54 protein-coding genes, 2 tRNA genes and 1 pseudogene (1 of these 57 running past the window's edge) are annotated in these 56,963 nt (G+C 50.9%); 20 read left to right on the forward strand and 37 right to left on the reverse strand.

Features of this window, described 5'->3' with window-relative positions; translation table 11 throughout:
- Positions 1-184 precede the first annotated feature (184 nt).
- A complete protein-coding gene (gene sodB / locus P2G88_RS13685; RefSeq protein ID WP_275796882.1) occupies positions 185-766 on the reverse strand; it encodes a superoxide dismutase [Fe] in 582 nt (193 codons plus the stop codon).
- Positions 767-1,185: 419 nt separating this feature from the next.
- On the opposite strand from sodB, the gene P2G88_RS13690 reads away from it, so the two are divergent.
- Entirely contained in the window at positions 1,186-1,533 is a 348-nt protein-coding gene (locus tag P2G88_RS13690) for a Grx4 family monothiol glutaredoxin (protein ID WP_275797100.1), read from the forward strand.
- Between the two features lie 59 nt (positions 1,534-1,592).
- On the opposite strand, the gene bfr is transcribed toward P2G88_RS13690, so the two are convergent.
- Positions 1,593-2,066 (reverse strand): bacterioferritin, encoded by a 474-nt coding sequence (gene bfr / locus P2G88_RS13695; RefSeq protein ID WP_275796884.1) that lies wholly within the window; start codon positions 2,064-2,066, stop codon positions 1,593-1,595.
- A gap of 107 nt (positions 2,067-2,173) precedes the next feature.
- Positions 2,174-2,368 carry a bacterioferritin-associated ferredoxin gene (locus P2G88_RS13700; protein ID WP_275796886.1) on the reverse strand — a complete coding sequence of 65 codons (195 nt, stop codon included), beginning with the start codon at positions 2,366-2,368 and terminating at the stop codon, positions 2,174-2,176.
- A gap of 263 nt (positions 2,369-2,631) precedes the next feature.
- Here P2G88_RS13700 and P2G88_RS13705 point away from each other — a divergent pair, with 263 nt between their 5' ends.
- Positions 2,632-3,237: a peroxiredoxin C gene (locus P2G88_RS13705; RefSeq protein ID WP_275796888.1), complete on the forward strand. Its 606-nt coding sequence runs from the start codon at positions 2,632-2,634 to the stop codon at positions 3,235-3,237.
- A 58-nt stretch (positions 3,238-3,295) separates the two neighbouring features.
- On the opposite strand, the gene P2G88_RS13710 is transcribed toward P2G88_RS13705, so the two are convergent.
- Both P2G88_RS13710 and rnt read right to left on the reverse strand, forming a co-directional pair.
- Positions 3,296-4,171 carry a universal stress protein gene (locus P2G88_RS13710; protein WP_275796890.1) on the reverse strand — a complete coding sequence of 292 codons (876 nt, stop codon included), beginning with the start codon at positions 4,169-4,171 and terminating at the stop codon, positions 3,296-3,298.
- Between the two features lie 80 nt (positions 4,172-4,251).
- Positions 4,252-4,890, reverse strand: a complete 639-nt coding sequence (gene rnt, locus P2G88_RS13715; protein ID WP_275796892.1) for a ribonuclease T — start codon at positions 4,888-4,890, stop codon at positions 4,252-4,254.
- 141 nt (positions 4,891-5,031) lie between these two features.
- On the opposite strand from rnt, the gene P2G88_RS13720 reads away from it, so the two are divergent.
- Positions 5,032-5,895, forward strand: coding sequence for an OmpA family protein (locus P2G88_RS13720; RefSeq protein ID WP_275796894.1), 864 nt, complete (start codon positions 5,032-5,034; stop codon positions 5,893-5,895).
- On the opposite strand, the gene glpQ is transcribed toward P2G88_RS13720, so the two are convergent.
- The 9 genes from glpQ to rsxA are packed head-to-tail and all read right to left on the reverse strand — an operon-like array spanning position 5,892 to position 13,875.
- Positions 5,892-6,860 (reverse strand): glycerophosphodiester phosphodiesterase, encoded by a 969-nt coding sequence (glpQ, locus tag P2G88_RS13725; RefSeq protein WP_275796896.1) that lies wholly within the window; start codon positions 6,858-6,860, stop codon positions 5,892-5,894. The two genes, P2G88_RS13720 and glpQ, sit on opposite strands and share 4 nt — an antisense overlap.
- Before the next feature lie 9 nt (positions 6,861-6,869).
- Positions 6,870-7,253 carry a lactoylglutathione lyase gene (gloA, locus tag P2G88_RS13730; protein ID WP_275796898.1) on the reverse strand — a complete coding sequence of 128 codons (384 nt, stop codon included), beginning with the start codon at positions 7,251-7,253 and terminating at the stop codon, positions 6,870-6,872.
- 42 nt (positions 7,254-7,295) lie between these two features.
- Positions 7,296-7,931 (reverse strand): endonuclease III, encoded by a 636-nt coding sequence (gene nth, locus P2G88_RS13735; protein ID WP_275796900.1) that lies wholly within the window; start codon positions 7,929-7,931, stop codon positions 7,296-7,298.
- An 8-nt stretch (positions 7,932-7,939) separates the two neighbouring features.
- A complete protein-coding gene (locus P2G88_RS13740; protein WP_275796902.1) occupies positions 7,940-8,638 on the reverse strand; it encodes an electron transport complex subunit E in 699 nt (232 codons plus the stop codon).
- Positions 8,631-9,272: an electron transport complex subunit RsxG gene (gene rsxG / locus P2G88_RS13745; protein ID WP_275796904.1), complete on the reverse strand. Its 642-nt coding sequence runs from the start codon at positions 9,270-9,272 to the stop codon at positions 8,631-8,633. The genes P2G88_RS13740 and rsxG overlap by 8 nt, the downstream gene beginning before the upstream one ends.
- On the reverse strand, positions 9,269-10,330 hold the full coding sequence (gene rsxD / locus P2G88_RS13750) for an electron transport complex subunit RsxD (RefSeq protein ID WP_275796906.1): 1,062 nt from the start codon (positions 10,328-10,330) through the stop codon (positions 9,269-9,271). The genes rsxG and rsxD overlap by 4 nt, the downstream gene beginning before the upstream one ends.
- Positions 10,327-12,729, reverse strand: coding sequence for an electron transport complex subunit RsxC (rsxC, locus tag P2G88_RS13755; RefSeq protein WP_275796908.1), 2,403 nt, complete (start codon positions 12,727-12,729; stop codon positions 10,327-10,329). Before rsxC ends, rsxD begins: the two co-directional genes overlap by 4 nt.
- Positions 12,730-12,739: 10 nt before the next feature.
- Positions 12,740-13,294 carry an electron transport complex subunit RsxB gene (gene rsxB, locus P2G88_RS13760; protein ID WP_275796910.1) on the reverse strand — a complete coding sequence of 185 codons (555 nt, stop codon included), beginning with the start codon at positions 13,292-13,294 and terminating at the stop codon, positions 12,740-12,742.
- On the reverse strand, positions 13,291-13,875 hold the full coding sequence (gene rsxA / locus P2G88_RS13765) for an electron transport complex subunit RsxA (RefSeq protein WP_275796912.1): 585 nt from the start codon (positions 13,873-13,875) through the stop codon (positions 13,291-13,293). Before rsxA ends, rsxB begins: the two co-directional genes overlap by 4 nt.
- 277 nt (positions 13,876-14,152) lie before the next feature.
- Here rsxA and P2G88_RS13770 point away from each other — a divergent pair, with 277 nt between their 5' ends.
- Together P2G88_RS13770 and P2G88_RS13775 are read left to right on the forward strand one after the other, a co-directional pair.
- Complete coding sequence (locus P2G88_RS13770) at positions 14,153-14,344, forward strand: CsbD family protein (RefSeq protein ID WP_275796914.1); 192 nt, start codon at positions 14,153-14,155, stop codon at positions 14,342-14,344.
- Between the two features lie 51 nt (positions 14,345-14,395).
- Positions 14,396-15,312 (forward strand): annotated as a pseudogene (locus P2G88_RS13775) (mechanosensitive ion channel family protein).
- A gap of 14 nt (positions 15,313-15,326) precedes the next feature.
- On the opposite strand, the gene P2G88_RS13780 reads toward P2G88_RS13775, so the two are convergent.
- Together P2G88_RS13780 and P2G88_RS13785 are read right to left on the reverse strand one after the other, a co-directional pair.
- Positions 15,327-15,403 (reverse strand) — tRNA-Asn (locus tag P2G88_RS13780).
- Between the two features lie 29 nt (positions 15,404-15,432).
- Positions 15,433-15,509 (reverse strand) — tRNA-Asn (locus tag P2G88_RS13785).
- An 823-nt stretch (positions 15,510-16,332) separates the two neighbouring features.
- On the opposite strand from P2G88_RS13785, the gene P2G88_RS13790 reads away from it, so the two are divergent.
- Entirely contained in the window at positions 16,333-17,706 is a 1,374-nt protein-coding gene (locus tag P2G88_RS13790) for an MATE family efflux transporter (protein ID WP_275796916.1), read from the forward strand.
- Complete coding sequence (gene uvrB / locus P2G88_RS13795) at positions 17,703-19,703, forward strand: excinuclease ABC subunit UvrB (RefSeq protein WP_275796918.1); 2,001 nt, start codon at positions 17,703-17,705, stop codon at positions 19,701-19,703. Before P2G88_RS13790 ends, uvrB begins: the two co-directional genes overlap by 4 nt.
- Here uvrB and P2G88_RS13800 read toward each other — a convergent pair.
- Positions 19,700-20,467, reverse strand: coding sequence for a transporter substrate-binding domain-containing protein (locus P2G88_RS13800; protein WP_275796920.1), 768 nt, complete (start codon positions 20,465-20,467; stop codon positions 19,700-19,702). The two genes, uvrB and P2G88_RS13800, sit on opposite strands and share 4 nt — an antisense overlap.
- A gap of 289 nt (positions 20,468-20,756) precedes the next feature.
- Here P2G88_RS13800 and P2G88_RS13805 point away from each other — a divergent pair, with 289 nt between their 5' ends.
- Complete coding sequence (locus tag P2G88_RS13805; RefSeq protein WP_275796922.1) at positions 20,757-21,671, forward strand: LysR family transcriptional regulator; 915 nt, start codon at positions 20,757-20,759, stop codon at positions 21,669-21,671.
- Between the two features lie 44 nt (positions 21,672-21,715).
- On the opposite strand, the gene queC is transcribed toward P2G88_RS13805, so the two are convergent.
- Positions 21,716-22,375, reverse strand: coding sequence for a 7-cyano-7-deazaguanine synthase QueC (gene queC / locus P2G88_RS13810; RefSeq protein ID WP_275796924.1), 660 nt, complete (start codon positions 22,373-22,375; stop codon positions 21,716-21,718).
- Between the two features lie 70 nt (positions 22,376-22,445).
- Here queC and queE point away from each other — a divergent pair, with 70 nt between their 5' ends.
- From queE to P2G88_RS13825, 3 genes are read left to right on the forward strand one after another with little or no spacing between them, the layout of a single operon-like run.
- Positions 22,446-23,120: a 7-carboxy-7-deazaguanine synthase QueE gene (gene queE, locus P2G88_RS13815; protein WP_275796927.1), complete on the forward strand. Its 675-nt coding sequence runs from the start codon at positions 22,446-22,448 to the stop codon at positions 23,118-23,120.
- A gap of 21 nt (positions 23,121-23,141) precedes the next feature.
- Complete coding sequence (locus P2G88_RS13820; RefSeq protein ID WP_275796929.1) at positions 23,142-23,564, forward strand: hypothetical protein; 423 nt, start codon at positions 23,142-23,144, stop codon at positions 23,562-23,564.
- Positions 23,554-24,420 (forward strand): amino acid ABC transporter substrate-binding protein, encoded by an 867-nt coding sequence (locus P2G88_RS13825; RefSeq protein WP_275796931.1) that lies wholly within the window; start codon positions 23,554-23,556, stop codon positions 24,418-24,420. Before P2G88_RS13820 ends, P2G88_RS13825 begins: the two co-directional genes overlap by 11 nt.
- Before the next feature lie 42 nt (positions 24,421-24,462).
- Here the strand turns inward: P2G88_RS13825 and P2G88_RS13830 are convergent, their stop codons facing one another.
- The 10 genes from P2G88_RS13830 to leuS all read right to left on the reverse strand — a co-directional run bounded on the left by P2G88_RS13830 (position 24,463) and on the right by leuS (position 35,314).
- Positions 24,463-25,635 (reverse strand): serine hydrolase, encoded by a 1,173-nt coding sequence (locus tag P2G88_RS13830; protein ID WP_275796933.1) that lies wholly within the window; start codon positions 25,633-25,635, stop codon positions 24,463-24,465.
- Between the two features lie 162 nt (positions 25,636-25,797).
- The gene (locus tag P2G88_RS13835) at positions 25,798-26,691 is read right to left on the reverse strand and encodes a septal ring lytic transglycosylase RlpA family protein (protein WP_275796935.1); all 894 of its coding nucleotides are present in this window, start codon (positions 26,689-26,691) and stop codon (positions 25,798-25,800) included.
- Positions 26,692-26,700: 9 nt separating this feature from the next.
- On the reverse strand, positions 26,701-27,819 hold the full coding sequence (rodA, locus tag P2G88_RS13840) for a rod shape-determining protein RodA (protein WP_275796937.1): 1,119 nt from the start codon (positions 27,817-27,819) through the stop codon (positions 26,701-26,703).
- On the reverse strand, positions 27,806-29,695 hold the full coding sequence (mrdA, locus tag P2G88_RS13845; RefSeq protein ID WP_275796939.1) for a penicillin-binding protein 2: 1,890 nt from the start codon (positions 29,693-29,695) through the stop codon (positions 27,806-27,808). Before mrdA ends, rodA begins: the two co-directional genes overlap by 14 nt.
- Positions 29,696-29,703: 8 nt before the next feature.
- On the reverse strand, positions 29,704-30,174 hold the full coding sequence (rlmH, locus tag P2G88_RS13850) for a 23S rRNA (pseudouridine(1915)-N(3))-methyltransferase RlmH (RefSeq protein ID WP_275796942.1): 471 nt from the start codon (positions 30,172-30,174) through the stop codon (positions 29,704-29,706).
- Positions 30,175-30,184: 10 nt separating this feature from the next.
- Entirely contained in the window at positions 30,185-30,502 is a 318-nt protein-coding gene (gene rsfS / locus P2G88_RS13855) for a ribosome silencing factor (protein WP_275796944.1), read from the reverse strand.
- Positions 30,503-30,526: 24 nt separating this feature from the next.
- On the reverse strand, positions 30,527-31,177 hold the full coding sequence (nadD, locus tag P2G88_RS13860; RefSeq protein WP_275796945.1) for a nicotinate-nucleotide adenylyltransferase: 651 nt from the start codon (positions 31,175-31,177) through the stop codon (positions 30,527-30,529).
- The gene (holA, locus tag P2G88_RS13865) at positions 31,174-32,208 is read right to left on the reverse strand and encodes a DNA polymerase III subunit delta (RefSeq protein ID WP_275796947.1); all 1,035 of its coding nucleotides are present in this window, start codon (positions 32,206-32,208) and stop codon (positions 31,174-31,176) included. The genes nadD and holA overlap by 4 nt, the downstream gene beginning before the upstream one ends.
- A 2-nt stretch (positions 32,209-32,210) precedes the next feature.
- Complete coding sequence (lptE, locus tag P2G88_RS13870; protein WP_275796949.1) at positions 32,211-32,732, reverse strand: LPS assembly lipoprotein LptE; 522 nt, start codon at positions 32,730-32,732, stop codon at positions 32,211-32,213.
- Complete coding sequence (gene leuS, locus P2G88_RS13875) at positions 32,732-35,314, reverse strand: leucine--tRNA ligase (RefSeq protein WP_275796951.1); 2,583 nt, start codon at positions 35,312-35,314, stop codon at positions 32,732-32,734. Before leuS ends, lptE begins: the two co-directional genes overlap by 1 nt.
- Positions 35,315-35,727: 413 nt before the next feature.
- On the opposite strand from leuS, the gene P2G88_RS13880 reads away from it, so the two are divergent.
- On the forward strand, positions 35,728-36,204 hold the full coding sequence (locus P2G88_RS13880; protein ID WP_275796953.1) for a hypothetical protein: 477 nt from the start codon (positions 35,728-35,730) through the stop codon (positions 36,202-36,204).
- Positions 36,205-36,206: 2 nt separating this feature from the next.
- Here P2G88_RS13880 and P2G88_RS13885 read toward each other — a convergent pair whose 3' ends face one another.
- Positions 36,207-36,734, reverse strand: a complete 528-nt coding sequence (locus tag P2G88_RS13885) for an SRPBCC domain-containing protein (RefSeq protein ID WP_275796955.1) — start codon at positions 36,732-36,734, stop codon at positions 36,207-36,209.
- 174 nt (positions 36,735-36,908) lie between these two features.
- Here P2G88_RS13885 and P2G88_RS13890 point away from each other — a divergent pair, with 174 nt between their 5' ends.
- Positions 36,909-39,299, forward strand: coding sequence for an ATP-binding protein (locus tag P2G88_RS13890; protein WP_275796957.1), 2,391 nt, complete (start codon positions 36,909-36,911; stop codon positions 39,297-39,299).
- 354 nt (positions 39,300-39,653) lie between these two features.
- On the opposite strand, the gene P2G88_RS13895 is transcribed toward P2G88_RS13890, so the two are convergent.
- Entirely contained in the window at positions 39,654-41,360 is a 1,707-nt protein-coding gene (locus P2G88_RS13895) for an amidohydrolase (protein ID WP_275796959.1), read from the reverse strand.
- A 79-nt stretch (positions 41,361-41,439) separates the two neighbouring features.
- Entirely contained in the window at positions 41,440-42,966 is a 1,527-nt protein-coding gene (locus P2G88_RS13900; protein ID WP_275796961.1) for a SpoVR family protein, read from the reverse strand.
- A gap of 137 nt (positions 42,967-43,103) precedes the next feature.
- On the opposite strand from P2G88_RS13900, the gene P2G88_RS13905 reads away from it, so the two are divergent.
- On the forward strand, positions 43,104-43,451 hold the full coding sequence (locus tag P2G88_RS13905) for a DUF1304 domain-containing protein (RefSeq protein ID WP_275796963.1): 348 nt from the start codon (positions 43,104-43,106) through the stop codon (positions 43,449-43,451).
- 10 nt (positions 43,452-43,461) lie between these two features.
- Here the strand turns inward: P2G88_RS13905 and P2G88_RS13910 are convergent, their stop codons facing one another.
- Both P2G88_RS13910 and P2G88_RS13915 read right to left on the reverse strand, forming a co-directional pair.
- Entirely contained in the window at positions 43,462-44,064 is a 603-nt protein-coding gene (locus tag P2G88_RS13910) for an outer membrane beta-barrel protein (RefSeq protein WP_275796965.1), read from the reverse strand.
- A gap of 232 nt (positions 44,065-44,296) precedes the next feature.
- Positions 44,297-44,833, reverse strand: a complete 537-nt coding sequence (locus P2G88_RS13915) for a hypothetical protein (RefSeq protein ID WP_275796967.1) — start codon at positions 44,831-44,833, stop codon at positions 44,297-44,299.
- Between the two features lie 158 nt (positions 44,834-44,991).
- On the opposite strand from P2G88_RS13915, the gene P2G88_RS13920 reads away from it, so the two are divergent.
- From P2G88_RS13920 to P2G88_RS13930, 3 genes are all read left to right on the forward strand, one after another.
- Positions 44,992-45,906: a pirin family protein gene (locus tag P2G88_RS13920; RefSeq protein WP_275796968.1), complete on the forward strand. Its 915-nt coding sequence runs from the start codon at positions 44,992-44,994 to the stop codon at positions 45,904-45,906.
- A 232-nt stretch (positions 45,907-46,138) separates the two neighbouring features.
- Complete coding sequence (locus tag P2G88_RS13925) at positions 46,139-46,744, forward strand: hypothetical protein (RefSeq protein ID WP_275796970.1); 606 nt, start codon at positions 46,139-46,141, stop codon at positions 46,742-46,744.
- 174 nt (positions 46,745-46,918) lie between these two features.
- Positions 46,919-47,176 (forward strand): hypothetical protein, encoded by a 258-nt coding sequence (locus tag P2G88_RS13930; RefSeq protein WP_275796971.1) that lies wholly within the window; start codon positions 46,919-46,921, stop codon positions 47,174-47,176.
- A 28-nt stretch (positions 47,177-47,204) separates the two neighbouring features.
- On the opposite strand, the gene P2G88_RS13935 is transcribed toward P2G88_RS13930, so the two are convergent.
- Positions 47,205-48,473, reverse strand: coding sequence for a YeaH/YhbH family protein (locus P2G88_RS13935; protein WP_275796973.1), 1,269 nt, complete (start codon positions 48,471-48,473; stop codon positions 47,205-47,207).
- A 15-nt stretch (positions 48,474-48,488) separates the two neighbouring features.
- Positions 48,489-50,411, reverse strand: a complete 1,923-nt coding sequence (locus tag P2G88_RS13940) for a PrkA family serine protein kinase (protein ID WP_275796975.1) — start codon at positions 50,409-50,411, stop codon at positions 48,489-48,491.
- 328 nt (positions 50,412-50,739) lie between these two features.
- Here P2G88_RS13940 and P2G88_RS13945 point away from each other — a divergent pair, with 328 nt between their 5' ends.
- The gene (locus P2G88_RS13945) at positions 50,740-52,908 is read left to right on the forward strand and encodes a M3 family metallopeptidase (RefSeq protein WP_275796977.1); all 2,169 of its coding nucleotides are present in this window, start codon (positions 50,740-50,742) and stop codon (positions 52,906-52,908) included.
- A gap of 94 nt (positions 52,909-53,002) precedes the next feature.
- Entirely contained in the window at positions 53,003-53,668 is a 666-nt protein-coding gene (locus tag P2G88_RS13950) for a glutathione S-transferase (protein ID WP_275796979.1), read from the forward strand.
- A gap of 392 nt (positions 53,669-54,060) precedes the next feature.
- Here the strand turns inward: P2G88_RS13950 and P2G88_RS13955 are convergent, their stop codons facing one another.
- A complete protein-coding gene (locus P2G88_RS13955) occupies positions 54,061-55,509 on the reverse strand; it encodes a PLP-dependent aminotransferase family protein (RefSeq protein WP_275796981.1) in 1,449 nt (482 codons plus the stop codon).
- An 88-nt stretch (positions 55,510-55,597) separates the two neighbouring features.
- On the opposite strand from P2G88_RS13955, the gene P2G88_RS13960 reads away from it, so the two are divergent.
- Positions 55,598-56,521 carry an EamA family transporter gene (locus P2G88_RS13960; protein ID WP_275796983.1) on the forward strand — a complete coding sequence of 308 codons (924 nt, stop codon included), beginning with the start codon at positions 55,598-55,600 and terminating at the stop codon, positions 56,519-56,521.
- Here the strand turns inward: P2G88_RS13960 and P2G88_RS13965 are convergent.
- Positions 56,518-56,963, reverse strand: partial view of an amidohydrolase family protein gene (locus P2G88_RS13965; RefSeq protein WP_275797103.1) — the 3' portion only. The gene runs 802 nt beyond the window's last position; only the last 446 of its 1,248 coding nucleotides appear in the window; the start codon falls outside the window, past its right edge; its stop codon occupies positions 56,518-56,520. The two genes, P2G88_RS13960 and P2G88_RS13965, sit on opposite strands and share 4 nt — an antisense overlap.

The raw sequence follows: 56,963 nt of genomic DNA on the forward strand, positions 1-56,963 counted from the left end.
CCCTCAATCACGCTTAAGAAAAAATCAGCCGATCCCATCAATAGGTAAGGAGCCACGGAAAACTCACTGGATGGCCCTAAAAAACAAAACCCCACCAAAATGGTGGGGTTTATCATCAATCTGCGCCCCGATGGGGCGTTTTTTTATTTCTGCACTGACCTAAAACGGTCTGGCCTGCATTAGCTTAGCCGAAGTTTTTAGCGGCAAAATCCCAGTTTATCAGGGCCCAGAAGCCTTCCATATACTTAGGACGCAGGTTGCGGTAGTCGATGTAGTAGGCGTGCTCCCACAGATCTACAGTCATCAGCGGTGTGACACCGGCTTCAGTCAGCGGCGTACCAGCGTTGCTGGTATTAACGATATCCAGGCTGCCATCAGCCTTTTTCACCAACCAGGTCCAGCTGGAGCCGAAGTTATTAACGGCCTTGTCGTTAAAAGCTTCTTTGAACGCAGCAAAAGAACCCCATTTGGCGTTGATCGCATCCGCCAGCTTGCCACTTGGCTCACCGCCACCATTTGGGCTCAGGCTGTGCCAGTAGAAGGTGTGGTTCCAAATTTGTGCAGCATTATTGAATACGCCGCCAGAAGAAGTACGAACGATTTCTTCCAGGCTCTTGCCTTCAAACTCGGTACCGGGGATCAAGCCGTTTAGCTTGGTCACATAGGTGTTGTGGTGCTTACCATAATGATATTCCAAGGTTTCAGCGGAAATATGGGGCTCCAATGCATTCTTTTCATAAGGGAGCGGGGGCAGTTCAAAAGCCATAAGGTTCTCCATGTTTTGGTTTAATACAAAGCCGCCTGTGACTCCGGCAGGATTCCGGTGTGGGGCGGCTTTCTGGTCTTATAAATAAATCTTTTGCTTTGTTTATGAGTCTATCATGTATGTGGGGCTTGTCATCGAGAAAACAAGTCATTGCACTTATACCAAGTCTATTAATGATCTGGTCAACTCAGAGCAGGTCAGAAGGGCTTAGGTCAAGGCGCCGCTTGGAAGGCATAGTGGTGTCTATGTCAAAAAGCGGGAACGCAGAGATAAGCCCTTCTGGCCGCTCCTCGCTGAGTGATCACATCATTAATGGACTTGGTATTATAGGCAATAACGAAATGCATTGGGGCAGGCCATTGAAAAAGGGTACAATTGGCCCCACTTTTCGATTAACCGTCCAGCAAGAGGCTTTTACAGTGGAAACATTGGACAAGATCAAACAGCAGATCGCCGAAAACCCCATTCTTATCTATATGAAGGGCTCTCCTAAGCTACCCAGTTGTGGTTTTTCCGCCCAGGCTTCCCAGGCGCTGATGGCCTGTGGTGAGCAGTTTGCCTACGTGGATATTTTGCAAAATCCGGATATCCGCGCCACATTGCCAGGCTTCGCCAATTGGCCTACATTCCCGCAGCTGTGGGTGGAAGGCGAACTGGTTGGGGGTTGTGACATTGTGCTGGAAATGTTCCAACAGGGGGAACTTCAGCCACTGATTAAAGAAGCGGCTGCCCGCGCAAAAGCCGCTAAGGGCGAGGCCAGCGAATAAGCTCTTTCGCATATGAGAAAGGCGCCAATTGGCGCCTTTTTCATATTAGTAAATTTGCCTTATTCGCCATGGATTTGCGACTGGTTGTAGTTTTCAATGCCCAGTTTCTTAATCAGGCTGAGCTGCGTTTCCAGCCAATCCAGATGTTCTTCCTGTTCCTCCAGGGTTTTAGCCAGTAAATCCCGGCTGACGTAATCCTGGACAGACTCGGCATAGGCAATAGCTTCACGCAGATCCGGCAGACATTTATGCTCTAAGGTCATATCGCATTTGAGCATTTCCTCGGTATCTTCGCCGATATGCAATTTGCCCAGATCTTGCAGGTTAGGCAAGCCGTCCAAGAATAAGATGCGCTCGATAAAATCGTCCGCACGCTTCATCTCATCAATGGACTCGTGATATTCGCGATCGGCTAGCTTTTTCAGCCCCCAATCTTTAAACATACGTGAATGGAGAAAGTACTGGTTGATGGCGATCAGTTGGTTGCCGAGGACTTTGTTAAGATGCTTAATAAGTTGCTTATCGCCTTTCATGCAGACAGTTCCTTGCTGGGAGAGTTGTTTTCATTATAGAAAACACTATGCCGGTGGTCCTGTAACAGTGCAAGAAAAGTTGTTTTAGGAGAGAGAAAGCGGGGACGTCAACAGACTTCTTTGAATAAGGATTCGTCGATAATAGTGTTATCTATCACCTGCTGCGCCAATTGGATGCATTTGCCGCATTGACTGCCGACACCCAGGGTTTTGCGAAGGTCGCGCATATTGCCTACGCCCTCATCACGAACCGCCTTGGTTATTTGCTTATCTGTAATGCCATAGCACAGGCAAACGAACATAATGACCACCTCAATAAATCTGTAATGATAATAATTGTTATTTGTCCTTTTGCCAAGAGCGGTGCATACTTTTTCTTCTAAAGGGGGTAGGCAAAGAGACAGGGTCTATGTAATCACCGTCCCGGTATTGTTCAGATACTGGCCAGTTAAGTCGGATTTCCTTCTTAAGCTACTGTGCTCCTGACTATTTTGCTTTACCATGATGCTCTATCATTTCGGCGATTACGCCGTAACTAACGCAATATCAAACAAAGGAGAAGAACATGAGTGTACTCGTTGGTCGTCCCGCCCCTGACTTTACTGCTGCCGCTGTATTGGGCAACGGCGAGATCGTTGAAAGCTACAACCTGATGGAAAACATCAAAGGCAAGAAAGCCGTCATTTTCTTTTATCCGTTGGATTTCACCTTTGTTTGTCCATCTGAGTTGATCGCTTTCGATAAGCGCTATGACGAATTCAAGAAGCGTGGCGTGGAAGTGATTGGTGTGTCTATCGATTCCCATTTCAGCCACAACGCCTGGCGTAACACCCCCGTTAACCAAGGTGGTATCGGTGCGGTCAAATATGCACTGATTGCTGATATCAAGCATGACATCTGCAAGGCTTATGATGTTGAACATCCAGAAGCCGGTGTGGCACTGCGCGGCTCCTTCCTGATTGACGAGCAAGGTATGGTGCGTCATCAGGTCGTCAACGATCTGCCTTTGGGTCGTAACGTTGACGAAATGCTGCGCATGGTGGATGCACTGAACTTCCACGAAGAGCATGGCGAAGTTTGCCCTGCAGGTTGGCAGCAAGGTAAAGAAGGTATGCAGGCAAGCCCAGAAGGGGTTGCCAAGTTCCTGGCCGAGCACAGCCAAGAGCTGTAAGAACAAAGCCATAAAAAAGCCGCGATTGTTCGCGGCTTTTTTATGTCATTTACAGTGCTTAAGGCTGGATGGCCAACGCATCGGTTTTTAACAGTGACAACACTTTCTCTGCTGTATTGCCCAGCAATTGGCCACGCAGGCCCTTTCTGCCCACCGTACCGATAATCACTACCCCGGCATTCACATCTGCTGCCACGCTTGGGATCACCTTCTCCGGCTCGCCAGCCTTGATATGAATCTGTCCTTTGCTAAGCGGATAGTCGCCTCTTAGCTCTTCAATCAGTGGCATTACTTCGCGTTTGGCCTTGCTGGCGGCTTCCTTGGCACTGATGCCGACAATGTCTTTAAGCAATGACGACATGGGTTGGCAATACACCACATGCAATTCACCACCAAAGGCATTGCTCCAGGCGACCGCCGTCTGCAGTAGTTGTTTGTTGAGGGCTTGCTTGGTCTTTAGCTTGCTACCCAGGTCCAAGGCAACCAGGGTGTTTTGCTGTTTCTTCCATTTTTTGTCGGCCACCAATAACACCGGAACCTGGCAGGTGCGCAGCAAATGCCAATCGGTAGGGGTGTAGAACAAGCCCTCACTGCGATGGCCTGTTTTAATGATGAGGTCGTATGCACTGCTCTGACTGTGACTAGTCACCCATCCGGCGATATTTTTCTCCCATACTACCTCACAGGTGACGTTGGCCCCGGTTAACCCCGCGTTTTCCAACTCTTTTTTAAGCCAATCGCTGCGTTTGGCGATAAGGCTATCCTTGATGGCCGTCATCTGCTGTGTGGAAAGACCGCTTATGTGCTTCAGCTGCTCATAAACAAAACTCACCACGTGCACCTGACTATCAAATCCCGTGGCCAGCATCCTGGCCTTGGCTAATGCTTTGGCCTTATTTTTTGGAAGATCGGCAATCACCAACAACTTATTCATTTTTATCACTCACTGAAGAAGATGGCTTAAATGTAGCAGTAATTTTGTGCAATGCGTTGATTTATATCAGCTTTGCCAGATTATGGCGCATCGTCTTCAAGCGGCCATCCACCGAGCAGTTGCCAGCGATTGACCATAAAACAAAAAAGCTCCGCGGTTTTTTCGGCATCATACAAGGCAGAATGGGCTTCGGCCTGATCGAAGCTTATACCGGCAGCGCGACAGGCTTTGACCAGCACCGTTTGTCCCAATGTCAGAGCAGAAAGGCTGGTGGTATCAAAAGACACAAAAGGATGAAAAGGCGTGCGTTTGATACCACAGCGCTCAATGGCGGCGTTGACGAAGCTTTGATCGAACGCGGCGTTGTGCGCCACGATCACCGAGCGCTGACAATCGGCCTCTTTTTGCTGCTTGCGGATGGCCTTGCACAGATTTTTCATCACTTCGGTTTCCGGCAGCGCTCCGCGAAGGGCACAATGGGGGTCGATGCCATTAAACTCCAGCGCTGCACGCTCCAGATTGGCCCCTTCAAAAGGGGTTACATGAAAGTGAATGGTTTGATCCCGTAGCAGCAGGCCACTGCTGTCCATCTTTAATGTGACAGCGGCGATTTCCAACAGAGCATCGGTGTTGGGATTAAATCCGGCCGTTTCCACATCGATTACAACGGGGAAATAGCCTCTGAATCTGTGTTTGAGTTGTGGGGCAGGCGATGTCATCTTAAACTTAAATTGCAAAGGTCGGGGGAGTATATCAAGACCAGGCCAGCTAACGAGTTTTTAATCCCAAAAATGTAGATTGTGACTCAAGGGCGCAGGGAAATTGCCGATATCAGGTAGAGAAAAGTGGATACAGCAATTATGAATAAAATCCTTTGTGCTCTTGTTGCCGCCTGCGTATTTCCGGCCAGCGCCAGCATTCGTCACTATGCGGCCAGTATTGAAACATCAGACTGGAAAATTACCAGTGACAACCGACTGCAATGCACGCTAAAGCATCATGTGCCTGGCTATGGCGATGCGCTGTTTACCAGTATGGCCAGCAAAAAGCTGAATATGGAGTTTGAGTTGGCGATGCAACGCCTGCCCAAGACCTATGACGTGGCTGCCGTATATTCGGTCCCTCCCAGTTGGATGCCGGGGGAGATGCAACGCAAGATCGCAGATATGCCCATTCGTAAGCAATACACGGGGGATCTGCCAGAGCAAACCGCCTGGACCATTTTATCTGAGCTGGAAAAAGGCTTTTGGCCGACCATCTATTACCGTGATTGGTATAACCAGCAAGACAAGGTGGCGGTAGGGCTTAATGCCAGTAACTTTATCAAACAATATCATGCCTTTTCCCAATGTGTGTCTAACCTGCTGCCCTTCAGTTTTGAGGATATTTCCTACTCGGTGCTGAATTACCAAAAGAACAGCGATGAGTTTACCCGTCAATCTGAGAAGAAAATGGCCATGATTGGCGAGTATTTAAAAGAAGACACCGATATCGAGCTGGTGTTGCTGGATGCCTATACCGATAGCTATGGTGGCAGTTGGCACAACGAACAGCTGTCAGTGAAGCGTGCTGAAAAAGTGAAGCGTTTCTTCGAGGAGATGGGTGTGGCCGGTGATCGTATTCAGGTGACTGGACACGGCGAACGTCGTCATATTGCCGCAAATGATGACGAGCTCGCCCGAGAGAAGAACCGCCGGGTGGTGATCAGGATGGCCAAATCCTAAAACGCGGCTTTTGCTTTATCACTGAAATCGGTAAAGACGCCATCCACTGCCAAATCTTCGGCCAGTAGCTGGATCATTTGTGCCCAGCTGGTTTGGCCCGGCAATTGGTCAGCCCTCAGGGTGTAAGGGTGCACTAACAATCCCTTAGCTTTGGCGCGTTGCATCAGGCCGGTAAGCTCGATGCCGTCCTGATGGAAACTGGCCAGTTGCTCTATCCACGGACCAATGCCCTGGGCGATGCTGGCGATCTCGGCGAGCCCTTGCTCACTTTTCAGATAGTCATAATCGCTGTCCGACTCCTGCCAGTCATTCTCACCCAACAGCTGCACCAACTTGACCTTGGCACCCAGTTCTTGGCGCCATCGCTTAAGCTCGGCAAAATCAAAACATTGTACAAAGATCTTGGCGTTGGCATCGTCTAATTGATGCTGACGTAAGATGGCAAGCACAATGGCGCTGATATCCCGCCCTTGCTGTTGATGCCATTTCGGTGATTTGATCTCAGGGTAGAAACCCACGGATTTGTCGCGGCTGCGATTAAGCTCTCGAATAAGGGTTAACTGCTCTTCGAAAGTGGCAATGCGAAACAGTCCGTTACCCTGATAGCGATGGGGAAAGACGGGTACGCCTTTTTCATCGGTGCGTTCATGCACGCGCAGAGTTTTGAGTTCGGCGAGGGTGAAATCCAGCGCATAAAAGCGCCCGTCATCTCTGGCGCGCTCAGGAAAGCGCTGTTCCACATCGGTCACGGTTTCCAAATGGATATCGTGCAGTACCACCGGCACGTTGTCTTTAGACAGCACCAGATCCTGCTCAATATAGTCGGCGCCCTGGCCATGCGCCAAAATAGCGGATTCCAGTGTATGTTCCGGCAAATAGCCCGAAGCACCGCGGTGGGCAATGATATCCATGGCGGACACGCCAGGTATGCCAAGAAGGGCACCCAGCAGCAGTATCAGTCTCATCCTTGTTCCTTACTGACGCTCGATAAGTTCGACGGCGTAACCGTCCGGATCCCTGACAAAAGCTATTACTGTGCTGCCGCCTTTTACCGGTCCCGGCTTGCGATAGACGTCGGCGCCTTTTTGCTCCAGTTGTGCACAGAGCCCGTAAATATCCTCGACACCAATAGCAATGTGACCATAAGCGGTGCCCATCTCATAACTGTCCACATCCCAGTTGTAAGTGAGTTCCAGCACGGTGTGATCGGCTTCATCACCATAGCCGACAAAGGCCAGGGTGTAGCGATATTGCTCGTTGTCACTGCGACGCAGCAGTTTCATGCCAAAGAGGTCGGTATAAAAGGCGATAGAGCGATCCAGATCGCCCACCCTTAACATGGTATGCAGTAATCTCATGCTAGTGTCTCCATAAAAACATCAGCCACTATCTTACCGAGTTTATGTTTCAGTTTTGTCTTTGTATTCGCACAGATCTTCAATCAGGCAGGCACCACAGCGGGGCTTTCTGGCCACACAGACATAACGGCCATGCAGAATTAGCCAGTGATGCACATCTACCTTAAATTCGGCCGGCACCACCTTGAGCAGCTTGTTTTCTACTTCTACCACGTTTTTACCCGGTGCCAGTTTAGTGCGGTTGCTGACCCTGAAAATATGGGTGTCGACAGCAATCGTAGGCCAGCCAAAAGCCGTATTCAGGACCACATTAGCGGTTTTCCGTCCCACACCGGGTAGGGCTTCAAGAGCCTCACGGCTCTCTGGTACCTCACCGCCATGCTGCTCTACCAGAATGCGGCAGGTTTTGAGCACATTCTCGGCTTTTGCATTAAACAGGCCGATGGTTTTGATATACTCCTTCAGACCATCAAGACCCAGGTCCAATATGGCTTGTGGGGTATTGGCTACAGGAAACAACTTGTCTGTGGCTTTATTGACACCCACATCGGTAGCCTGAGCCGAAAGAATGACGGCAATCAGCAGCTCAAAGGGGGTCGAGTAGTTCAGTTCAGTGGTGGGATGGGGATTTTCGGCGCGCAGGCGCGTGAGTATTTCTCGTCTTTTGCTCTGGTTCATGTGCTTTTCTAATTATCTGCTGTCACTCTGATCCGTTGCACGGTCTTTGGCGCCTGGTGTGCCTGCTGCAGCTTTTCCAGTCGTTTGTCCAATATGTTCTTAAGGGCAATCAACAGTCCCATGCCCAGGAAAGCTCCAGGCGGCAAAATTGCCAGCAGAAACTTACTATCCGTCTCAAACAAAGTCAGTGTCAGTGCCTTGGCCCAGTCGCCAAATAAGAATTCGGCACCGTCCAACAAGGTGCCATTGCCAAGCACTTCACGCAGCCCACCTAGGGTCATCAATACCAGGGTAAATCCCATCCCCATCATCAGCCCATCGAAGGCAGCTAATTTAACCGGGTTCTTAGAGGCGTAGGCCTCTGCGCGGCCGATAATGGCACAGTTGGTCACGATCAAGGGAATGAAAATGCCCAGGGCCTGATACAGGGTAAAAGTGAAGGCGTTCATTAATAGCTGCACCACTGTTACAAAGGCGGCAATGATCATCACGAAAATAGGGATACGCACTTCTTTGGGGACGAGGTTGCGTACCAGGGATACAGTGGTATTGGAGCCAATCAGCACCAAGGTGGTCGCCAGGCCCAGTCCCAGGCCATTGATGACGGTACCGGTAACGGCCAGAAGGGGACACAGGCCAAGTAATTGCACCAGTGCTGCGTTGTTTTTCCAAAGGCCCTGCCAGGTCAGTTCTTTAAATTCACTCATTGGACTCTCCGGATGCGCAGGCATTGGGGGCAGCGAACAGCTGCTCTTGATTGGCCATGGCAAATTCTAACGCTTGGCCGACCGCAGAGACCACCGCCCGGGGCGTAATAGTGGCGCCGGTAAATTGATCGAACTGGCCTCCATCCTTTTTTACTGCCCAGCTGGCGCTGTTTTGCGGATCGTATTGCAAGCCATCGAAGCCCTGGATCCAGTCACTGATACGAAGCTCAATCTTATCGCCAAGACCCGGGGTCTCCTGATGTTTCAGCGCCCTGACGCCGCTGATATGGCCACTTACTTCCATGCCCACCAATAACTCGATATTGCCATTGTAGCCATTGGGCGCCACGGCGGAGATGGCCAGGGCCGCAGGTTCGCCCGATAACGTGGCGCGATAGATGGTGCGCGACTGGCGATCTCCCAATTGCGGATCGGATACCTGAACACAATCATGTTCAATGGCGTTATCGTGCAGACGCACAGGCACAATGCTGGCTAATATCGCCTGCAGCTGCTGCTTCTCCTGACTTTGGATAAGCCCGCTGGTGAGCAGGTGGGTCAGGGCTATGATGCCAGTGGTCGCCAAAGCGAAGGCGCCAAGGATGAGACCATTGCGTTTAATGCTTAGGATCATCGGCCTTTACTCCTGTGCCCATAAACCCGGGGACGGGTGTAATAGTCGAGCAGGGGCACGGCCATATTCATGATCACCACAGCAAACGCGATAGCATCAGGGTAACCACCCCAGGTGCGGATGATGACTACCCAAAGGCCGATGAGGGCACCGTAAATCAGGCGACCTTTATTGGTGGTACAGGCGGAAACCGGATCGGTAGCAATAAAAAAGGCGCCGAGCATGGTGCCGCCGCTAAAAAGATGAAACCAGACGCTGGCAAAGGTATCGGCACTTGATAGGTGCAGTGCGCCAGCGCAGAGCCCGATAGCAGCTAGCATACTGACAGGAATGTGCCAGTTAATGGCTTTGGCCTTAAGCAATACCAGGCCACCGGCCAGGTAGGCCATATTGACCCAGAACCAGCCGATACCCGCTTCTCCTTCAAAGGCCGGCTTGGCTATCGCCTCATCAAAGGTGATACCCCGGCCAAGTGCCGTTTTGACACTATCCAGGGGCGTGGCCATGGTAAAGCCGTCGGCGGTGGCTCTTAACTGCTCCAGACTGTACCCTTCGGTAGTAAAACCGGTGAAGATGACGCTGAGCGCATCCCACAAACTATAGTCCTGCATGGTCAGCGATTGTGGCGGCAACCAGGCGGTCATGGCCACCGGGAAAGACACCAACAGCATCACATAAGCTGCCATGGCGGGATTAAATAAGTTAAAGCCCAGGCCGCCATAAAGCTGCTTCACTACCGCGATGGCAAAAAATGCGCCGATGGCCGTCACCCACCAGGGTGCAAGGGGCGGTAAGCACAGGGCTAACAATAAGGCTGTCAGCAGGGCGCTGCAATCGGCAACAGCACGTTCGAAATCCCGTTTACGGAGCTCCAGGATAGCGATTTCCGTGACCAGGGCCACGGCGGCGGCGATACAAAACTGAACCAGTGTGCCCCAACCAAAAAACCAAATTTGTGCGGCAAAACCCGGTACTGCACAGTAGCAGACCAGACGCATTAAATCGCCGGTGCTGCGCTGGGTACGCTGGTGAGGGGAACTGGCTACCCTGAAGCTCATGAATCTGTTTTGTCCTGTTGTTTACGTTGTTTGGCCTTGGCGATGGCCGCCGCGACACGGCGTTTCTTGTCCTCTTCTGAGGACAAGGCTGGCGCTGTTGTCTGAGGCTCGGATTTGGTAATGGCCTCTTGCTCCTGAGCTGGGGACTCAGCATCCGATGTTTTAGCTGCAGCCCTGGCCTTGGCTTTGGCAATGGCTGCCGCCACTTTGGCTTGCTTGTCATTGGCCGCTGCATCGGCATCACTGGTTTTCATCGGTGCCGTTTTCTTGGCGCGTTGATGAGTCTTGGGCGCCCCTTGGTCGGCTGCGGGCTTCTCTTCGCTGTCTTTGACGACAGTACTGCGCTGTGCGCCAGCCCTTTCCTGTGCTTTCGCCTTTGCCCTGGCAACGGCGGCGGCCACTTTCGCCTGTTTGTCATCGTCAGCCGCGGCAGATTCCGGCTCTGCTTTCATCGAAGAAGAGGGGGCAGACTCGCTTGGCTCTGATTCGCCTGATTTTGCTGCTTTGGCCTTGGCTCTGGCCACGGTCGCTGCAATCTTGGCTTGCTTACTTTCTGCTTCGTTTGTTTCCTGTTTCTGTGCTGGAGCTGCGGCTGTTGCAGCAGTGGGGGCCTGCTTTGCTGCCGCCCTGGCTTTGGCTCTCGCTACGGCGGCGGCTACTTTAGCCTTTTGCTCATTCTCAGTGGTAGATGAGTTGGACGCGCTCTCTGGTTGTGCATCTGGCTCAGCAATCGGAGCTTGTTCGTCACTTGGTGTCTGGCCTTTAGCCGCAGCCTTGGCTTTAGCGCGGGCGAGGGCTGCGGCCACTTTGGCTTTATTGTCCTGGGCTGCCGTCTCTGCTCCATCGCTGGCATTTTCCTGGCGCTTCGCTTTGGCTCTTGCCAATGCTTCAGCGACGCTGGCTTTGGGGGTAACGCTTTGATTATCCATGGCCTGGCGCCTGGCCTCAGCGGCTTTTTGGTGACGTGCTTCGCGCTCTGCTCTTTCCTGCTCAAGGCGCGCCTTACGGGCTTCAAAGCGCTCACGGGCCTTATCCGCTTTGTGTTTTTCCTCTTCCTGCGCGCGGATTTCGGCTTTGGCTACCCTGTAGTAATGTACCAACGGAATTTCACTGGGGCACACATAGGCGCAGGCACCGCATTCAATGCAGTCAAAAAGTTGGTAGTCCTGTGCCTTATCCAGTTCCTTGGCTTTACTATGCCAATAGAGTTGTTGAGGCAACAAGCTGGCCGGACAGGCATCGGCACAAGCACTGCAGCGAATGCAGGGCTGTTCCCCCTGTCCCTGGGGCATTTCAAAGTCGGTCGGGGCAAGAATACAGTTGGTGATTTTGACCACTGGCACTTGTTCACTGGCCAGGTTAAAGCCCATCATCGGGCCTCCCATGATCAAGCGCTGATGCGCCTGACGCTCGCCATGATACTGGGCATAGTCGAGCAGATGAGACACTGGGGTGCCAAGTAGCGCCCAAACGTTTCCGGGTCTGTCCATGGTTTGACCGGTCAGGGTGACAACCCTCTGAATAAGGGGTTTGCCAGCAAAAATCGCATCGGCAATAGCATAGCAGGTACCAACGTTCTGCATGATCACGCCGACGTCGATTGGCAAGCCTTTACTCGGCACTTCGCGTCCGGTCAGTATTTGAATCAACTGCTTTTCACCACCGGCAGGGTATTTGGTTTCTACCTTGCAGATCACATAGTCAGGGTTTTCCTGACAGGCCACCTGCATGGCCTCGATGGCCTGGGGTTTGTTGTCCTCGATAGCAATCAACACATACTTGGGTTGTAGCAGGTGACAGATAACGTCAATGCCTTGCCTTATTTGCCAGGCATGTTCACGCATCAACCTATCGTCGGCGCTGATATAGGGCTCGCACTCGATACCGTTGATGATCAGAAACTCGGCATCTTTCTTCGGCGCCACTTTAATATGGGTGGGGAAACCAGCTCCTCCCATGCCACTGATACCCGCATCACATAAGGCCTGTACTACCATGGCTTTTGGATGCTGCTGATAATCTGTCATCGGTGACAGTGGCTGCCAGCGATCCAGGCCATCGGTGGTGATCTCAACGGTCATTTCCGCCAAGCCGGAAGGATGTGCGGAAACGTGCGGGCCGATGGCAGTGATCTCACCGGAACTTGGAGCATGCACCGGTACTGCAAAAGGATTCATACTGCGGGTAAGAGGCTGACCTTTTAGGACCTTATCACCGAGCTTGACGGCAATCTGGCCCTCGACCCCTATGTGTTGTTTGACCGTGACATAGAGTTTTTCCGGCACTGGCATACGCGCGATTGGGGTCTGGTTGGACAATTCCTTGCGCTGTGGAGGGTACACCCCACCTGGAAAATCGGAAAAACGGCCCTGGCGAATTCTGTCTATCAGAGAATGCATCTACTTACCTCTAGTCCAGAACCTTGACCGGGATGGAGCTAAGCTGCCATCGCCAGGAAGACGCGGTTTCCTTGACCGGTACCATGTCGATACAATCCACGGGGCAGGGCTCAACACAAAGATCACAGCCTGTGCACTCATCCGTCAGCACGGTATGCATCTGCTTGGTGGCGCCGACGATGGCATCTACCGGACAGGCCTGGATGCATTTGGTACAACCGATGCACTCATCCTCGCGGATAAATGCAACCTTTTTGACATCCTCGCTGCCGTGTGCGGCATCCAATGGTTTGGCTTCGACGCCCATCAAATCGGCCAGTTTGCGGATAGTGGACTCCCCTCCCGGAGGACATTTATTGATCTCATCCCCTTCGGCAATGGCCTGGGCGTAAGGCCGGCAGCCAGGGTAGCCGCACTGGCCGCACTGGGTTTGCGGTAGGATGGCATCTATCTGATCCACCAGAGGATCCGCTTCTACCTTAAAACGCACCGCGGCAAAGCCTAAAATCATGCCAAACACCAGAGCCAGCAGGCCAATGGCGGCAACTGCATAGAGTATGGTCATGACAGTTTGACCAATCCGGTAAAGCCCATAAAGGCCAGAGACATCAAACCGGCCGTGACCATGGCAATAGATGCGCCTTTGAAAGGCTGCGGCACATCGGCGGCGGCCAAACGTTCACGCATGGCGGCAAACAATACCAACACTAGGGAGAAGCCCACCGCCGCACCAAAACCGTACACCACAGACTGCATAAAGTTGTGCTGCTCACGGATGTTTAGCAAGGCCACACCCAACACCGCACAATTGGTGGTGATCAAGGGCAAGAAGATGCCCAACAACCGATAGAGAGTGGGGCTGGTTTTATGCACAACCATCTCGGTAAATTGCACCACCACAGCGATGACCAGAATAAAACTCAGGGTGCGCAGATAGCCGATATCCAGTGGCTGCAGGATATAGACCTCCACCAGATAGCTACTCAGGGATGCCAGCGTCAGGACGAAGGTAGTGGCCAATGACATGCCGATGGCGGTCTCCAATTTGCTGGAAACCCCCATAAAAGGACACAGGCCCAAAAAATTGACCAACACAAAGTTATTGACCAGTACCGTGCCAATCAGCAGCAGTATGTAATCAGTCATGCACCAGCTAATAATAGCGAAAAGAGTGCCAACATTATCTGATTTTACGCCTGGATTAACAACTTGATATTTATAGGTTTATTCAAGGCATTCGCGGTTACTATTTGCTCTATGGGTAACCCAGAAAACCCCTTTCCTGCACTGACCCTATCAACGCTTGTTGGTGTAACTATATGATTAATTAGAAAAATATTTTCAAAGCCGTAGATCTATACTACTTAATTTACTGTAGTACTTCTGTAGTGAAATTAACCTATTTAATGCAAGGGAGGTCCCAATGAATTTGGATATCGCACAAGGTAAATGGCGTCAGTTAACAGGCAAAGTCAAACAGAAGTGGGCTGAGCTATCGAATGATGAGATAGCTGACATCGAGGGCAAGTTCGAGAATTTCTATGGCACTATGCAGGAAAAGTATGGCATGACCAAGGAAGAGGCTGAGCGTGCTTTTGAGGAATTGTCGCACTAGCCAAAGTAGTCGCCAAACAACGATCTTACTGACAACTGACAGAAGGTTTTTATGGAACTACAGTCCGGGAGCCATTACTGGCAATTAATCATAGACAAATTACATAGCTGGTTGGAAATAGCTATCAAGCATGTGCCCAATGTGTTGGTTGCCCTGTTGATTGCCGTGGCTTTTGCGATCGTCGCCCGCGGCGTGGGCCGAGCGACAGAAGCCCTCCTCAGGCGCTCATTAGAGTCACAGCAGATTGCTGATTTGCTGGCGTCGATAGTTAAAGTGCTCGTGCTTGGTATGGGCCTCTTTATGGCCCTGGATTTTGTCGGACTTCAAGGCACCGTCACGTCGTTACTGGCTGGCGCAGGCATCATCGGATTGGCTCTGGGATTTGCTTTTCAGGATATGACCGAGAACTTGATTGCCGGCATAGTGATGGGCATACGCAAACCCTTCAGTTTGGGGGATGTGATTAAAACTGAGCAAGTATTTGGCAAGGTCACGGCAATCAATCTGCGCAGCACCTTTATTCAGACGTTTTCCGGACAACTACAAATTGTGCCGAATAAAGTACTGTTTCGTAACGTTTTGAGCAACTACAGCCGATTAGGCGAAAGGCGCGTAGAGGTGCCTGTGGGTATTTCTTATGCCGATGATCCCGCTGAGGAGGCTGAGGTGATTGTTAATGCGGTGAAAGCCTGCGAGTTTGTCATTCGTCCACAAGACGTGGCGGTTTACGCAACGGGATTCGGAGAGTCCAGTGTCGATTTGATGCTGTGGTTTTGGATCCGCTACAGCCATGAGAGCGAGTTCGTTGCCGCCAGGCATCACGCCTTACTGGCTATCAACGTAGTCTGGAAGACGCCAATATCCTTATCCCTTTTCCCATTCGTACATTGGACTTTGGGGCAAAAGGTGGCCTGACATTGGATAAGATTCTTAAGGAAAACTCAGGAAAACAACAAAGCGAGAGATAAAACCTGTGAGAAGGTGGCTCCCCCTCCCCGACTCGAACGGGGGACCTGCGGATTAACAGTCCGTCGCTCTAACCAACTGAGCTAAGGGGGAATCGAAAAGTGCGTTGTGCTTCGTGAAGTTGGCTCCCCCTCCCCGACTCGAACGGGGGACCTGCGGATTAACAGTCCGTCGCTCTAACCAACTGAGCTAAGGGGGAGCAGATTTTCACGTTGCAACCTGTTTGCTGATACCCACAGGCTGTTTTTCAACGGAGGCGAAGTTTAATGAGGGGGAGTATGGGTGTCAACAGTCATGATGATTATTTTTGTCGGCATTAATGCGTTCGCTTATTTGCTGGGCAACTGGGGTGTTTTTTGAGCTGCTAAAAACGTCTTTACGCTACTCCAATGCGTGAAGAGTCTTTTGCCGCGCGGGTAGTCAATGGGTAATAATTTAGTGAATAAAAAAAAGATTCCTTATTAGCTTTTCATCTTAAAAAAATCTTGATGCATGTATGGATGGACAGTGTTTAACAATTTTGAAACAAGGCAACCGAACTCGGCAGGTAAGTAGTGACTCACAAAATTTTGTCCACAGATCGGCACAGCAGGCGAGCCCATTGGTCGGATCTGAGTTATCCACTAAAACTGTGGATAACTATGTTGATGAAAAATGCAGAAACGCCGTGAAGATAGGGAATTCGCTGTCAAGTCGTAATCCTTAAAAAAGCCGATTTAAATTAAAATGTTATAAATAACAATGGGATAGATTTTGTTTTGTATGATGAATGGTCATTGTGCTGAAAATTTGTTCCCTGACCAATTTTTTTGTTAGTTATTTTGCGATCATTACCAGGCTGGCTACGGGATCTGCGGATCTTCAAGCAGAAAATCGCTGTAGCATTCAAGCACTTTTTGTCTTCGCTATTGCGGACCTATTAGAAAGGCCGCTATGGATGACCGATTTGAAGCCGCCACCGACATGGTTTTCTGTGCTTCGGTAACTTAAGATATGCCTCTTGCCGATCGCCAGAGTGAAACATGACCCAATCCAGCAAACCTGACCTCATCCATGGCCCCATTGCTCAAACCTTAAGGGCAATGACCGTGCCTATGATTCTCGGAATGGTCATGCTGATGACCTTTGGTTTGGTGGATACATTTTTCGTCAGCTTACTGGGCACGGATCAACTGGCAGCCATCAGTTTTACCTTTCCGGTGACCTTTACCCTGATCAGCCTGAATATCGGTTTGGGTATCGGTACCTCGGCCACCATCGCCCGGTTTTTGGGTGCCGGCAAATCGCATCTGGCCAAGGAGTATGGTACCGGCGCTCTGATGCTGTCTTTCTTGTTAGTCGGTGTGCTGGCGGTAATTGGCTTTTTCACCATAGAGCCGATTTTCCGCCTGATAGGTGCCACAGAAACGGAAATGCCCTACATACGTGATTATATGCAAGTGTGGTACCTGGCAGGGGCGTTGCTGGCAATGCCAATGGTAGGTAATAGCGTACTTAGGGCAAGTGGAGACACCAAAACCCCCAGCATCATTATGGCCTTTGGCGGCCTTATCAATGCCGTGTTAGACCCCTTGCTGATTTTTGGCTGGGGACCTTTCCCGGCGCTGGGGATCCAAGGGGCGGCCATCGCCACGCTTATCGCCTGGGCGGTGGGGTGCACCTATATTATCTACTTGTTGGCGATCAAACGGGGGCTGATCCTGCCGCGGCTACTGACTCTGGCCGAACTGCGCATGACCAGCAAGGATATTCTTAAAATTGGCTTGCCGGCCGCCGGCGCCAATATGCTCACGCCGCTCGCCACCGGTGTGCTGACGGCCATTATTGCCGGCTATGGCTCTGAAGCCGTGGCAGCCTGGGGGGTTGGGGGGCGTTTGGAGTCCATCGCCTGTATCGTCGTATTGGCTTTATCCATGAGCCTGCCGCCTTTTATCAGCCAAAACTATGGTGCCGGCCGATTGGACAGAGTGAAAGACGGCTATTTGATGTGTTTGCGCTTTGTTATGCTCTGGCAGATAGGGATTTTCTTACTGATGTGGTTCGCCTCGCCGCTCATCGCCATGGCCTTTGCCGAAGAGCAAAAAGTGGCTGAGTTGATTCGTTTGTTTCTGATGGTGGTGCCATTAGGTTATGGCTTACAAGGGGTGATCATCCTCACTAATTCCTCCTTTAATGCTATGCACAAGCCCATGAGTGCGCTACTGCTGAGTATCTTGCGTTTGTTTGTGTTCTTAGTCCCTATTTCTTACCTGGGCAGTCAGCTTTATGACTTACCCGGGATGTTCTGGGCTGGTGTGCTGGCCAATCTTTTAACAGCCTGCCTGGCATTTATGTGGTTTCGGCGCTTGTTGCGGGAAGAAGCTGCCGTGCAGATGGCCGAGGGAGTGAGTGGATGAGTCGCGGTTTTGATTTGGTTTCTGCGTTTAAGCCTGCCGGAGACCAGCCAAAGGCTATTAAATCCTTGGTGGAAGGTCTGGAAGACGGTTTGGCGTGTCAGACGCTGCTTGGTGTCACTGGCTCGGGTAAGACATTTACCATGGCCAGTGTGATTGAGAAAGTGCAGCGGCCCACGCTGATTCTGGCCCACAACAAAACCTTGGCTGCCCAACTGTATGGAGAGATGAAAGAATTCTTCCCCAATAACGCGGTGGAATATTTCGTTTCATACTACGACTACTATCAGCCTGAAGCCTATGTGCCCACTACGGACACCTTTATTGAGAAAGATGCCTCCATTAACGATCACATAGAGCAGATGCGCTTGTCTGCCACCAAGGCCTTGATGGAGCGCCGGGATGTGGTGATTGTGTCCAGTGTGTCGGCCATCTACGGTCTTGGCGACCCCGAATCCTACATGAAAATGTTATTGCATCTGCGCCAGGGTGATCTGATGGATCAGCGGGATATCCTGAGGCGTTTGGCGGAGCTGCAATATAGCCGCAACGATGTGAACTTTGAGCGGGGCACTTTCAGGGTGCGTGGTGACGTCATCGATATCTTTCCTGCAGACTCCGACCGCGAAGGGATCCGGGTAGAGCTCTTCGATGAAGAAATCGAGAAGATCAGCTTGTTTGACCCGCTTACCGGCGCTATTGAAAAGTCTGTGGCCAGAGCGACCGTTTTCCCCAAGACCCATTATGTGACGCCCAGAGAGAAAATTCTCGATGCTATCGAAAAGATTAAAGTGGAGTTGGCCGAGCGGCGCGATCAGCTAAAGTCCGTGAACAAATTGATTGAAGAGCAGCGCATTGCCCAGCGCACCCAGTTTGATATCGAAATGATGTTGGAACTCGGCTATTGCTCGGGTATTGAAAACTACTCACGTTACCTGTCGGGGCGCGCACCGGGCGAACCACCGCCGACCTTACTGGATTATTTCCCTGCCGATGGTCTTTTGTTTATCGATGAATCCCATGTCACCGTATCCCAGGTCGGAGCCATGTATAAGGGCGATCGTTCACGTAAGGAAACCTTGGTGGAGTATGGTTTCAGACTGCCCTCGGCACTGGACAACAGGCCACTGAAGTTTGAGGAATTCGAGCAGATTTCGCCGCAAACCATTTATGTTTCGGCGACACCAGGGAAATATGAACTGGAGAAATCCGGCGGTGATATAGTGGAGCAGGTGGTGCGTCCTACCGGCCTTCTCGATCCGGTGTTGGAAGTGCGCCCGGTGGCGACTCAGGTCGATGATCTGCTCTCCGAGATTAAACTAAGAGCGGCCCAGGATGAGCGGGTGCTGGTCACTACCCTGACCAAACGCATGGCTGAGGATCTCAGTGATTATCTGGACGAACATGGTGTAAGAGTGCGTTATTTGCACTCAGACATTGATACCGTTGAGCGTATTGAGATCATCCGGGATCTGCGGATGGGCAAGTTTGATGCACTGGTTGGTATAAACCTGTTGCGTGAAGGCTTGGATATGCCGGAAGTGTCTTTGGTCGCTATTCTGGATGCTGACAAGGAGGGCTTTTTGCGTTCCGATCGTTCACTGATCCAAACCATTGGACGGGCAGCCAGGCATATCAATGGCAGAGCCATTTTGTACGCCGATAAAATCACCGGCTCCATGCAGCGGGCCATGGATGAGACAGAAAGGCGCCGCGAGAAGCAGCAGGCCCATAACCTGGCGAATGGCATCCAGCCGACCAGGCTGTATAAGCCTATCACCGATATTATGGATCTGGGCGAATCTGGTGCGGTGAAGTTAAGAAAAGTGGCCGAAGGCAAGAAAGCTTACTCTGCGCTCAGTGCCGAAAAGTTGCTGCAGGAAATTGGACGCCTGGAAGGCAAGATGTTTGAGCTCGCCAGGAATCTGGAATTCGAACAGGCGGCCGCCCTTCGCGATGAAATAGAAGCCATGCGCCGGCAAATGGTAGCGCTGTCTTAGAAGTACTTAGGATAGCGATTATCTATATGCTGTAATTCGCCCTCAATGACCATTTGCAGATAGGCTTCCTGCAACTTATTGATGAGGGCCTGCGCTACCGATTTTTTGCTGATGCCGAAATACACAGGTTCGCTGTATATTTCCAACGGATGGATATCTATCAGCTGATATGAAGGATCATTGGCCAGCTGATAGGCAAGGTGAGAGGTTTCCATAAAAAAGCCGTCAGCGCGGCCTTTAATCACCATGTCGATGCGGCGCATATCCAGGATCAAGGGCACCAACGCGTCGCTGAGCTCTTTGTTTTGGGCAAGTACTTCTTCCATACCTTGTCCCAAATACGTTCCCCGTTGATGGATCAACACCGCGTCCAGCATCTGCATGTCTTGCCAGGTGGAGACCATGGGCAGAGCACCTTTGCGACTGACCAAGCGTAAAGTCTCGACCCGCTGAGGGCCGATAAAGTGGATATAATCGCGCCGATCATCGATATCGGACAGGTTGAGCATCATATCCAGCTCCCCTTCACGCAGCATCTTCAGGCCTCTCGCCCAAGGCACGTTAATAAAGCGAGCCTCGCAGCCCACTCGTTTTAAGAGAGCTTCGCTGTAATCCACATCCATCCCCTGCCAGCTACTGTCTTCCTGCTGCATGGCTTGTGGCGGAAATTCAAACATACGCACTCTCAGCTCGCAGGCGTTTAGTGCGTTGTGAAAAACACTGAGGAATATTGCCAAGGTAAGCAAAAAGGGGGGAAATGACATCTTCAACTTCATTGCAAGAGGAATATACCTTTCAATCCTGGTACCGGGTAACGTCTACACATCTTGTCTTTGTCAAATCCTGACAAAGTGCACATCTGTCTCAGCATACCCAGGCTTTGCTCTGCTGAACAGCGAAAAGACAAATTTGTTAGGCAAATTCCAGCGCAAATAGGGCCTCAAGTGCTTCATCTCAAAGGAATGACAAAAATTATGCCTTTTTTGTTGTTTGCCAGTAATGATAAAAGGGGTGTAGTATAATTCAGCATACCTATAACAAGATCTGAGACCCATGCTAAACAGACTGCAAGAATCCGACATAAAGCTGCTGCGCGTATTCTACGCCGTGGCATCCTGTAACGGTTTTACTGCTGCGGAGCCGGTACTTCGCATGCAAAGACCCAATATCAGCGCCGCTATTAAAAAGTTGGAAGAGCGTCTGGATTTGGTGCTATGCCATCGCGGTCGCGGCGGGTTTCAGATGACCAAAGAAGGTGAGGTGGTTTTTCAGGAAACCAAGCGCATCTTCAATTCCTTCGATAACTTTGTTTTTAACCTTAAAAGTCTGCACGATGATTTTTCCGGACATATTACCCTGGTGATGATGGCCAATTTGCCCGATGCGCTGATACTGGCAATCAGCAAGGCCGTGAAAAGCACCATGCAGAAGTTTGAGGACATTCATTTCAATATTCAAACCCGCTTGTATAACGAAGTGGAGCATGTGGCGCTGTCTGGTGAATGTCATCTGGTGGTATCCAGCTACGATATGGTCAAGCCGGAGTCCTTGGTATTTCATTCCCTTGGCGTGTCAAACATGGGACGCTTGTATTGTCATGAGTCTCATCCCCTGGCCAAGTATCAGGATGCACTGCCCGAAAAGGTCAGATTAGAGGACTACTCCAGTATCGGCATTACCGGCATGTCTTCAGCCAATTACATCGGCGAAAACCAGCGCATGGCCATTCACACCTTCTCCGATTCCTTTGAGTCCTGTTTGAGTGCGGTCTTAACCGGCAATTATCTGGGACTGTTGCCCGATAATATGGTCGGGGAGAGGGGCAAAGCCCTGGGACTGGTCCCGGTTGGCGGCAAAGAGTTTGAATTCAAACATGAGCTTTTTGCCATCAACGGCAAAAACACCATTCTTAACCCTGTACTGAAACACTGTGTCAGGGAAATCGCCTATTTTGCCCAGCAGGGCTAGATAGCCGCACAGTCCTCCTTTACCTGGGAGGACTGTGATTGTCCTTATACTTCATATTCCAGAGGATCGCTGACACCGTTTATTCTGAAGGCTTCCAGACGCTCGTCGCACGCTCCGCATTTTCCGCAGGCTTTCTCCCTGCCGTTATAACAAGTCCAGGTTTTGCTGTAATCCAGCCCCATCGCCAGGCCATCGGCGAGGATCTCAATTTTACTGTCGTTCAGATAAGGCGTAACAATTTCCACTGGCTCGTAATTAGCAATAGCGCAGACATCATTCATCCTTTTTACAAACTCGGGGCGGCAGTCAGGATAAATAGTGTGATCGCCGGAATGGGCGCCATAGTAAACTTTGTTTGCACCCAGTGAGACCGCATAGCCTACTGCCAGCGACAACAGGATCATATTGCGGTTTGGCACCACGGTACTTTTCATATTGTCTTCGGCGTAGTGGCCCTCTGGCACGTCAATATCATCGGTTAGAGAGGAGCCGGCCAGAATGCCGTTGATGGAACGAATATCGATAACCTTGTGAGAAATGCCCAACTCCTGACATACCTTGGCGGCATAGTCGATTTCCTTACAATGGCGTTGCCCGTAATCGAACGTCAGGGCATACACGTCATGGCCCTGCCGAAATGCCTTGTTTAAAACGGTAAAAGAATCCATACCGCCTGAAAATATCACTACCACCTTTTGTGCCATTTGCTGTGCTTCTTTATAATCGTCGGGTTGTCGATTCTAAAAGAAATTTAGCGCCCAGGAAAATCTGCCCGTGACCGAACTTAAGCTCAACGAAGTATTTGAATCCATTCAAGGTGAGGGCAGCTTTACTGGCGTGCCTTCCATATTTGTCCGTTTGCAGGGCTGTCCAGTGGGCTGTGCCTGGTGCGATACCAAACATACTTGGGAGATTCACCCCGAACTGGAGCAAAGCGCCGAGCAGGTATTGGCGAAAACAGCTGAGTCAGAATGTTGGTTCTCTACCACGCCGGCAGATTTGTTGGCGCTGTTTGGAAAGGAAGGTTACCGCGCCAGGCATGTGGTGCTGACCGGTGGTGAACCGGCCATGTACGATCTTCGCGAACTGACCGCCCTGTTGTTAGAGCATGGTTACTCGGTACAAATTGAAACCAGTGGTACCTTCGATATTCAGGTGTCGCCTGGCACTTGGGTGACTCTATCGCCCAAGGTCAATATGAAAGGGGGGTACGAGGTGTTGGATCAGGCCCTTGCCCGGGCCGATGAAATTAAGCACCCGGTAGCTATGCAAAAGCATATTGAAGAGTTAGATGCATTGCTGGCGCGGCCGGCGACTAATCCGAAGGCACTGATTTATTTACAGCCCATCAGTCAGCAAAAACGGGCTACTGAGTTGGCGGTGCAAACCTGTATTGCACGAAACTGGCGGTTATCTTTACAAACGCATAAGTTTATAGGCATCGAGTAGATATTCTGGAGTGAGCTTTTGATGCAGCAAATGAGGGAGTTCTTTGAGCAGTATGCAACGGCCTATTCCAAAGGCGATGTGGCTGCCATTTGTGCAAAGTATCACGTACCCGTTGTTATTATCAGTGATAAGTCCAAGCAAGTGTACAGCTCAACTGAGCGTTTACAGGAGCATATTCAGGGCTGGATAGACAGGTTAAAAACAGCTGGAATAGAGCAATTTGAAGTCGATGTTCGCCAAGTGATGCCATTATCAGAAAACATTTATTTTACTTCAGTGAAATGGCATTGCAGCGATAGAAGCGGTCAGGAACTGATGGACTGCTTTTGTTCCTACACTGTGCAAAGAACAGAGCTCGGGGACTTGTCATTACTGGTCTGTGTGTTGGATGATGAAGAGCAGAAACTTGATGCACTGATAAACCGGCAAGGTAATGAAAACTAATAAAATAAAATTGGCCTTGGCCTTGGCCTTGCTAACTGCTTTCATGCTGCCTGCCCATGCAGCTATCTGGCAGATATATTATCCCAGACCCTTGACTGCCGAAGATGAGCGTCCCAATTACCCTTTGCGGTTGTTGAGTGAAGCCCTTAATGCTACCGGGGTCAACTATAAGTTAATGCCTTCTGAACGCATCCTGTTGCAAAGCAAGGCATTAAAGCAGTTACAAGCCAATCGCGAAGTGAATGTTGTCTGGAGTATGACCGACAACCAGCGGGAGGCAGACCTTTTGCCTATTCGTATCCCCATTTACAAAGGCCTGGTAGGGGTAAGGTTGTTCTTGATTAAACCAGAGCATGAAAAGTGGTTTCAGGGGATCCGGAGTTTTGAGCAACTAACTGCCTATCGACCGGTTTCAGGACATGACTGGCCAGACACTAAGATCCTGCAAGCCAATGGTTTAGATGCGGTGACAGGGCCTGATTACGAACAATTGTTCCAGATGATGCTCGAAGGAAAGGCTGACTTTTTCCCTCGCTCTGTGGTGGAAATCTGGGATGAGTGGAAAAATCAGGAGCAACTGCAAATTGAGAGTCACTTAGCGCTCTACTATCCAACTGCTACCTATTACTTCGTCAATAAAAACAATGTGGTATTAGCCAATTTAATTCAAAGTGGATTACAGCGCATTCTCGACAATGGCCGCTTTGAAGCGTTGTTTATGGCTGAATATGCGCCCATGCTGGAGCAAGCAAAAATGGCAGAGCGTCGCATTTTTACCCTGGACAATCCGATATTGCCAAAGGATACGCCGGTGGCTGATAAGCGCCTGTGGTTTGATTTGCTGCAGCAAAAATAACAAAAAGCCGGCGCAAGCCGACTTTTTGTGTTCTGGCGGGGATTAACTTTCGCTGCTAAATTGCAATTTAACGTAGTCCACCAAACGCTTAAACAGACCGCCTTCTTCTACTTCCTGCAAGGTCACCAGCGGGTAGGATGCAACGTCTTCACCTTCAAGCTGCAGGTACAAGGTACCGACCACTTCACCTTTGGCTAAAGGTGCTTCCAGCTTTTTATTCAGCTCAAAGTTAGCTTGCAGGTTCTTACGCTGACCTCTTGGGATGGTAATAGGGGTATCACCAATTACGCCCAATTCAACAGTGTCACGATCGCCCATATAAATGGGGTGAGAAACAAAGCTCTCGCCGGCTTTATAGGGCACAACGGTCTCGTAGAAGCGGAAACCGAACTTCAGTAACTTGCGGTTTTCCTCTTTGCGGGTGCGCTCACTGTTAGTGCCCATTACCACCGATACCAAACGCATGTCATCCTGCACTGCAGAGGTGATCAGGCTGTAGCCCGCTTCACTGGTGTGGCCGGTTTTTACGCCATCCACTGCCAGGCTCTTGTCCCACAGCAGGCTGTTTCTGTTGTATTGCTTGATACCGTTGTAGGTAAACTCTTTCTCCGAGTATATTTTGTAGACTTCTTGCGTGTCGTGGATCATGGCGGCAGAGAGCAGTGCCATGTCTCTTGGGGTGGTGTAGTGCTCAGGATCATCCAGACCGTGACTGTTAACGAAATGGCTGCCGGTCATACCGATTTTTTCAGCATAGGCATTCATCAGATTGGCGAAGGCTTCTTCACTTCCTGCAATATGCTCGGCCATGGCCACACAGGCATCGTTGCCAGACTGGATCATGATGCCGCGCATCAGGTCGGATACTTTGACCTGGGTTCCCACTTCCACAAACATTTTAGAGGAGTCAGGAAAGTTCTTGGCCCACGCGTTTTCGGAGATAGACACCATGTCATTCATGGTGATCTTGCCACTCTTTATCTCCTGACCAATCACATAAGCGGTCATGATTTTGGTCAAACTGGCCGGCGCCAGGCGAATGTCTGCATTTGACTCTGCAATCACCTTGCCGGTGGCGTAGTCCATCAGCACGTAACCTTTAGCGGCCACGTCGGGCGCGCTTGGCACCACCACGGCAGCTTGTGTGAAGGTGAAGGAGAAGCAAAATAGAAGGCCGAAGAAGAACTTGCTAAATAGTCTGTTGGAGTGTCGCATTATCCGTCCACTTTAATTGTTATCGATCTCGAAGATGTCCTGTTGGCTGCATTTTTAACCAATTTGCCAGGGTAGGCAGGCAGTTATCAATGCGGCCACGAAAGCGTGAGACAATATATCATTAATTGAAGTTCCTGTGCCCAGGGACAGTGCGAATTTCTTTTAGCCTAAGGGCGCAGGATGGTGCGGAGCATAAAGGGTGTATGCACTGCTATAACCGCTTTTTTTCAACTCTGATAGCAGTTTGTTGGCCTGATGCTCGTCGTTCAGGGGACCGAGGCGCAGGCGGTAGATGCCGTTTTCCATAGGCAGGTGATAGGGAACCCGGTAAAGGCTCTCTAATCCCTTTGCCAATTGTTGCACTTTATTTCTGTCGCTAAGCGCCGCTACCTGAATAAACAAGGCTTTGCCGTTGCTTACCGGTTTGGTTTCGACGAAGGGTTCTGGTGCCGAAATTGCTCCCATCATCACCGACCCGTTTTGCGCGGTGGTGACGGCAGGCGTCACTTGCCCGGCGATATAGGTGGTACCGTCTTGCTCTACATGGATGGCTTCGATACGCACTTTGGCGGTACCTGTTTTCAGCATATCCAGTTTTTTTGCCGCCACGTAGGAGAGGTCGATAATGCGGTTACCGTGGAACGGCCCCCTGTCGTTTACTCTGACGATGGCTTGCTGATTGTTGGCCAGGTTGGTGACTCTGACAAAAGTAGGCAGGGGTAAGGTCTTATGCGCCGCCGTCATGCTGTACATATCATAGGTTTCGCCGTTAGAGGTATGGTAACCATGAAATTTCTGGCCATACCAAGAGGCTTCACCTTCGGCGATGTAGTCCCGGCCATCCTGCATCGGATAGTAACTAATGCCGTAGACCTTATAGGAGTTATGCTTACGCTTTTCCGGCGCAATATAGTGAGGTTTGGCATCATGCAATGATATCTGGCCGGGCAATCGTTCCGGGGCAGAGTCATGTCGCTGGCTATATCGGCCAGAGGGCTCATGGGTGGCACAACCGGCCAAAATCAACAGGGAAAGCGCACAGGCAACTGGTTTCATGATGATTGGCTATTCTCGAGACATCATTCGTTTTTGGGTACTGATTGCCATCAGCATGCCAAATCCGGCCAACAAAGTCACCATGGACGTTCCCCCGTAGCTGACCAAAGGCAAGGGAACGCCAACCACCGGCAGGAGCCCGGACACCATGCCCATGTTCACAAACACATAGACAAAGAAAGTCAGGGTGATACTGCCGGCCAGTAGCTTGCTATAGGCCTCTTGTGCACGCATGGCGATAATCATCCCGCGCAGGATGATAACACAATACAGGCAGAGCAGCAGGCAGATGCCGATCAGACCAAACTCCTCACTAAACACCGCGAAGATAAAATCCGTATGCCGCTCCGGCAAAAATTCCAATTGCGATTGCGTGCCTTGAAGCCAGCCTTTACCCGATACTCCGCCGGAGCCAATAGCAATCTTGGACTGGATAATGTGATATCCGGAGCCCAAAGGATCCGATTCCGGGTTGAGAAAGGTCAGTACCCGTTGCTTTTGATATTCCTGCATCAGGAACATCCACAAGATGGGCACAAATCCTGAAATCAGCAGGGCAGCTGTAGTGATAAGTCGCCAGCTGATGCCGGCAAGGAAAATCACAAATATACCGGAGCTGGCAATCAGCAGTGAGGTCCCCAGATCCGGCTGTTTGGCAATCAGCAAGGTGGGGATCAAAAGCAACAGGAAGCCAACAATGATTTGCCAAATTCTGGGAGGAAGATGATGACGGCTGATATACCAGGCAAGCATCATCGGCACTGTCAGTTTCATGATTTCCGACGGCTGAAAACGCATAAAGCCTAAATCCAGCCAACGTTGTGCCCCTTTACCTATGTCGCCAACCAATAATACTGCAACCAGCATGAGGATCCCTGCGAAGTAGAAGTAGATGGAAACGCGCATAAAAAAAGAGGGCGGCACTTGTGCCAGGGCAAACATCACGCCTAATGCAAGGCCAAGGCGAATCACCTGGCGCAGGATAAGATCCATGTCTTGTCCACCGGCGCTGTAAATCACCACCAATCCGGTGCCCATAAGTATCAATAGGCCCAAAAGCAACCATGGGTCGATATGCAGACGCTGCCAGAGGCTGCGTCTATTAGGTTCGAGTTTACTGCGCAGCATCGTTATTCAGCACCAATTCCGGCTTGGCTCCATCAAAGTAATAGTCCATCACCCGTCGGGCTATGGGGGCCGCTTGTGAACCACCACCGCCGGCGTTTTCCATGGCGACGGTAATCACAATTTCGGGATTATCATAGGGGGCAAAACCGATATACATGGCATTGTCACGTAAGTGCTCCGCCATTTTCGCGGCATCATACTCTTCGTCTTCGGCCATGCTTACGACCTGAGCCGTACCTGTCTTGCCGGCCGATACATAATGGGTTCCTTTAAAGGCTTTATGTCCGGTACCGTGCTCGCGGTTAACTACACCGTACATGGCATCCAGCACGATTTCCCAGTTTTCCGGATTACGCAGTTGTATAGGTGGCAGCTCTTTGGGCTCATTGATAACCAATTCCCCATTCACGTAGCGGCCGCGCATTAGCTGCGGAACAAACCGCCGCCCTCTGTTTACCAATGTCGTCACTGATTTTGCCAGTTGTAACGGGGTCGTAGTCCACAGACCCTGACCAATCCCCACGTTAACAGTGTCACCGGGATACCATGCTTGATTGTATCGGGCCTTCTTCCAACCGCGGCTGGGCAATGTGGCATCGGATTCCTCATACAGGTCGATACCTGTATAGTCACCGAAACCCAGTTCGGACATCATATCGCTAATTTTGTCGATACCGGTGCGAAAAGCCATATCATAAAAGAAGGTATCACAGGACACTTCGATGGCCCGGGTGACATCCACCCAGCCATGGCCCCATTTTTTCCAGTCCCGCCATTTCCGTTCTACGTTTTTAAGCGCATAGGAGCCACTGTCGAACATGCGGGTTTGGGGGGTGATCACCCCTTGCTCCAGACCTAATAAGGCCATGTGTGGCTTCACCGTGGAGGCGGGCGGATACTGCCCTTGAGTGGCGCGGTTGATAAGTGGCCTGTCAGGAGACTGTAATAACGCCCGGTAGTCTTTGCTGCTGATGCCATGGACAAACAGATTGGGGTCGTAGCTGGGGTTGCTGTAAAGGGCCAGCACACCACCGTCACGGGCATCGATGACAATTACCGATCCCCGATATCCTTCCAACTGCTGCCTGACCACTTGCTGTAAGCGCACATCGATATTCAGTACCAGATCTTCACCCGGCACCGGTGGCTTGAAATCCAGGGTACGAATAATGCGTCCCTGGTTGTTCACTTCCACTTCCTGGTAACCCACTTTGCCGTGCAGCAGGGATTCGTGGAATTTCTCTACACCCTGTTTCCCGATGTTATGGGTGGCCGCGTAGTTTTCTTCTTCACCGGCTTCGGTCAGTTTTTGCAGATCTTTCTTATTGATTTTGGCCACATATCCCAGCATATGGGTCAGCACTTCGCCCTGCGGGTAGTGGCGGGTAAGGCGTGCTTCCACCGCCACCCCGGGGAACCGGTGCTGATTCGCTGAGAACAGGGCCACTTCTTGTTCGGACAAACGGGTTCGCAAGGCCACAGGTTTAAAACGGCGCTGGCCTTTGCGTTCATGATGGAAATCTTCGATTTCATCGGCGCTTATGCCCAACAGGGTGGACAGTTCGGCCAAGGTCGCATCCAGGTCCTCCACCTGCTCAGGAATAATTTCCAGACTGAAAGATGGTCGGTTTTCCGCCAGTAGTATCCCGTTTCTGTCGTATATCAGGCCGCGATTGGGGGCTACCGGGAGTACCTTGATGCGGTTGCCGTTGGAGCGGGTTTGATAATCGGTATGACGGGTCACCTGTAAGTAATACAAATTGCTGATCAGCAAAGAAATTAATAATGCGATGCCCACCAGGGTAAAGAAAGTGCGCCGGGCGAAGAGATTGGCTTCGGCCGTATGGTCTCTGATGATGACGCGTTTGCGTGCCATAGCGCTGATTATTCCCGGTGATAAGGATGATTGCTGTTAACTGACCATGCCCGGTAAAGGCTTTCCGCCAGCACAATACGCACCAATGGATGAGGCAGGGTTAACGCCGACAGCGACCATTTCTGTTCAGAAGCGTCAATGCATTGTGGAGCCAATCCTTCAGGTCCGCCCACCAGGAGACTGACATCACGCCCGTCCATCTGCCATTTTTGCATTTCTGTGGCCAACTGTTCAGTGGTCCAGGGACGTCCGCTGACTTCCAGAGTGACAATACGATTGCCTTTGGGTATGGCCGCCAGCATCTGTTCTCCCTCTTTTTGCAGGATACGGGCGATATCGGCGTTCCTTCCCCGCTTGCCAGCGCCGATTTCGGTCAATTGCAAGGGCATATCCGGTGGAAAGCGACGTGCATATTCCTGATAACCTTGTTCCACCCAGGCAGGCATTTTGGTACCCACCGCCACTAACTGCATTCGCATCGAAACCCCACTATCCCCAGAGCTTTTCCAGTTGGTAAAAATCTCTGGCTTCGTCCTGCATCACATGCACGACTATATCACCCAAATCCACCAGTACCCACTCGCCAGTGTCTGCTCCTTCAACACTCAAGGGGGTAACACCCACATGTTTGGCTTCGGTAACCACTTTGTCGGCAATGGAAACCACATGCCGTTTGGAGTTGCCCGAACAAACTACCATGGTATCTGTGAAACTGGATTTACCGGTTACATCTAAATTGACGATATCCCGGCCTTTTAGATCTTCGATTTTTTCAATCACAAACTGTTTCAGTTTTTCGTGTTCCAAAGTCTCTCCTCAGCAGGATGAAAATCAGCGCTGGTGCGCTTCACAGCCATACAGGCCATGCTCTTGAATATAGGTCAGAACCTTTGGCGGCAGCAATGCCGACTCCACTTTCCCTGAGGCCAGTTTCTGGCGCAGTGACGTGGATGACAGGTTCACAAAGGACGTTGACGCCAGATAGACAGATCCCGCAGGTTGATGATGTAAGGCTGCGGCATCATGGCACTGGTGCCTGTCCAACAAATCTTGTATTTCGACCGCCATCGTCGGTTTTGATTCCCCGCGACGACAAACCACCAAGTGACATAGCGACAGGATCTCCTGCCAGCGATACCAGGTATGCAATGTTTGCAGGGAATCCATGCCCATAAAAAACAGCAAAGGCCGATCGCCTACCTCCTCTCGATACTCATTTAAGGTATCGACGCTATATGAGGGTTTGTGGCGTCTAAGCTCCCGATCGTCCACTTCAAACAGCGGCCAATCTTCGCAAACCAGTCGCAGCATGTGCAGACGCATAGAGGCGCTGACACTGGGGGTCGCTTTATGTGGCGGGATATGGCATGGCAGCAGGCGTATTTGCACCAATCCCACTTCTTTGGCTGCTTCGGCCACGGGTTTGAGATGGCCATAGTGAACAGGATCAAAGGTGCCGCCAAAGAGCCCAAGGGCGCTCATAGATAGTCCAGCTCCATGGCTGCAAGATCCATCGGCATAAACAACAGGCACAGATGACAAAGCTCAACGTAAGGACGCGGCACAGCGGTTTGCTTGATAGCTTGATCAAATGCGCTCAGCTTCACTTGCAACTGTTCAAGATGCTGCATAGACAAACGTTGCAAAGCAGCCTGATACAGCCCCTGGCGACTGCTCCAAATACGATACTGATTCCAAAGACTGTTCAGGGGCGTCCCTTGCTGCTGAGCAAATTTGAGGGCATACAGGGTTTGCCATTCGCGCACCAACGCCCAGCACACTACGGTCGGCTCAACGCCCTCATTCTCCAGGCGATAAAGGATTTTTACCGCTTTGTCTGCATCACCGGCTAACAGCACATCCACCAGTTGGAATACGTTAAAGCGGGATTGATCGAGCATGGCCTTCTCGGCTTGCTCTATACCTACCTGTCCACCAGGAAACAGCAAAGCCAGTTTGTCGATTTCCTGTCGGGCAGCAAGTAGATTGCCTTCACAGTAATCACATAAGAGTTTGACCAATTGCGGATCGCTTTGCAGGCCGCTGCTTCGCACCCGATCTGCGACCCATGTGGTCAACGCTCTGCCTTCTAATGGTGCGCAGGGGATATAAGCGCCTTGCTTATCCAGGGTTTTAAACCACTTCCCAGACTGCACATCCTTGCCGATACGACCGCCGTGGATCACCAGCAACACATCGGGATTCGGCGATTCGGCCAGGCTGGTAAGCAGCTTGGCGCCTTCTGCGCCGGGTTTGCCAGTGGGTAATTCCAACTCCACCATTTGCCGGGCGCTGAACAAGGACAGACTTTGGCAGGCATCCAGCAGTTGACTCCACTGAAAGCCGCTATCGACCACCAGGGAATGGCGTTCATCGAAACCTGCTTGCTGGGCGGCCTGACGCAGTAGGCTGATGCTTTCCAGCTTCTGCTGTGGCTCATCGCCGAAAATCAGATAGAAAGGCTGCAGTCCTTTTCGCAGCTGCTCGACCAGTCGGTTTGGATATACCTGCATGCTTATCCGTTGTCTGGGGTTTGTGGCTGATTGCTGGGCCGGATACGGCTCAATTGACGGATAATGCGATCAGCCGCGCGGGCACGCAGTTCATCCAGGATCAGATTAAGCTCCCTGGATTTGGCTAGTACCGCGTCAGGATCGTCCTGATATTCGCGGCTGAGATTAAACTGCACCAGACGCGCTTCTTCTCCGGGCATTTGGATCTCATAACGCACATGATAAATCAGCTCATACTCGGCCACCTGGCCTGTTGCAAACAGCGACAGCAAGGTGCGATCCAGTTGCTCCGGATACAGGTACAGATTGGGCGCACCTTCAGCGGGATTGGCCAGCACTTGTACTTCGTATCTGTCCAGCCTGTCCTTCATGGTACGCGCCAGCGGGGCATGAGGGTTATCACTGGCCAGATGCAACTGACTGAAATGATCCAGCAGCAAATCGCTGCCGCGAAGCTGAAAACCGCATCCTGACAACAAGGTCAGGATAGCGGTCAAGAGTGTCAGACGAATGGCCAGGGCCATTAGTTGGCAACCATATTCAGCAGCTTGCCGGGCACATAAATCACCTTACGTAAGGTCTTGCCATCCAGATGCTGGTGAACATTGTCTTCCTGCATGGCCAAAGCCTTGACTTGCTCTTCACTGGCGTCGGCGGCGACGGTGATCTTGGCACGCAGCTTACCGTTAACCTGCACGACGATCAGCTTCTCGTCTTCCACCAACGCTGCTTCGTCTAGCTCTGGCCAAGGGCTGTGTTCAACGCCTTTGGTATGGCCAAGATCTTGCCACAGCACATGGCAGATATGCGGAGTAATGGGGTTTAGCAGGGCAACCAAGGCGGTAACCCCCTCGCGCATCACGGCTTTGTCCTGTGCGCTTTCCTGAGGCGCTTTTTGCAGATGATTGGTCAGTTCCATCAGCGCCGCGATCGCGGTGTTAAAGGTTTGACGACGACCTATATCATCAGACACCTTGGCAATGGTTTTATGGATCTCGCGGCGTAACGCTTTCTGATCATTAGTCAGAGCCGCCTTATCCAACGCTGGAACATCGCCCAACGCCACATGATCCTGTACCAGTTTCCACAAACGCTTGAGGTAGCGGTTGGCGCCTTCTACGCCAGAGTCCAGCCACTCCAGAGTTTGCTCAGGTGGCGCAGCAAACATGGTAAACAAACGAATCGTATCGGCGCCGTACAGATCAATGACTTCCTGCGGGTTGATGCCGTTGTTTTTAGACTTGGACATCTTGGTCATGCCGCCATGGATCACTTCCTTGCCGTCCTTACGCAGGATGGCGCGCACTATCCGTCCCTTTTCATCTTTTTCGGTATCTACATCAGAAGGCGCATACCAGGTACGGGCGCCTTTGGCATCTTCACGGTAGAAGGAATCTGCCAGCACCATGCCTTGGCAAAGCAAACGCTTGAAGGGCTCATCGGATTGCACCAGGCCTTCGTCACGCAGCAGTTTATGGAAAAAGCGCGAGTACAGCAGGTGCAAAATGGCGTGCTCGATACCACCAATATATTGATCCACCGGCAGCCAGTAATTGGCTTCCTGTTTATCCAGCATACCGTCCTGGTATTGCGCCGAGCAGTAACGGGCATAATACCAGGAAGACTCCATAAAGGTGTCGAAGGTGTCGGTTTCACGCTCGGCTTCCTGGCCCTGATAGTGGGCTTTGCGCCAGTTAGGATCGGCTTTAATGGGGGAGGTGACCCCATCCATGACCACATCTTCAGGCAACCTTACCGGCAAATCCTCGGACGGCACCGGTACAGAGCGACCATCAGGCAGATTTAGCATGGGAATAGGCGCGCCCCAATAGCGCTGACGGGAAACACCCCAGTCACGCAGGCGGAAATTCACTTTGCGCTCACCTTTACCCATCGCCGCCAATTTGTCAGCAATGGCATCGAATGCGGCTTGTGAGTCCAGGCCGTCAAATTCGGCAGAATTGATCAGCGTGCCTTTGTCGGTGAAGGCTTCCTGACTCAAATCACATTCGCCCTCAAGAGGCTGAATCACCTGCTTGATAGGCAGTTGGTACTTGGTAGCAAATTCCCAATCGCGTTGGTCATGGCCGGGTACGGCCATCACGGCACCTGAGCCGTAATCCATCAGAACGAAGTTGGCGACCCACACCGGAACCAGCTCGCCGGTCAGTGGATGCACGGCTTGCAGGCCGGTGGCGCAGCCTTTTTTCTCCATGGTGGCGATATCGGCTTCCGCGACCTTAGTGTTTTTGCACTCTTCGATAAAGGCGGCCAGTTTTTCATTGGTTTTGGCCGCTTCCAGAGCCAGCGGATGCTGGGCAGCCAACGCCACATAAGTCACGCCCATTAAGGTATCGGGGCGGGTGGTGTAGATTTCAAAGCTGTCTTTGCCGCCTTCCAGTTCAAAGCGCATTTGCACGCCTTCAGAGCGACCAATCCAGTTGCGCTGCATGGCTTTAACCTGATCTGGCCAATCTTCCAACTTGTCGAGATCCGCCAAAAGTTGCTCGGCATAGTCGGTAATTTTGATAAACCACTGAGGAATTTCTTTTTGTTCCACCAGCGCGCCAGAACGCCAGCCACGGCCGTCTATAACCTGCTCATTGGCCAACACGGTCTGGTCAATAGGATCCCAGTTCACAGTGGAGTTCTTCTTATAAACCAGGCCTTTTTCAAACAGGCGGGTAAAGAACCACTGCTCCCAGCGATAGTAGTCTGGTTTGCAAGTGGCCACTTCGCGATCCCAGTCGTAACCAAAACCCAGCGACTTCAGCTGGTTTTTCATGTAATCAATATTGGCGTAGGTCCATTTAGCCGGCGCCGTCTTATTGTCGATAGCAGCGTTCTCCGCCGGCAGACCGAATGCATCCCAGCCCATGGGCTGCAGTACATTTTTGCCCTGCATGCGCTGATAACGGCTGATCACATCGCCAATGGTGTAGTTGCGCACGTGGCCCATGTGCAGACGTCCGCTGGGGTAGGGGAACATAGAAAGACAGTAGAATTTCTCTTTGCCTTCATCGGGCTTAGCCTTAAACAGGCCGGTTTCCTGCCAATATTGCTGGACGTCTTTTTCGATCTCTTGGGGATGGTACTGTCTTTCCATTAATCGCGGGTTCCGAACGTGAATCAGTTGAGTGCCAGTGCGCGGCGAACTAGCGCCGATAAGCCCTATAGAATACCTTAGCGGTGTCCCGGGGAACAATAGCCATGCAGGCATTAAATGTGCTTATTTCGCCGATAAAATCTCATACCAAGTCTATTAATGATCTGGTCAACTCAGAGCAGGTTAGAAGGGCTTAGGTCAAGGCGCCGCTTGACTGCGGGCTTCCTGCCCTTCGCCTTTGGCCATCCTTTGGATGTGCAAATGTTTTCCATAAACATTTGTGAAGGCATAGTGGTGTCTATGTCAAAAAGCGGGAACGCAGAGATAAGCCCTTCTGGCCGCTCCTCGCTGAGTGATCACATCATTAATGGACTTGGTATCACTGACTATACTGAACAAAAAAGGAGGCAGGTATGACAGAGTCCAGCAAAGGTTACAGTGATTTACTCGGCAAAATGTCCGATTGGGTTAAAAAGTCAGTCGAACAGGATGTTCTGGACCTGATGGAATTGAAGGATGAGGCGAGCGCTTACTTAAAGGCTGCCAAGGAGTTGACCGAAGACGAGATACAGTTACTGGAGCAAAGTCTGAGCAGGGATCTACAAACCTTCGCCCATCATTGGCAACAAGATGCCGACGCCTCTCCCTGGTGGCAAGCCACCAAAGACAGGCTGTGGTCTTTGCTGGCTGATGCTTCCGATAAGGGCCAACTGGCACTAACGGAAAGCTTTAGAGATATTCGCCACCATGGGATCTACCGCACCGGAGAGCCGGTGGCATTGGGTGAGTTGGAATGCACTCAATGCGGTCGCAGACACAAGGTTTACCATGTCGAAGTGATCAAGCCCTGTCTGCAATGCGGCAATAAAAGTTTCTCCCGGGTGTTGTAGTGTCACTGGCGTCTGTTTAGGTATTCTCCAAGCCCCCCTAACTGAATGACTTGCACCTTATCGACTATGGGCGCCAATGTTGCAAATCCGTCAGGCGCAAAGCCACTGACCTTGTAGCTGAGGATGATATCACTACCATTTTCGCTGGGGATTATCTTCCAGTCGAGGGCGCCGGTTAGCCCCATTCCCTGCAATGGACCCAAACCGCCGGTCATACGCAACAACTTCCCAGGCTCTGCGAAACTAATGAGCATATGCAGGGCCTGCTTTTCACCTTCAATCTCACAAAAGCAGCCACCGGCTTGCGCTTGAATGCGCAGATTTTCACTCTTGCCCCACCAGGTATGATCGGCCGGCCACCATTTTCCCACATCACTAACCAATGCCTGCCATGCGGCTTCCGGTTTAGCGCTGGTGCTAATACGGTTTTCCAGGATAAACCCATAGTCGGAAAGGTGTTTCACCTCAGCTTCGACTGGTAATGTCAGCAATGAGGGTATCAGCAAAGGGAAGCATGCAAGGCGTTTCATGTTTTTTTGGTCCACTTGTTTGTTGCCATATTCAGAGTAGTCAATCTCTGGAGCCGGACAATATCTTAAGTTGACTAAAAACCAAGCACTAAGTGCCAATGCCTGTCGACAGGGTTTGACAGTAAGGGGCATTCGGGTTTCACTTGAGCAAGAACAATATCCATCATCTATTTCATGTCAAAAGCCACCGAACTTCACGTCCAGCAACTGTCCGCCAAGCCCAGCCGTCGCCTGATCAACCAGGCTATGCGCGATGATACGGCGTTAAACGCCACTTTTATCGGCCAGAACCGTGCCCGCGATGCGCTTAATTTTGGTCTTGGCATAGATGCCAAAGGGTACAACCTGTATGTGATGGGCGAGGCGGCAACCGGACGCTATACCCTGGTGCATGAGCATATTGCCAAGCATGTGACCAAGGTGCCGACCCCGGATGAATGGTGCTATATCAATAACTTTGATGATGAGCGTGAACCTTTTTATCTGCGGCTGCCGGCAGGGGAAAGTAAAACTCTGTTAGCCGACCTTAATTCGTTGATAGATGAGTTATTGGATACCTTCCCTGCGGCCTTTGATAACCCGGGTTACCAACGCAAAAAGGCCGGTATTCAGCGTCAGTTTGATCAGAAATACGAGCATGCCATTCAGGAAGTAGAGCGTTTTGCCCAGCAAAACGGCGTGGCCCTATACGAGGAAGGCGGCACTATCAGCTTCTCACCTATCGTCGATGGTAAGCCGGTTAACGATGAAGAATTTACCAAGCTATCCGACGAACAGCGCCAGCATTTTTATGACTTGATCAGTCAACTGGAAGATCGGCTCAGCGATCAACTTCTGGAATTGCCTAAGTGGAAGCGCGAATCCTCTGAAATGGCGCGCAAACTCAAGCGTGAGACCGCTGAGCTTGGTATTAGGCCGCTGCTAAAAGAATTAGAACACAAATATGCCGCAGATCTTGGCATCCTTAAATTCCTGCGTCAGCTTAAGCCACACCTGGTGGAGACGGTGGTAGAGCTGCTTGCCGAAGAGGGCAAGGAAGAGAAGCAGGATGAGTTTGACCGTCGAACGGTACTGGAAGAGCAATACCTGCCCAATATTCTGGTCAGCCATGAGATGAATGGCGGCGCACCGGTCATTTATGAACCCAATCCCACCTATCCCAATCTGTTTGGAAGGGTCGAATACACCAATGTGCAGGGCTCAGTGTTTACCAACTATCGCATGATCCGCCCCGGCGCCCTGCATCGCGCCAATGGCGGCTATTTATTGCTGGATGTGGATAAAATGATCCAGCAACCCTATGTGTGGGAGGCCCTGAAGCTGGCCCTGAAACGCGGCGAGTTAAGAGTAGATACCCATCAGCACGATATCGGCATGGTCAATTCCATGACCCTGAGTCCGCAGACTATTCCGGTAAAAGTTAAAGTGGTGCTGCTGGGGTCACGGGATCTCTACTACACACTGCAAGATTATGATGACGAGTTTTCCGAGCTATTCAGAGTGCTGGTGGATTTCGACTATGAGATCCCCCTGGATAAGACCACCCTGGTCGATTTCGTTGGCCGGGTCCGCAGTCAAATAGTACAGATGGGCCTGGAGGGCATTTCTACCAAAGCCATGTATCGCCTGGTGGAATACAGCCTGCGTATGGCGGAGCACCAACATCGCTTGTCTGCGCGTTTTGCCGATGTGATTGAGCTGATACATGAAGCCCGCTATTTCTGTGTTAAGCAAAATAATCTGATGCTGGATGTGACCCATATTGAAACGGCCCTGGAAGCGAAAAAGGAGCGCAGTGGACGCATCAGTCAGGCCCTGCTTGATGATATCAAAGAAGGGCAGATCCTGATTGAAACCCAGGGCGTGGCTATCGGTAAAGTCAACGGTTTAACCGTATTGGAGATAGGCGACAGCTTGTTTGGTACGCCGGCGCGTATTACCTCAACCGTCTATGCGGGCTCAAACGGGGTGGTGGATATTGAACGGGAAGTGGAGCTAGGCCGCCCCATTCACTCCAAAGGGGTGATGTTGTTAACCGGCTATTTGGGGAATAAATATGCCCAGCAGTTTCCGCTGACCTTATCGGCCAATATCGCCATTGAACAGTCCTACGGCCATATTGATGGTGACAGTGCGTCTTTGGCTGAATTGGTAGCGCTGTTGTCGGCACTGACGCTGATCCCGGTCAAACAGGAGCTGGCGGTAACCGGCTCCATTAACCAATACGGACAAGTGCAGAGCATTGGTGGCGTCAATGAAAAAATTGAAGGTTTCTTCCAGCTTTGTAACCACCGTGGACTGACTGGCAATCAGGGCGTCATTATTCCCAAGTCCAACGAAGTGAACCTGATGCTGGATAAAGATGTGATCCAGGCGGTGAAAAATGGGCGCTTCCATATCTATACGGTGGAAACTGTAGATCAAGCGGTGGAGTTAATGCTTGGCCGCGAAGCCGGTGAGCTATCCAGCCGTGCACGCTTCCCCAAAGGCAGCATTAACAGCCTGGCGGTCAGCCGTTTACGGCAGATAGCGCAGATTGTGAATGGGGCTGATGACGAAGACTAGTCTCATACCAGGTCGATCAAATAAGTGTACATTCAGTGAGAGCCAAAATGTTCACTGGCAAGGTGGGCGGCTGCGGTTTTAGTGAGCCTAAATCAAAGGCGCCAGAGCCTGGGTGGCATCTTGGCCTCGCCCGCAGGGAGCGCCGCTGATGGCATGAAGTAGAACAACGCAGGAGCAGTTGTCGAGTGCGGCCAGAAAGGCTTAGCTCCAGGTTCCCGCTTCTCGACGCAGACACCACTGTGCTTTCACAAATTTTTCTGGAAAACATTTGCACATCCGAAGGCGAAGGGCAGGAAGCCAGGAGTCAATCGACGTCTTGATTTAAGCCTTTCTGACTCGCTCCAAATTGATCACTTATTGGATGGGCTTGGTGTATACCAGGCGACCATCAATAAAAGTGTGGGTGACCTGCGTCTGTGCCAACGCCGTACCAGCCATGTCTGGTGCTAGTTGCCGGTCGAGAATAATCAAATCGGCTGCTTTTCCTACCTGTAAACTGCCTGTTTCACCGTCCCTGCCAAGCAATTGCGCCGCATTTCGGGTATAGGCTTCCAACAGTACCTGTAGTGGCAGTCCTTGATTGACATTCAATGAGGCGGTTGACCTTTCGTCGGGGGCTTTCCTGTCTCGTCCCACTGCCATCGCCATAAAGGGATTAAAGGTAGACACATTCCAGTCGCTCCCTCCTGTTATCAGCGCGCCATGTTGCCACAGGCTGCGGGCAGGATAGATCCGTTGGTGACGCTCATTGCCTAAGTATGGTTGCAAGGCATCAACACTATAGGTGTCCGGTTGCGCCCAGTAGAGCTGCATGGCGGCCAATACCTGCAATGGTGCAAATCTGTTTATATCCTCAGGCGCAATAAGTTGCAGATGGGTAAGACTGAAGCGGGTGGCGCCTCGGACTTCTTTGACTGCGTCCAGTGCGTCCAGGCTTTGTCTCACCGCCGCATCACCGATGGCATGTACATGAATACTGAAATCGTCTTCCATAGCCTGGCGAAAAAAGCGTTGTAAACCTTTCGACTCCAGATAAAGATCACCGGCCCGGTTTGTTGGTTGGCCGTCTTTGTCCAGATAGGGCGACAACAGCGCGGCTGATTGTGTGGGAAACTCCATCACGCCATCTGCGTAAAGCTTGATGGTGTCTGCTTGAATACCACAATCCAGCGCTTGTTTGCGTAAGGCATCTAACCTGGTGCGTTCCTCTTTTGCCAAACTGCCCTGACTACCAAGCGCCAAGTTCACCTTGTGCACCAACTTGTTGGCAGCAACCAGATCACAGAAGGTGTCGATACTTTTTTGGTCAGCGTTGGCTTCCAAAAAGGCAGTGATGCCATTGGCAACTAACTGTTGTAGGGTCTTGTCGAGCAGTCTTGCCCTTGTGACGCGGTCCACTTCCGGTAAATGTTGGCTGACAAGAGTGGTGGCCGCGTCAACCAGCATGCCGGTGGGTTCACCCTCATCATTCCTTATGATTTTTCCCTGTGCCGGAGAGGGGCTGTCGGCATCCACACCTGCCAACTCCAGCGCCTTTGAGTTAACCCATGCGGTGTGGGCATCGGTACTGATTATCATCAGGGGACGATGTGGGAGAAAACTATCTAACTGCCAACGATCAAGGGTGGTACCGGCACTGGCAAGATTAATCAACTGTAACCAGCCTTCTGTGTGCTTTTCGGCACAGGACTGTATCTGGCTTTGTAAATTGCTTAACTCCAGGGGCTGATCTTCCAAATCACAGGCCTCAGTGGCCAATGCGCCTTCGATGCTATGAATATGAGTGTCAATAAACCCAGGTAAAACAGTTTGCCCTGATAAGCTGATGACTTGCGTATCCTCGCCTGTCCAATCGGCGACGGCGCTGTTATCGCCAATAGCTACAATGCTGCCGTTCTTAAAGGCAATAGCTGACGCTTGCGGATAGTCGGGATCCATAGTCAGGATATGTGCATTTACGATCACCCAATCCGCGGCGTTGCTTTTATGGTCTGGGGAATGTGACGGTGTACAGCCAAATCCTGCCACCAGTAAGCCAAGGAAAATCAGGGGGAGACGCATTTTTGTTAATCGACAAAAGACAGCCAGGGAGGCATTGTGCCTCCCATCTGGAGCCTCCTGCAAGCCGCGAATTTGCTTATCAGGACGAGTGATGATTCTCCGAGGTAGGGCATTGTTCAAGCAGTTGGATATTGCCCTTTTCATCACGCATTTCCAAACGCACATCAAAACCCCATAAACGATAAAGGTGTTTCATTACCTCCGGGACACTGTCAGACAGCGGGATCCTGTTATGTGGGATATAACGAAGAGTGAGTGAACGGTCACCGCGCACATTTACGTCCTGCACCTGGATATTCGGCTCCAGATTACTCAGGTTATATTGTGCCGACAGACGCTCCCTTAGCTGCTGATAGCCCTCGGCGTTGTGAATCGCCGATACCGTCAGATGGCTGTCCTCGTCGTCGTCGTGGATGGCAAAAAGACGAAAATCGCGCATCAGTTTGGGCGACAGGAACTGACTGATAAAGCTCTCATCTTTGAAATTTTCCATGGCGAATTTAAGGGTCGGCAGCCAGTCTGAGCCGGCAATATCGGGGAACCACCTTTTATCCTCTGCCGTGGGCTTTTCACAGATGCGCTTTAGATCCATAAACATATTAAAGCCAAGGGCATAAGGGTTGATGCCTGAGTAATAGGGGCTGTTGTATTCCGGCTGATAAACCACATTGGTGTGGCTATGCAGGAATTCCATCATAAAGCGGTCGGTGACTTTGCCTTCATCATAGAGGTGATGAAGGATGTGATAGTGCCAGAAGCAGGCCCAGCCTTCGTTCATGACCTGGGTTTGTTTTTGCGGATAGAAGTATTGCGAGATCTTGCGCACTATGCGCACCAGTTCCCGTTGCCAGGGCTCCAATAGCGGAGCATTTTTTTCGATAAAGTACAGCAGATTCTCCTGCGGCTCGGCAGGGAAGCGTTTCTTACGCTCGTCGGTTTCCTGCTCCTGCTTTATGGGCAGGGTGCGCCACAGTTCATTCACTTGTGACTGTAAGTATTTCTCGCGGGTTTCCTGGCGCTCTTGTTCCTGGCGCAGCGACAACTTTTGCGGGCGCTTGTATCTGTCTACCCCCAGATTGGCCAACGCATGACAGGAGTCTAAGGTCGCTTCCACTTCGGTGATGCCATATTTTTCTTCGCAGCGGGCGATGTAGTTTTTAGCAAAGACCAAGTAGTCGACAATGCTGCTGGCATCTGTCCATGTTTTGAATAAGTAATTGTTTTTAAAGAAAGAGTTATGTCCATAGCTAGCATGGGCCAAGACCAGGGCCTGCATAGTAATGGTGTTTTCTTCCATCAGGTAGGCGATGCAGGGATCGGAATTGATCACTATCTCATAGGCCAATCCCATCTGCCCTCGCTTGTAGCCCTGTTCAGTCTGGATAAACTTTTTGCCATAGGACCAGTGCGTGTAGTTAATGGGCATGCCGACGCTGGCGTACGCATCCATCATTTGTTCGGCGGTGATAATCTCTATCTGATTGGGGTAAGTATCCAGCTCGTAAAAATTGGCCACCCGGTCGATTTCAGCCAGATACTGATCGAGCAGTTCAAAAGTCCAATCTGGTCCATCGGATAGTGCTTTGCTCTTACGCTTACGCTGCATAGGCTCTCTCCCCACAAACAACTAAATCTACGCCCTTGGCCTGAGTATAGTTCAGCCTTCAAAAGCAATGATGTTACTTGCCTTGTTTTCGCAATAGTTCGATGATGCGGCTATGTGTATGAGATTTGGACAGTTTTATGGATTGGTTAAGTACTGCATTAGTGTTGCTGGTGGCGTTTTTGCACTTCTATTTTCTGGTGCTGGAAATGTTTCTGTGGGACAAGCCCAAAGGCATGCGCACCTTTGGCTTAACCCCTGAAAAGGCGGCTATGACCAAGGTGTTGGCTGCCAATCAGGGACTGTACAACGGCTTTTTAGCGGCAGGTCTGCTGTGGGGGCTTTATCTATCTGACCTGTCCATTCAGAGATTCTTCTTAACCTGTGTTGTCGTTGCCGGCGTATATGGGGCCGCCACCGTCAATCGCAGAATATTGTTTGTTCAGGCAATGCCAGCGGCGCTGGCATTGCTGATAGTGTGGTTATAGGAAACGCGGATTAAAAACTGTAGCGTGCGGTGGCCATATAAAGCTTGAAGTCATCAGTTGCCTGCAATCCCAGACCAACCGACAGCGACGAGGTCAGGTAGTAAGAGGCCGTCAGCTTAAGCAGGGTGTCAGATTCATCACTGACATCTACGTAAGCCACTGAGCCGTCCAGTTCCAGTTGCTCAGTTACCATGGCGCGCAGGCCGACGGTCAATCCGTATCCATTGTCATCTTCTGATTCTGATTCGCCGTCAAAAGAGGCTTTGGCATCCAGATATTCATAAGAGATCAGTCCATACAAATCCATGGTATTGGTCAGGCCATGGCGCATCCCCACCGCCAGGCTGCTCCAATCCAGCTCAATCTCTACATCAGCATCCAGTAGACGAATATCATCGGAGACAGACTGATAATTCCCCCTGACAATAAAACGCTCACCCAGCAAAGCGGAGGCCGATAAGCCAAATCCGGTGGGCGAGGCATCATCCACATCGTCAATGTCGGCATAGACATAAGATAGCCCCAGTTGATTCCAATTCGGGCTGGCACTCAACGCAGGCAAAGCCATCAACGCTGAACTGAAGAAGGCGGCAGCAAAAAATACTTTTTTCATTTATCTAAGCATCCGGTGAAAAGTGAAACTCAAGTTAGCCGAGTCGTTAGCTGGCGCCGCCAATTATGAGCCTGGCCTGAAAATAAAATAGAGGGATTGGTGTGCCAATTTGTATCCAAGCGTAAGTGGTTGGCACAATTCTGATATGCCGTTGGCAGGGCTTTGAACATGGTGATTCAAAGGGGGGCATTTTTGCCCGCCAGGGACCTGTGCAGGAGATCTTTACAAAGTACTAGTAGTTTTTACTTTCCCCGATTTCATAAGCGTACTCGTCAATCAGCACAAAATAGTCCTCCTGCGCCTTGAGTTTTAATTCCAGGGTCATAATGCCCTTGGTATGGCTTTCGTCCCTCGCCAGAATCGCCGATACGCTGAGGCCAACGGACTGAGGGGTATTATGTTGCAAGCTTTGTTGCATCTGGGTGAATTGAGCGGCGCCTTGTTCGCTTAAGCGCAGAGTATAACGGCTGACCAATCTGTCCTGGCTGAATAAGCCCCCTGTCAGAATTAAGTCTTCCTGCTCCAGTTGCTCAAGCGGAAACGAGAATTGCTGCTCACCTTTGTCAAACTCAAGGGTGACGCGCAGACTGGTTTTTTCCAGGTCCGGTCCTACTCCTCTTGGCAAGGTCATCCGTGAACGAATGTCCCCGGCGCGCAAGGTCTGCAGGCTGTCCTGATCAAAGTTGCGCATTTTAATCATGGTGGAGAGAGGAATGCTGCTGCAGGCGGTTAAGAGCAGAGCAAATATAAGGCAAGCACTTCTATACACTAACTTTTCCTGAAGAGGGTAACAAAACGAAAGATGCCACAGAGTGCGCCAGAATCACAAACCCAGATTGTTTCCGGATCTTTCCTGACTATCTTTATCTTTACGAGACCAGATTGGGTATGGTGAGCAATCTGGTTATTGGATTTTAGGAGAGGGATATGAGCAATTTAATACAGCAGCAATCTCCATGTGAGGCCAAGGAGCAGCCTTGCAAGGGGGTGGAAACCATTGTTGAGCCCAAAGACAAAGACATCGGCGGCTTTTTTGTCAGGCGCTGTCTGCCCGTTGCCAAGTTGCGTAGCGTAGGCCCGTGGATTTTTTTCGATCATATGGGGCCGGCTGAGTTTGAAGCCGGGCAGGGGGTTGATGTGCGTCCCCATCCGCATATCAATCTGGCCACAGTCACCTTCCTGTTTGAAGGCGAAATTCTGCATAGAGACTCCTTAGGGAACCTGCAAGCGATTAAGCCGGGGGATATCAATTTAATGGTGGCAGGCAAAGGCATTGTCCACTCAGAGCGGGAACGCCCGGAGGTACGAAACACATTGCATCGTTTGCATGGTCTACAACTCTGGCACGCACTACCGGAAGCCTATGAGGAGACTGCTCCCGCGTTTTATCACTACCCGGTAGACGATATTCCTGCCACCAACATCGATGGAGTGCCTGTACGGGTGATGATGGGCAGCGCCTATGGTTTGACCTCTCCGGTAAAAACTTTCTGTGAAACCCTGTATTTGGAAGCGGTTCTGGAAGAAGGCCTGACCTTAACCCTGCCGCCGGCTACAGAAAGGGCGATTTATGTGGCTGAGGGCGAACTGCATGTGCACGGCGAGGCAATAAAGGCGCATCAAATGGCGTTGTTAACACCAAAGGCAGAAGTAAAGGTGAGTGCATCCAAGAAAAGCCGTATCGCCCTGATTGGTGGTGAGCCTTTGGGCTATCGCTATATGTATTGGAATTTCGCATCGAGTCGTAAAACCCGTATCGAATGGGCTAAGGAAGACTGGAAAGAGCAGCGCTTTGACAAAGTACCAGGGGACGAAGAAGAGTTTATTCCTTTACCTGATTAGCTATTGATGCCGTAAATAAAGTGCCAAACTATGTTGGTAAGCTGTATTAGTTTATATCTGTTCTGAGGCTTTTCTTCTGAGGTTTAGGCCAAATTTGAAAGGCCGTATTGAGCGAGCAGCGGACATTGGGCTTTTTGATCTTGCAAAGTACGCGATCTTGTGTGTTCGGGATAATAAGTTGTTAGCAACAATGTGGCTTAATTTTCTTGGGACCTATTGTAAGGAGAAAGAAATGGCTGGTGCTAAATCAATCGCAAAAGGAAATTCACTTGGATTAAGTTACGAAATTTTTTCCAGAACGGGGACAGTGCAATCCTCTGAAAATGAAGTGGAAACTACATTCGAACATAGTTATGACCACAATACAGGACGGAGTCAAACGTTTTCTAAATCAACCCACTGGCAGACTATTTTTATAAAAGATGAAGAAGGTACGGAACACTCTGTAGTACTCAAAAATTTGACTATTCCATGTAGAGGTGGACATAAGGTGACCGCTTTTTTTATTAAATCGGGAGGGAAAAAGCTAGGGTTTTATTTCATGCTTCGAAATCATAATACCCGAGATATGGATTGTAATAATGGAATAATCAGATCGGTAATGTTTCCTTGGATAACTTTGGCTTTGCTGATGGCTGCTTATGCGGTGTACATGATCAAGGATGAGATGGGGTCACAGGGCAGTTCTCTCGGGGATGCGATTATAGTGACTGTGCTTGGAGGGATTTTTGTGGGTTTTGTTCTGTGGCTTCTAGGATGGATAATTAGTTTTTTACGGGTGATTTTTATTAAAAATAATTCGCAGTTTAGGAAGTACATTAAAGAAATTTCAACCTGATACTCCCTATTGAATCGTGTGACGGAGGCCATTTCGCGTTGAAAAAATTTCGCCGCTGAACTCAATCGTTACTGAAATTCCTCTATCGGCAATGAGCTGCCTATCCAACTACCTCTTGCTCTGTTAAAAGAAGTGCCATATAAATTCGAGCCCTATTCAAGTTAAGGAAAACCAATGAAGCCCTATAAAAATATCCAAACGCAAAACCTGGGGGCGGTTCTGTTTATCGCACGGATGCTGGCCATTCTCGGTTATTTGGCGGTGGGATTGGCGCTGCTGATTGGCCTGTTGTCTGTGTTTAGCACGGGTCTCGTTGGCTTTGCAGTTGCCTTTCCCGTGCTTGGCGTTGGCATGACGGCGCTGTTTATGAGTGCATTGCTGGCGGCACTGGTAGCCATCGAGCAGACACTTCAGTTTGCCAAAAAGGAATGACTTAGCCTCTCGCCAATTGGAACGAATTTCAGGCCGCTTGTTTTTTAAATAGCTCCCTGAAGATGGGATAGATATCCTCAACAGAGCGGATATGTTTCATCGCGAAATTATCATTAAGCTCTGCCAGTTTATAGTATTCACGCCACAAGCTTTGATGCTGTCGCTGGGTGATTTCGATATAGGCGTAGTAGCGCACCAACGGCAGCAGTTTGCTTTGCAGCAAAGCGCTGCACTGCGGGGAGTCATCGGCCCAGTTGTCGCCGTCAGAGGCCTGCGCGGCGTAAATATTCCATTCCCCAGGCGGGAAGCGTGCAGTAACAATTTCATCCATCAGTTTTAAGGCGCTGGAAACAATAGTGCCGCCGGTTTCCTGGGAATAGAAAAACTCCTGTTCATCCACTTCTTTGGCCTGGGTGTGGTGACGGATATAGACCACTTCCACGTTCTTGTAGGTACGGGTCAAGAAAAGGTAAAGCAGGATATAAAAGCGCTTAGCCATATCCTTGGTGGCTTGATCCATAGAGCCGGAGACATCCATCAGACAAAACATCACGGCCTTGCTGGTGGGCAGGGGACGTTTTTCAAAATTACGAAAGCGCAGGTCGATGGTATCCAGAAAGGGCACTTTGGCGATGCGGGCCTTAAGCTCGGCAATCTCGGCTTCAAGCTCGCGTATTTCCAATTCATGGTCGTGCTTGTCGCTCTTAAGTTCCTCCAACTTCTCCTGCAGTTCTTTGAGTTTGGCACGCTTATCACCGGTTAAGGCAATTCGCCTGGCCATGGAGCCGCGCAATGAGCGCACAATGTCTAAATTGCTGGGCACCCCGTCTGACTTAAAACCGGAGCGATAGGTCTTATACTCAACCAGTTTATCCAGTTGGGTTTTCTTGAGGTTGGGCAGAGCCAAGTCTTCAAACAGCAGATCCAGATATTCATCCTTGGAAATTTGAAAGACAAACTCGTCTTCGCCTTCACCGCTGTCGCTGGCTTCTCCTTCGCCACCGCCTTTTCCCTGACCGCTTAAGGGGCGTTTGATGCGATCGCCCTGACTGAACTGGTCGTTGCCCGGATGGACCCGGTCGGTGATGCCGCCTTTGCCGGTGTGGAAAATCGGCTCCTTAATATCCCGGGTAGGGATATTAATGCTCTCACCGCTTTCCACGTCCGTGACACTGCGCTTACTGATGGCATCAGACACCGCCTTTTTTATCTGCTGCTTATAGCGGCGGATAAAGCGTTGCCGGTTGACGGTGCTTTTGCCCTTACTGTTTGCCCTGCGGTCGATAAAGTGCGCCATACTGCTACCCTCCGGTTACGACGACTTACGCACACGCAGATACCATTCGCACAATAGCCGAACCTGTTTCTTGGTGTAGCCTTTCTCCGTCATACGCTTGACGAAATCGTCATGTTTCTTCTGGTCATCGGCACTGCTCTTGGCATTGAAGGAAATGACCGGCAGCAGGTCTTCGGTATTGGAGAACATCTTTTTCTCGATAACCGTACGCAGCTTCTCGTAACTGGTCCAGGCAGGGTTTTTACCCTTATTGTTGGCCCGAGCCCGAAGTACAAAGTTAACGATCTCATTACGAAAATCTTTGGGATTACTAATACCCGCTGGTTTTTCGATTTTCTCCAGTTCGGCGTTAAGGGCTTCGCGGTCAAACAACTGACCGGTCTCGGGATCGCGATACTCCTGATCCTGGATCCAGAAATCCGCATAGGTCACATAACGATCGAACAGGTTCTGACCATATTCGGAATAGGATTCCAGGTAAGCGGTCTGAATCTCTTTACCGATAAACTCGACATATTTGGGAACCAGAAAGCCTTTGAGAAACTCTTTGTAGCGGTCGGCGGTTTCCTGTGGGAACTGCTCGCGCTCAATTTGTCTTTCCAGCACGTAAAAAAGATGTACCGGGTTGGCCGCCACTTCCTGCGGGTCGAAGTTGAACACTTTGGACAGGATCTTGAAGGAGAATCGGGTAGACAGACCCTCCATACCCTCATCCACGCCGGCGTAATCACGGTATTCCTGATAGGACTTGGCCTTGGGATCGGTGTCTTTAAGGCTTTCACCGTCATAGACGCGCATCTTGGAGTAGATGCTGGAGTTTTCAGGCTCTTTCAGGCGTGACAACACACTGAACTGGGACAGCAGTTCCAGCGTGCCAGGCGCGCATGGAGCACCGCGAAGCTCACTGTTATCAATGAGTTTTCGATAGATTTTCTGCTCTTCTGACACGCGCAGACAATAAGGCACCTTGACGATATATACCCTGTCCAGGAAAGCTTCGTTGTTGCGGTTGTTTCTGAAGGTCAACCACTCCGATTCATTGGAGTGGGCCAGGATAATGCCGTCAAAGGGCAGGGCGGAGAATCCTTCAGTGGGGTTGTAGTTACCCTCCTGGGTTGCTGTTAACAACGGATGCAGCACCTTGATGGGCGCTTTAAACATTTCCACAAATTCCATCAGGCCCTGATTAGCTTTACACAGGGCACCCGAGTAGCTGTAGGCATCGGGATCGTTCTGGGCAAAAGACTCCAGCTTACGAATATCCACCTTACCTACCAACGAAGAAATATCCTGGTTGTTATCATCCCCGGGTTCGGTCTTGGCCACACCAATCTGGTCGAGCACCGAGGGGTATAATTTGATGACCTTAAACTTGTTGATGTCACCGTTAAACTCATGCAGGCGTTTACGGGCCCAGGGCGACATGATGGTTTTCAGATAACGGCGGGGAATACCGTATTCGTTGAGCAGAATATCGCCGTCCTCTTTATCATCGAAAAGGCAAAGCGGGTGATCATTCACCGGCGAGCCCCTGAGGCAATAAATCGGTACTTTTTGCATCAACTCTTTAAGCTTTTCGGCAAGAGAAGACTTACCGCCACCCACGGGACCCAATAAGTAGAGAATCTGTTTCTTCTCTTCCAGCCCCTGAGCTGCATGTTTGAGGTACGAGACAATTTGCTCGATGGAATCTTCCATGCCGTAAAAATCGGCGAAGGTGGGATAGCGTGCCACCATGCGGTTGGAGAATATCCGGCTTAGTCGGGAGTCGGTCGACGTATCTACCATCTCCGCTTCACCAATCGCCAGCAGCAGGCGTTCGGCCGCATTGGCATAGGCCGACTTATCGGCCTTACACAGGTCCAGAAAGTCGGAGATACTGTACTCTTCTTCTTTGTGTGCTTCGTATCTTTGTTGGTAGTGCTCAAAAATACCCATATACACCTCCGGGACGTTTATCACCAATGAACTGGGACGGGGGGATTTCACTCATTTAAAGGTTAGACCCAAATTCACCAGTCTGTGTTGCAAATCACCGAAAACATTACAAAAGCATGTTTGATATCAACGCCATGCGACAAATAGCAGCAGTTTGATGGTGCCTACGTGGATTTTTCCGTTATGGCTCAACCCCTTTGCCCTTTTGTTTACATTTTCTAACGAAAAGTCTGTTTAGGCTTGCTCCTAAAATCTAGGCACAACCTGCCTTCCTCAGTAGACTGGCCTGTCGCTTAAGTACAACAGCTCAATTGGAGATCCCCGAGCCATGAAATTTACCTCAACCCTGGTTGCTGGTGTGGTTGCGGCCGCACTGTCTGTTTCCCTACCTACTCTTGCCGGTTCCAGCCAAAGTGCACAAGGTGCACAGCAGGCGGTAGCCAACAACCTGACTGCCCCATGGCAGGGACCCTACGGTGGTGTGCCGGCGTTTGACAAGATGGAGTTGGCAGAGGTGAAGCAGGCACTCAATGAAGGCATGGCACAGCAATTGGCCGAGCTGGATGCCATTGCCAATAATCCTGCGGCGCCGAACTTTGAGAACACCATAGTGGCCTACGAAAAGACCGGCAAAACCCTGGATCGGGTATTCACTTATTACGGGATCTGGAGTGCGAACTTATCCAGCCCCGAATTCAGAGCCATTCAGCAGGAAATGGCGCCTAAATTGTCTGAGTTCTCTTCGCAAATTACTCAAAATGAAAAGCTGTTTGAGCGTATTCGCGCCGTTTATGAAAGCGATGTGCTGAAAACCTTACGTCCCGATCAGCAGCGTCTGACCTATTTGATTTATGACAGTTTTGCCAGTAACGGTGCTACCTTGGATGCCAAGGCCAAAGCCAGATATGCAGAGATCAACCAGGAGCTGTCTAAGCTGCATACTAAGTTTGCCAACAATGTGTTGGCCGACGAAGAAAACTATGTGTTGTATCTGAGCAAAGAACAGCTGTCCGGTTTGCCTGAGTCTTTTGTTAAGGCGGCGGCAGCGGCGGCCAAGGAGCGTGGTAAAGAAGGCATGTATGCGATCACTAATACCCGCTCTTCCATGGATCCCTTCCTGACCTACTCCGATGAGCGTGCTCTGCGCGAGAAAGTATGGAACACCTATTACAATCGCGGTGATAACGGCGATGAATACGATAACAACGCCATCATCCAGCAAATCCTGACCTTACGTCATGAGCGTGTGAAGTTGTTGGGTTTTGACAATTATGCCCAATGGCGTCTGTCCAACCGTATGGCCAAGACCCCGGAAAATGCCATGGATCTGATGCAGTCGGTGTGGCCGGCCGCTATTGCCCGGGTCAAGGAAGAAGTCGCCGACATGCAGGCCATTGCTGATGCCCGTGGCGATAAGATCAAAATCGCGCCATGGGACTATCGCTATTACGCCGAGAAAGTGCGTCAGCAGCGTTATGACCTTGATTCCAATGAAGTAAAACAGTATCTGCAGTTGGATAAGCTTCGTGACGCCATGTTCTATGTCGCTGGCCGTTTGTTCAATTTTGACTTCGCTGCGGTGCCACAAGGTAAGGTACCGGTCTATCACCCCGATGTTAAAGTTTGGGAAGTGAAAGACAAAACCAGCGGCGAGTTGGTGGGCTTGTGGTATCTGGATCCATTCGCGCGCCAGGGTAAGCGCTCCGGGGCCTGGGCCAATAGCTATCGCAGTCACACCAGTTTTGAAGGTAATACCACAGTACTATCCTCCAACAACTCCAACTTTGTGAAAGGGGCACCTGGTGAGCCGGTATTAATTTCCTGGGATGATGCCGAGACCTATTTCCACGAGTTTGGTCATGCCCTGCATGCCCTCTCATCTGACGTGGCCTACCCAACGCTCAACAGCGGTGTGCGTGATTACACCGAGTTCCAGTCGCAGCTGCTGGAACGCTGGCTGCTGACCGATGAGGTTATCAATAATTACCTGGTGCATTATGAAACCGGTAAACCAATTCCGGCCGAGCTGGTAGAAAAAATCAAGAAGGCAGCCACCTTCAACGAAGGCTTCAAGACCACTGAATATCTTGCTTCTGCGCTGATAGATTTGAAGCTGCATATGACCGATCCCAAAGGACTGGATCCCGATGCCTTTGAACGTGAAACTTTAAGCGCATTGGGTATGCCCAGTGAAGTGGTGATGCGCCACCGTACACCACAGTTTGGCCATGTCTTCTCAGGTGAAGGCTATTCGGCGGGGTACTACGGTTACATGTGGGCTGAGGTGCTGACTTCTGATGCGGCCCAGGCCTTTGCTGAGGCACCCGGCGGCTTCTACGATAAAGACGTCGCAGCCAAGCTGGTGAAACACCTGTTTTCAGTGCGTAATGCGGTAGATCCAGCCGATGCCTATCGAGCCTTCCGTGGCCGTGACGCCAAGGTGGATGCATTGATGCAGGACCGGGGCTTTCCGTTGGGAACAGCCGTTAAAATGTAACGAATAAGGGCCGCAAGGCCCTTTTTTGTTTGCATTTATTGATCGCATGAGTGAGTTTGCCGTAAATGAAGGCAACATTTTTAAAGGAGTGTCCATGATCATTCTTCACCACCTCAATAACAGTCGTTCTCAGCGAATCCTTTGGTTGCTCGAGGAATTGGGCCTGGAATACCGTATTGAGCGTTATCAGCGGGACAAAAAAACAATGCTGGCGCCTGAGAGCCTGAAAAAAGTCCATCCCTTGGGTAAATCACCATTGCTGGAGGTGGACGGGCGGATCTTGGCCGAGTCCGGCGCCATTGTGGATTACCTGTGCCGGGTCAATGGCGGCCAGGCGTGGTCTGTTGCAGCGGACGATCCGGCATATCAGGATTATTGCTACTGGCTGCATTTTGCCGAAGGCAGCATGATGCCGCCGATGCTGCTGAAATTGGTATTGGATAAGATCAAAGCCAACGCACCGCTGTTGGTATTGCCTGTTGCCGTAGGCATAGTGGCGAAGGTCAATAAAGCTTTTGTGGGACCCAACCTGACCAATAATCTGGCCTATGTGGAGCAGCAACTGGCCGGTAAGGAATGGCTGGTGGGGGATAAGCCCAGTGGCGCCGATGTGCAAATGAGCTTTCCGTTGGAAGCGGCGGTAGCCAGGCGATTAGTCACAGACAAGCACCCCAATATCCAAGCCTATGTAAAGCGTATCCACGCCCGCCCTGCTTATCAGCGGGCACTGGAAAAGGGTGGCGAATATCAGTACGCCTGATACCCGGACTTCATCTCAACGATATATATCACGGGTTATTGGTGTGTCGGGCAGATCCACTCCTCAAACGGCCTTTCAGTCACACCGAATTAACTGGCGCAGCTATGCTGCGTCCGGTCCTCAGAGCGCACAGTGAAGTGCATTTCTGAGTGGCTGAGTCAGAATAGCCAGGGAAACACGGCAAAAAATGCAAAGAACGGGTAGACAACAAGCCTGGCGCCAATCCTCAAACCACCAGATTGGGCACACAATATAACCGATAACCTGCTTTGTTCTCCCCCCACCCAAAGCCACCGGGTGGTTTTGACTTCACCGCGAATATCGAGATAAACAAAGATAAGCAAATATCCGATACAAACTATTGATAAAAGTATTGAACTAATCATTTACTATTAACTTCGCGCCAACAAACTTAACCGTTCAATGCCTTTTTCCACGTCTAGAGTCCAGGACACACCATAACTCAGTCGGATGCAGTGACGGTATTTATCGCTGGCGGAAAACAGGGTGCCGGGCATCACGCTGATGCCTTGCTCCAGGGCTTGCTGGAATAGCTGGGCGCCGTTGACTTTACGTGACAGTTCCAGCCACAGCACCGCGCCGCCGTGAGGACTGCTGACCCGGGTTTCCTTGGGAAAAGCCGCTTCCACTTTGGCTTTCATGCGCTGCATATTGAGTTTAAGTACTTCCCGTAGCTGCCGCACATAGCGTTCGTATTCCCCTGAGGCCATGTATTCAGACATGGTCCATTGGTTGAGCAACGATGAGGTACAGGACAGCGCGCGCTTTAATCTGGCCGCTTGCGGCGCGAAGCGCGGACTGAGTAGCCAGCCGATACGGTGACTCGGTGCAGCCGTTTTGGAAAACGATGAGCAGGTAATCACCAGGCCCTTTTGTGAATACAGCTGGGCCGGTAGCCCTCTGGATTCGCCAAAGTAGAGATCGCCATAGACATCATCCTCAATCAGTCCGATATCACGGGACTCCAGCAGTTCTACAATGGCTTTCTTGTTCTCTTCCTGCAGCTTGGCGCCAAGGGGATTAGTGATGCTGGTGGAGAATATGCAGGCCTTTATGGGTTGGGCGTCAACAGGCTGGCTGTCCAGGGCTCTTTGCACATCGTCTGCTGTGAGCCCGTCGTCGGGACAGACGGGGATCTCATAGACCAGCATGCCCAAGCCTTCTATCAGTTCCAAAATGCCGAAATAGCAGGGCGATTCTACCGCAATCACATCACCGGGCTTGGCCAGCAGCATCAGGGCGATAGTCAGGGCTTCCTGGGCGCCGTTGGTGATCACCAATTGCTCCGGATCCATCATTACCCCCATATCCAGATAGCGAAAGGCCAGCTGTCTGCGCAGAGGCAGAAATCCGTTGAGGGGGCCGTAGCCCAGCGCTTGTTCACCGGCGAGCGAAATCACGCGTCGCATATTGCGCGCCAGCGCTTTGTGCGGGGGAAGGGCAGACACGGGGTTGCAAATGGCCAGGGGCAGGGCGCTGCGCTGATGGACATTGGCATGTACCTGTTCAATCATCTCCTGGCGGCCAACAGGTACGGCATAGGTGGTTTGCTTTGGCTTACGCGGTGTATTCATTCTCGCTTGACTGGCGCACAGGAAGTAGCCGGACTTTGGCCTGGCTTCCACCAGACCCAATCGTTCCAATTCCAGATAACCCTGTTTGACCGTGGGTACACTGATATCTAAGCGCTCGGCCAATTGGCGCAATGAGGGAATGCGATCGCCGGGACGCAAAGTCCCCTTTTGCTGCATATCACAAATCAGATCCACTACCTGATGGTAGAGAAAACGCTCTGATTGCTGGTCTAGTGCTATTTCCATCTGTGTAGGTTGCTTTTATAAAAATCTGTATATGTTAAGTATACAGATGGCGGCTATCATTACCAGCCTGACTAATGGGGAAGCTGACATGAAAAACCTGATACTCTACGTGGTAACCGTGCTGATTTGGGGCTCAACCTGGCTGGCCATCGAATTCCAGCTCGGCGTGGTATCGCCGGAAGTTTCCCTGGTCTACCGCTTTGCCATGGCGGCGCTCATGATGTGGGGATATTGCCTGTATAAGAAGCTGCCGATGCGTTTTAACCTGGTGCAACATGGCTTTTTTATACTTCTGGCGCTGTGTAATTTCGGTTTTAACTACCTGCTGCTGTACTGGGCGCAGCAATATCTGACCTCGGCGCTGGCGTCAGTGGCCTTCTCCACCATGTTGCTGATAAACATCATCAATACCCGTATCTTTTTCGGCAAACCCATTGCCAAACGTATCTATAGCGGCGCGCTTTTGGGCATTGCCGGGATTGTGGTGTTGTTCTGGCAGGATCTGCAGGTGTTGGATCTGTCCAACCTGGTATTGGTGGGCCTGTTATTAGCGCTGTCAGGCACCCTGGTGGCCTCTTTTGGCAATATGGTCAGCGTGCGTAACTCAAGGCGTAGCGTTGGTATTTTGCAGGGCAATGCCTGGGGGATGTTGTACGGCACGTCGGCCTTAGCGATAACCGCACTATTTACCGGCGCTGAGTTTACCTTTGATCCCAGCCTGCCTTATGTGGCCAGCCTGCTTTATCTGGCGGTGTTCGGTACGGTCATTGCCTTTGCCTGTTATTTTGTGATGCTGAAGAATATTGGCCCGGAAAAAGCCAGCTACGTCATCGTACTGTTTCCGCTGGTGGCGGTGGTGCTCAGCACCCTGTTTGAAGGTTTTGTATGGAATGGTTACACCCTGGCGGGCTTCTCTTTGGTGTTGGCCGGTAATGCCATCGTGTTGACTCCTTTTGAACGTATCGGACGCTTGCTTGGCAAGCGTCCGGCGGTTATCCCTGAGCCGGTTTAAGGACGTTTGGCCACGTTGCCGTCCTTTATCACCCAAGGCACAGTCTCCAGCAGGCTGATGTCTTGAAGCGGATTGCCAGGGACGGCGATCATATCGGCGAATTTCCCGGTCTCAATGCTGCCTAATTCGCCTTCTTTACCAAGCAAAGTGGCGGCGTTGATAGTGGCGGCCTGGATAGCCTGCAAGGGTGTCATACCAAAGCGCACCATGCGGGAAAACTGCTTGCCGTTATCGCCATGGGGATAGACTCCGGCATCGGTGCTGAATACCATCTTCACCCCGGCTTTGACGGCGCGGCTAAAACTGTCGCGCTGTTTGCTACCGACCACTCTCTCTTTGTCCAGACTCTCTTCTAAAATCCCTGCTTTTTCACCTTCGCCAAGGATATATTCGGTGTTATAGATATCCATGGACAGGTAAGTGCCATGCTGTTTGGCCAGTT

Source organism: Aliiglaciecola sp. CAU 1673 (assembly GCF_029223185.1).
Taxonomy (GTDB): Bacteria; Pseudomonadota; Gammaproteobacteria; order Enterobacterales; family Alteromonadaceae; genus Bowmanella.

Bases quoted from the DNA above. Each gene is read 5' to 3' on its own strand.
- sodB (WP_275796882.1), bottom strand. From the start codon at position 766: ATGGCTTTTGAACTGCCCCCGCTCCCTTATGAAAAGAATGCATTGGAG.
- bfr (WP_275796884.1), bottom strand. From the start codon at position 2,066: ATGAAAGGCGATAAGCAACTTATTAAGCATCTTAACAAAGTCCTCGGC.
- P2G88_RS13700 (WP_275796886.1), bottom strand. From the start codon at position 2,368: ATGTTCGTTTGCCTGTGCTATGGCATTACAGATAAGCAAATAACCAAG.
- P2G88_RS13705 (WP_275796888.1), top strand. From the start codon at position 2,632: ATGAGTGTACTCGTTGGTCGTCCCGCCCCTGACTTTACTGCTGCCGCT.
- P2G88_RS13710 (WP_275796890.1), bottom strand. From the start codon at position 4,171: ATGAATAAGTTGTTGGTGATTGCCGATCTTCCAAAAAATAAGGCCAAA.
- rnt (WP_275796892.1), bottom strand. From the start codon at position 4,890: ATGACATCGCCTGCCCCACAACTCAAACACAGATTCAGAGGCTATTTC.
- P2G88_RS13720 (WP_275796894.1), top strand. From the start codon at position 5,032: ATGAATAAAATCCTTTGTGCTCTTGTTGCCGCCTGCGTATTTCCGGCC.
- glpQ (WP_275796896.1), bottom strand. From the start codon at position 6,860: ATGAGACTGATACTGCTGCTGGGTGCCCTTCTTGGCATACCTGGCGTG.
- gloA (WP_275796898.1), bottom strand. From the start codon at position 7,253: ATGAGATTACTGCATACCATGTTAAGGGTGGGCGATCTGGATCGCTCT.
- nth (WP_275796900.1), bottom strand. From the start codon at position 7,931: ATGAACCAGAGCAAAAGACGAGAAATACTCACGCGCCTGCGCGCCGAA.
- P2G88_RS13740 (WP_275796902.1), bottom strand. From the start codon at position 8,638: ATGAGTGAATTTAAAGAACTGACCTGGCAGGGCCTTTGGAAAAACAAC.
- rsxG (WP_275796904.1), bottom strand. From the start codon at position 9,272: ATGATCCTAAGCATTAAACGCAATGGTCTCATCCTTGGCGCCTTCGCT.
- rsxD (WP_275796906.1), bottom strand. From the start codon at position 10,330: ATGAGCTTCAGGGTAGCCAGTTCCCCTCACCAGCGTACCCAGCGCAGC.
- rsxC (WP_275796908.1), bottom strand. From the start codon at position 12,729: ATGCATTCTCTGATAGACAGAATTCGCCAGGGCCGTTTTTCCGATTTT.
- rsxB (WP_275796910.1), bottom strand. From the start codon at position 13,294: ATGACCATACTCTATGCAGTTGCCGCCATTGGCCTGCTGGCTCTGGTG.
- rsxA (WP_275796912.1), bottom strand. From the start codon at position 13,875: ATGACTGATTACATACTGCTGCTGATTGGCACGGTACTGGTCAATAAC.
- P2G88_RS13770 (WP_275796914.1), top strand. From the start codon at position 14,153: ATGAATTTGGATATCGCACAAGGTAAATGGCGTCAGTTAACAGGCAAA.
- P2G88_RS13790 (WP_275796916.1), top strand. From the start codon at position 16,333: ATGACCCAATCCAGCAAACCTGACCTCATCCATGGCCCCATTGCTCAA.
- uvrB (WP_275796918.1), top strand. From the start codon at position 17,703: ATGAGTCGCGGTTTTGATTTGGTTTCTGCGTTTAAGCCTGCCGGAGAC.
- P2G88_RS13800 (WP_275796920.1), bottom strand. From the start codon at position 20,467: ATGTCATTTCCCCCCTTTTTGCTTACCTTGGCAATATTCCTCAGTGTT.
- P2G88_RS13805 (WP_275796922.1), top strand. From the start codon at position 20,757: ATGCTAAACAGACTGCAAGAATCCGACATAAAGCTGCTGCGCGTATTC.
- queC (WP_275796924.1), bottom strand. From the start codon at position 22,375: ATGGCACAAAAGGTGGTAGTGATATTTTCAGGCGGTATGGATTCTTTT.
- P2G88_RS13820 (WP_275796929.1), top strand. From the start codon at position 23,142: ATGCAGCAAATGAGGGAGTTCTTTGAGCAGTATGCAACGGCCTATTCC.
- P2G88_RS13825 (WP_275796931.1), top strand. From the start codon at position 23,554: ATGAAAACTAATAAAATAAAATTGGCCTTGGCCTTGGCCTTGCTAACT.
- P2G88_RS13830 (WP_275796933.1), bottom strand. From the start codon at position 25,635: ATGCGACACTCCAACAGACTATTTAGCAAGTTCTTCTTCGGCCTTCTA.
- P2G88_RS13835 (WP_275796935.1), bottom strand. From the start codon at position 26,691: ATGAAACCAGTTGCCTGTGCGCTTTCCCTGTTGATTTTGGCCGGTTGT.
- rodA (WP_275796937.1), bottom strand. From the start codon at position 27,819: ATGCTGCGCAGTAAACTCGAACCTAATAGACGCAGCCTCTGGCAGCGT.
- mrdA (WP_275796939.1), bottom strand. From the start codon at position 29,695: ATGGCACGCAAACGCGTCATCATCAGAGACCATACGGCCGAAGCCAAT.
- rlmH (WP_275796942.1), bottom strand. From the start codon at position 30,174: ATGCGAATGCAGTTAGTGGCGGTGGGTACCAAAATGCCTGCCTGGGTG.
- nadD (WP_275796945.1), bottom strand. From the start codon at position 31,177: ATGAGCGCCCTTGGGCTCTTTGGCGGCACCTTTGATCCTGTTCACTAT.
- holA (WP_275796947.1), bottom strand. From the start codon at position 32,208: ATGCAGGTATATCCAAACCGACTGGTCGAGCAGCTGCGAAAAGGACTG.
- lptE (WP_275796949.1), bottom strand. From the start codon at position 32,732: ATGGCCCTGGCCATTCGTCTGACACTCTTGACCGCTATCCTGACCTTG.
- leuS (WP_275796951.1), bottom strand. From the start codon at position 35,314: ATGGAAAGACAGTACCATCCCCAAGAGATCGAAAAAGACGTCCAGCAA.
- P2G88_RS13880 (WP_275796953.1), top strand. From the start codon at position 35,728: ATGACAGAGTCCAGCAAAGGTTACAGTGATTTACTCGGCAAAATGTCC.
- P2G88_RS13885 (WP_275796955.1), bottom strand. From the start codon at position 36,734: ATGAAACGCCTTGCATGCTTCCCTTTGCTGATACCCTCATTGCTGACA.
- P2G88_RS13890 (WP_275796957.1), top strand. From the start codon at position 36,909: ATGTCAAAAGCCACCGAACTTCACGTCCAGCAACTGTCCGCCAAGCCC.
- P2G88_RS13895 (WP_275796959.1), bottom strand. From the start codon at position 41,360: ATGCGTCTCCCCCTGATTTTCCTTGGCTTACTGGTGGCAGGATTTGGC.
- P2G88_RS13900 (WP_275796961.1), bottom strand. From the start codon at position 42,966: ATGCAGCGTAAGCGTAAGAGCAAAGCACTATCCGATGGACCAGATTGG.
- P2G88_RS13905 (WP_275796963.1), top strand. From the start codon at position 43,104: ATGGATTGGTTAAGTACTGCATTAGTGTTGCTGGTGGCGTTTTTGCAC.
- P2G88_RS13910 (WP_275796965.1), bottom strand. From the start codon at position 44,064: ATGAAAAAAGTATTTTTTGCTGCCGCCTTCTTCAGTTCAGCGTTGATG.
- P2G88_RS13920 (WP_275796968.1), top strand. From the start codon at position 44,992: ATGAGCAATTTAATACAGCAGCAATCTCCATGTGAGGCCAAGGAGCAG.
- P2G88_RS13925 (WP_275796970.1), top strand. From the start codon at position 46,139: ATGGCTGGTGCTAAATCAATCGCAAAAGGAAATTCACTTGGATTAAGT.
- P2G88_RS13930 (WP_275796971.1), top strand. From the start codon at position 46,919: ATGAAGCCCTATAAAAATATCCAAACGCAAAACCTGGGGGCGGTTCTG.
- P2G88_RS13935 (WP_275796973.1), bottom strand. From the start codon at position 48,473: ATGGCGCACTTTATCGACCGCAGGGCAAACAGTAAGGGCAAAAGCACC.
- P2G88_RS13940 (WP_275796975.1), bottom strand. From the start codon at position 50,411: ATGGGTATTTTTGAGCACTACCAACAAAGATACGAAGCACACAAAGAA.
- P2G88_RS13945 (WP_275796977.1), top strand. From the start codon at position 50,740: ATGAAATTTACCTCAACCCTGGTTGCTGGTGTGGTTGCGGCCGCACTG.
- P2G88_RS13950 (WP_275796979.1), top strand. From the start codon at position 53,003: ATGATCATTCTTCACCACCTCAATAACAGTCGTTCTCAGCGAATCCTT.
- P2G88_RS13955 (WP_275796981.1), bottom strand. From the start codon at position 55,509: ATGGAAATAGCACTAGACCAGCAATCAGAGCGTTTTCTCTACCATCAG.
- P2G88_RS13960 (WP_275796983.1), top strand. From the start codon at position 55,598: ATGAAAAACCTGATACTCTACGTGGTAACCGTGCTGATTTGGGGCTCA.